Below are 56983 nucleotides of genomic sequence, written 5' to 3' on the forward strand. Positions count from 1 at the left end.
GCCAGGGCTGTTAGATTCCAGCCAGCCGGATGTTGGTGTCGAGGGAGGCGGAGCCCATGGCAGGCCATGGAGTGCGGGGCCGGAGCGGTGGGCGGCCCACGCTCGAGGAGGTTGCCGCGCGCGCGGGGGTCGGCCGGGGCACGGTCTCCCGGGTGATCAACGGCTCGCCCCGGGTGAGCGAGGCGACCCGCGCGGCGGTCGAGGCCGCGGTCGCCGAGCTGGGGTACGTACCCAACACCGCGGCCCGCGCCCTCGCGGCCAACCGCACCGACGCCATCGCGCTCGTCGTCCCCGAGCCGGAGACCCGGTTCTTCGCGGAACCGTACTTCTCGGACATGCTCCGGGGTGTCGGCGGCGAGCTCGGCGACACCGAGATGCAGCTGCTGCTGATCTTCGCCGGCAACGACCGGGAGCGGCAGCGCCTCGCGCAGTACCTGGCGGCCCACCGGGTGGACGGGGTCCTGCTGGTCTCCGTGCACGCGGACGACCCGCTCCCGGACCTGCTCGCCCAGCTCGAGATCCCGGCCGTGATCAGCGGCCCCCGCTCGGCGGCGGAGACGCTCACCTCGGTGGACTCCGACAACTACGGCGGCGCCCGCTCGGCCGTGGAGCACCTGTTCGACCGGGGCCGGCGCCGGATCGCCCACATCACCGGCCGCCTCGACGTCTACGGCGCCCAGCGCCGCGTCGACGGCTACCGGGACGCGATGCGGGACGCCGGGCTGAAGGCGGACGAACTCCTCGTCGAACCGGGTGACTTCACCGAGGAGGGCGGCCGGAGGGCGATGACCACCCTCCTGGAGCGTCACCCCGACCTGGACGCGGTCTTCGCCGGCTCCGACGTGATGGCGGCCGGCGCCCGCCAGGTGCTGCGCGAGGCGGGCCGCCGCATCCCGGACGACGTGGCGCTGGTCGGGTACGACGACTCGGCCATCGCCCGCCACATGGACCCGCCGCTGACCAGCGTCCGCCAGCCGATCGAGGAGATGGGCCGGGCGATGATCGACCTCCTCCTCAGCGAGATCGCCGACCGCCGCCCCTCCGCCTCCCGCGGCCTGGAGCGACGCCACGCGGTCCTGCCGACGGAACTGGTGGCCAGGGCGTCGTCGTGAGGAGATGAGGATGTGGGGCCGGCCGCCCGGAAGCTCCCCGCCCGGCCGGCGCTCCCACGCTGTTCCCCCGGGGACGCCCAGCAAAAAGGGCTGGCCTGCTTCCACAGGCCAGCCCTTGATCATTCAGGGTGAGTGACGGGACTCGAACCCGCGACATCCTGGACCACAACCAGGTGCTCTACCAGCTGAGCTACACCCACCACGACCGGCGGTGAACTCGTCGTTTCCCCGACCGGCCGAGAAGAAGTCTACAGGGTCCGAAGGGGTGCTCGCGCACAGGTTTTCGCGCGGCGCCCCGGGCGGACCCCGAGGGGCCTGCCGGAGGGTTCACTGTGCGGGCAGCACGTGCTTGGCGGCGATCGCCCTGGCCGTGTCGGAGTCCGGACCGGGCTGCGGCACGAAGATGGCCTCCCGGTAGTAGCGCAGCTCGGCGATCGACTCGCGGATGTCGGCGAGGGCGCGGTGGTTGCCGTTCTTCTCCGGGCTGTTGAAGTACGCCCGCGGGTACCAGCGCCGGGCCAGCTCCTTGATGGAGGAGACGTCGACGATCCGGTAGTGGAGGTAGTCCTCCAGCGTCGGCATGTCGCGCAGCAGGAAGCCGCGGTCGGTGCCGACGGAGTTGCCGCACAGCGGGGCCTTGCCGGGCTCCTTGACGTGCTCGCGGACGTAGGCGAGGACCTGCTCCTCGGCGTCGGCCAGCGTGGTGCCGCCGGGCAGCTCGGCCAGCAGCCCGGACGTGGTGTGCATCTGGCGCACCACCTCCGGCATCGTCTCCAGCGCCCGCTCCGGCGGGCGGATGACGATGTCCACCCCCTCGCCGAGCACGTTCAGCTCGGAGTCGGTGACGAGGGCGGCCACCTCGATGAGCGCGTCGTCGGACAGCGAGAGGCCGGTCATCTCGCAGTCGATCCACACCATGCGATCGTTCATGTGTCTCACCTTACGGCGACCCGCCCCGGGCCGGACCGCGCGTGCGGCCACCTTGTCCGTGTGCATTCAGGGCGACGAGCAGGAGAAGGGGCGGAGTCCCGGACTCCGCCCCCCTCGTCCCTGTCGCTCAGCTCCCGCTGCGCGGGCCCGGCAGCAGGCTGACCGCGCCGGCCGCCTGACGGCGGCTCTGCATCGGTACGCCGCTGTCGCGCTCCGGGTGCAGCAGCGCGGGCGCCGCGCCCATCGGGGCGTGGCCGTGCAGGCCGGCCGGCGGCCCGGGCGGGGGCACCGGCTCCGGCTCACCCGGCTTGTCGCCCTGCGGGCGCCGGGCCCGGTAGGCGGCCCGGTACGCCGCCGGGGACGAGCCGAGCTGGCGGCGGAAGTGCCCGCGCAGCGCGACCGGTGAACGGAAGCCGCACCGCCCCGCCACCTCGTCCACGGAGTAGTCCGACGTCTCCAGCAGCCGCTGCGCCTGCAGCACCCGCTGCGTGATCAGCCACTGCAGCGGCGCACTGCCGGTCAGCGAGCGGAACCGGCGGTCGAACGTACGGCGGCTCATGTAGGCGCGTGCCGCCAGGGTCTCCACGTCGAACTGCTCGTGGAGGTGTTCCAGCGCCCAGGCGACGACCTCGGCGAGCGGGTCGGCGCCGATCTCCTCCGGTAAAGACCGATCGAGGTAGCGCTCCTGGCCGCCCGACCGGCGCGGCGGGACCACCAGGCGCCGGGCGAGCGCGCCGGCCGCCTCGTTGCCGTGGTCCGTCCGCACGATGTGGAGACAGAGATCGATACCGGCCGCCGTGCCCGCCGACGTCAGCACGTCGCCGTCGTCGACGAACAGCTCTCTCGGATCGACGTGCACCGACGGATAGCGCTTGGCCAGCGTCGGCGCGTACATCCAGTGCGTGGTCGCCGGGCGGCCGTCCAGCAGGCCCGCCGCCGCGAGGACGAACGCGCCCGTGCACAGCCCGACGATGCGGGCCCCCTCCTCGTGCGCCCGGCGCAGCGCGTCGAGCGCCTCCTCCGGTGGCGGCGAGGTGATCGAGCGCCAGGCCGGTACGACGACCGTGCCCGCGCGTGAGATCGCCTCGAGCCCATGCGGTGCGGTGAGTTCCAGGCCCCCTGTGGTCCGCAGCGGGCCTTCCTCACCGGCGCACACCAGCAGTCGGTAGCGCGGCACTCCGGCGTCCTGGCGGTCGATCCCGAACACCGACAGTGGTATGGAACTCTCGAAGATGGGACCGCCGCTGAACAGCAGCACCGCGACGATCTCCTTGCGGCGGCGCCCGGACAGTTTCCGGGCCGCGGCTTCCGGCGCGGCAGTGGAGTCGTGGCTCATCCTGCTAAGCCCCCCTCGGTGGTCGCGGCTCCTCGGTTGTGTCGCTCCTGCACGTTTCCCCTCGGTCCTGCACGAGTCCCCCGCCGTAAGACAGTCAAGATCGAAATCTACTGGCTGCCGCGGTCTCACGGTGGCCAGTTCGACACGCCATGGTTTGTCGACATGACAACTTGGCGTGAAGCATTCGATCACGAAGGGTTGCACTCGTGGGCCGCGCAGGGAAGTGCGCCTTGTCGTAGTGGCCAATCCGCGTAGGGTGCGAAGGCCGGCCCGGACCCTTTCCGTGCAGGTGGAACGGGGGTTGAGGGGGAGGTGGGACCCCCCGGGAGCGGTATCCGGAAGTTGGCTGAAAAGAGGCGTTCGAGGGTGCAAAAACCGGTCAGTCGACCGGTGTCTCCCCCCGAGTGTGACGTCCGCCTCTTTGCGTGCCGGAACGCCCGGCCCCCCGCGCCGCGCACCGCTCCGACCGTCGCAGCAGGACCCGGCAGACCGCGGTGACGGCCGCGAGACCGAACGCGGTGCCCGCGGCGCCGGCGAGCGACGTGCCGTACCAGAGCAGGACGACCGGTACGAGAACGCAGCTGAAGGCCGCCCAGCGGATCACGTCGCTCGTGGTGTCCCGACCCGGCTGCGGGTCGGGGGTGGATCGCGGTCCGGGCATCTCGTACTCCCTGGGGCGGTGGCTCACCCGGTTCAACGCCCGCTCGATCACTCGGTCACCGCCCGTGGCCGGCTGATCCTGTGCAAACCGCCTGTACGGGGCAGCAACCATTGCGTTACGGGCGTCGCTCGTGCATGCTCCGGTGAACCCCCGGGGTCGTCCGGGGGGCCGCTCACGGAGCGTGCGCAGGAGCTGGGCGAAGGAGGCGTGCCGCCGTACCCTTGGGGGTATGGGGTTGGGAAGACGAATCCCGGACACAGCTCCGCAGCACCATGTCACCCCCCACCCATATAAGGATCACAACGCCGAGACAGCCATGGCCGGTCACGAATTCTTCGAACCCGCGGACCGCAAGCGGCCCGTCGCCGATCCCACGGCGGCCGAGCCCCTGGCGGCGGAAGAGGGGCGTGCCTCCTGCGACCCCGCCTTCAAGCACGGAGTCGTCGTCGGCTTCGACGGCTCCACGTCCAGCGAGCGCGCCCTCGCCTACGCGATCGGCATGGCCCACCGCTCCCGCTCGGGCCTGATCATCGTCCACGTGGCCAACCGGCTGCCCACCACGGTGTGGGCGGGCTGCGAGCCGCCCGTCTTCGTCGACGTGCCGGACCACCGCACCGAGGTGCTCGGCCTCGAGCTGGCCTGCGCGGACTACCTGTCCGAGGTGCCCTGGATCCTGGTCGAGCGCGGCGGCGACATCTGCCACGAGCTCGAAGAGGTCGGCAAGGAGTACGAGGCGGACGCCATCGTGGTGGGTTCCACCCACGGCATCGTGGGCCGCATCTTCGGTTCCGTGGCCGGACGGCTCGCCAAGCGGGCGCAGCGGCCCGTGGTCGTCATCCCCTGACCGACGCCGACGCTCCGTCAACTCCCTTTGTGCAGCGTGAAACTACTCACGCGTAGAGGTGTTTGTGCCCTTGTGAAGGGCATATATCGGTCACCGCACGACCGCACAACTGCATGAAGGGAGCCCGCCGTGGACAACGACGTCTCCGCGGGGAGCACGAACACCGCCGTAGTGGGCCGACTCGCCCTGGGGATAACCCTGTTGGCGTTCGGACTCGGCACCACCGGCGTCATCGACGGTGTGGGAGCGGCCGACGCCGTGTCGCTCGCTCACTACGTGGGCGGAGTCGCCCTGTTCCTGGTCGGCCTGCTGGCCTTCCGCGACCGTGACAGCGCCTTGGGCACGGGCTTCGTGGCCCTCGGCGCGCTGTGGTTCACCTGGGCCGTCGCCGCCCACACCTCGGCCAACGGCGCCGGACTGTTCCTGTGCCTGTTCGCCCTGGTGGCGCTGACGCTGACCCTCGCGGGCGGGGACTCCCTCGGGCAGGCCGTGCACGGGCTGCTGTTCCTGGCGATGGTGGTGCTGGCGGTGGGGCAGTTCGCCGACAGTTCCGCTCTCACGAAGGTGGGCGGCTGGATCGCCGTCGTGTCCGGTGCGGTGGCGTGGTACGCGGCGACGGCGGCGGTGGCGCACTGGCCGACGGCGCTGCCCCGGCGTGCCGCCGGCCGGGGGGTGACGGCCACCGGCTGATCCTTGGCGGCACGGAACGGACCCCTGCGTGCACTGGGTGGCACACGCAGGGGTCCGTTCTGCTGTCCCCGGAGGGTTACTCCACCGTCACCGACTTCGCGAGGTTCCTCGGCTTGTCGATGTCGCGGCCGAGGGCCAGCGCCGTGTGATAGGCGAGGAGCTGGAGCGGGATGCCCATCAGGATCGGGTCCAGTTCGTCCTCGTTCTTCGGGACGACGATCGTCTGGTCCGCCTTCTCCTGGTGCTGGTGGGCCACCGCGAGGATCTTGCCACTGCGGGCCTTGATCTCCTCCAGGGCCGCGCGGTTCTTCTCCAGCAGGTCGTCGTCGGGGACGATCGCGACCGTGGGCAGGGCCGGCTCGATCAGGGCCAGCGGGCCGTGCTTGAGCTCGGAGGCGGGGTAGGCCTCGGCGTGGATGTACGAGACCTCCTTCAGCTTCAGGGAGGCCTCACGGGCCACCGGGTAGCCCCGGACGCGGCCGATGAAGAGCATCGAACGGGCGTCGGCGTAGCTCTCCGCCAGCTTCTTGATCTCCTCCTCCTGGTCCAGGATCTCGGTGATCTGCCGCGGCAGCCTGCGCAGGCCCTCGATGATCCGCTTGCCGTCGCGCACGGAGAGGTCGCGGGTGCGGCCGAGGTGCAGGGCGAGCAGGGCGAAGGCGACCGTGGTGTTGGTGAAGCACTTGGTGGACACCACGCAGACCTCGGGGCCGGCGTGCACATAGATGCCGCCGTCGGCCTCGCGGGCGATCGCGGAGCCGACCACGTTGACCACGCCGAGGACGCGGGCGCCCTTGCGCTTGAGCTCCTGCACGGCGGCGAGCACGTCGTACGTCTCACCGGACTGGGAGACCGCGACGTACAGGGTGTCGGGGTCGACGACCGCGTTGCGGTAGCGGAACTCGGAGGCGGGCTCGGCGTCCGCGGGGATGCGGGCCAGCTCCTCGATCATCTGGGCGCCGATCATGCCCGCGTGGTACGAGGTGCCGCAGCCGAGGATCTTCACGCGGCGGATCCGGCGCGCCTCGCGGGCGTCCAGGTTCAGACCGCCGAGGTGCACGGTGGAGAACCGGTCGTCGATGCGGCCGCGCAGCACGCGGTCCACGGCGTCGGCCTGCTCGTGGATCTCCTTGTGCATGTAGGTGTCGTGGCCGCCCATGTCGTACGACGCCGCCTCCCACTCCACGGTGGTCGGCTCGGCGCTCGTCCGGGTGCCCTCGGTGGTGTAGGTGCGGAAGTCGTCGGCCTTGAGGGTGGCCATCTCGCCGTCGTCCAGCGTCACTATCTGCCGGGTGTGGGTGACCAGCGCGGCGATGTCGGACGCGACGAACATCTCCTTCTCGCCGATGCCGAGGACGACCGGCGAGCCGTTGCGGGCGACGACGATGCGGTCGTTGAAGTCGGCGTGCATCACGGCGATGCCGTACGTGCCCTCCACGAGGCGCAGCGCCTGGCGGACCTTCTCCTCCAGGGTCTCCGCCTGGGAGCGGGCGACGAGGTGGGTGAGGACCTCGGTGTCGGTCTCGGAGAGGAACTCGACGCCGTCCGCCTCCAGCTTGCGGCGCAGGTCGGCGGCGTTGTCGATGATGCCGTTGTGCACGACCGCGACCTTGTGGTCGGCCGACATGTGCGGGTGGGCGTTGACGTCGGACGGGGCGCCGTGGGTGGCCCAGCGGGTGTGGGCGATGCCCGTGGTGCCCTTGAAGCGCGCCGGGACCTTGGCCTCCAGGTCGCGCACCCGGCCCTTGGCCTTCACCATCTTCAGGCCGGCCGTCTTCGGGGAGGTGACCACGAGGCCCGCGGAGTCGTAGCCGCGGTACTCCAGGCGCTGCAGACCCTCGAGCAGCAGCGGAGCCACGTCACGCTTCCCGATGTATCCGACAATTCCGCACATATATAGGTATCTCTCAGTCTTCTCAGCCGTACACGATGCGGCGCAGCTGCCTGAGCGTCAGCTCCGGCGGCGCCACCGCCCGGTATTTCAGGTCCGCCTCGATCCGTTCGAAGATCGCCTCGTTCGTCAGGCCGTGGGCCTGCAGTTCGCGGTGGCGGCGACGGACGTAGTCCTGCGTCGTCTCGTCGAAGTAGGCGAGCACGTCCTGCACCACCCGCAGCGCCTCGCCCCTGCTCAGGGGCGTGGACCGCGTCAGGTGATCGACAAGTTCCTCGTGCACCCGGTAGATCCTGGGGTACGAGCGGCAGTTTCGCAAGAATCCTGCCCGATTCCGGGCAGCGGGCTGTTGGATCTCTTGTGGGGCGCTGTTTGCGAGCCGTCCATCCGGTGTCTCGCGTCCCGTTGCCCGTACAGGCGAGTTTCAGACGCCATGGACATTCCTCGTATGGGCGTACCGGAGAAGCTGGCCGAGCGCATGAGCATGGCCGAGCAGCACGAGTACCTGCGCGCCAGATTCTCCCGGCGCACCATGATCAGGGGTGGCGCCGTCACCCTGGGCGCCGTCACGGGTGGCGCGTTCGTGACGGGCGCCACCGCCCGGGCCGATGCGCCGATCCGGAGCACCGCATCCGCCGCCGAGTCGGTCGACGGCTCCCTCGTCGCCCCCTTCGGCCGCCACCTGGCGTGGGGCAACGACCCGCGCACCGAGATCACCGTCTCCTGGCAGGTCCCGGTCGCGGTGAAGAAGCCCTTCATCCGCGTCGGCGCCCACCCGTGGGACCTCTCCCGCAAGATCGAGGCGGAGGTGCGCACCCTGTACACCCCGGCCGGCGTCGGCGCGAGCGGCGACCACACCCAGTACTACCTGCACGCCAAGCTGACCCACCTGCGCCCGGGCCGGACCTACTACTACGGCGTCGGCCACCAGGGCTTCGACCCGGCCGAGCCGCACCTGCTGGGCACCCTGGGCACCTTCACCACCGCCCCCGCGCACCGCAAGCCGTTCACCTTCACCGCCTTCGGGGACGAGGGTGTCGGCTACCACGGCCTGGCCAACAACGCCCTGATCCTGGGCCAGAACCCGGCCTTCCACCTGCACGCCGGCGACATCGCCTACGGCGACCCGTCCGGCTCCGGCCAGACCGCCGACACCGGCTTCGACTCGCGCACCTGGGACCAGTTCCTGGCCCAGACCGAGTCGGTCGCCAAGCAGGTCCCCTGGATGCCGGCCTACGGCAACCACGACATGGAGGCCTGGTACGCGCCCCACGGCTACGGCGGCGAGGAGGCCCGCTGGACCCTCCCCGACAACGGCCCGGACCGCAAGAACCTCCCCGGCGTCTACTCCTTCGTCTACGGCAACACCGCGGTCATCTCCCTGGACGCCAACGACATCTCCTACGAGATCCCGGCGAACCTGGGCATATCCGGCGGAACGCAGACCAAGTGGCTCGAGGCCCAGCTGAAGAAGCACCGCGCGTCGAAGGAGGTCGACTTCGTCGTGGTCTTCTTCCACCACTGCGCCTACTGCACCTCCACCGCGCACGCCTCGGAGGGGGGCGTGCGCCAGGAGTGGGTGCCGCTGTTCGAGAAGTACACCGTGGACCTGGTCATCAACGGCCACAACCACCAGTACGAGCGCACCGACGTCATCAAGGCGGGCCAGGTCGCCAAGAAGCTCCCGATCGGCGGCACCGCCTACCCCGAGACCGAGGGTGTGGTGTACGTCACGGCCGGCGCGGCGGGCCGCAGCCTGTACGCCTTCTCCGCCCCGGACTCCTACGAGGGCCACGAGCACGAGGTCGACTCCGTCGCCTCCTTCGTCAACCTCAAGGACGGCAAGCAGAACGAGACCGTCGCCTGGTCCCGGGTGCGGTACCTGGACTACTCCTTCCTGCGCGTGGACGTCACGCCCGCGCCGAAGGGCCGGCACACCACCCTGACGGTGTCGGGCATCGCCGAGACCGGCGACCGCATCGACCACTTCACGGTGTCCCGCCGGGCGAAGTAGCACCCCCGTCGGCGCCGCGTACGAGCGCCGCACAGGGGTCGGGCGGGCGGTCCTCACATGCGGCGGAGGACCGCCTGCTTGGCCAGGGTGAACTCCTCGGGCGTCAGCACGCCGTCGCGATGCAGGTCGCCCAGCTCGCGCAGGCGCCGCAGCAGGGCATCGTGATCGTCCTCGGCCGCCGGTTCCTCGGCGAGCGGCACGGGTTCCGGCCGTACCTCCGTCCCGGCCGCCGCGGCCGAGGGGTGCGGCAGCCGGGCCTGGACGGCGGCCGCGACCAGCGCCATCAGCGGGTCCCTCTTGAAGCCCCACAACTCCACGGCGTGGGGGTCGTACTTGGCCGGCGTGGTGGCGGGGGCGCCGCGCACGGTGAAGCGCAGATGTCCGTTCTCCATCCCCGCCGCCGGCTGCCACCGCACGCCCGTGATCTCGTCGAGCGGGATCGTCCGGGGCCCGGTGGCGGCCTTGGCGTCCTCCGTCTTCCAGTTCCACTCCAGGCGCACCCGCTCACCGTCGAAACCCGCCGTGCCGTCCCCGGCGGAGGCGGTCAGCGGCACCGACGGACCGGGCAGCAGGTACTCGGTGACCGGCTCCGGTGAGACCCCCTCGAGCAGCAGTGCGCCCCGCACCTCGTCCGCGAAGTACTCGGCGACCCCGTACCGGTCGGACTCCACCGGCAGTTGGTAGGGGTCATGGGGCTCGGTGAGCCGGCCGCCGGTGGCGAGCAGCAGCGGGTCGGCGCCGTCGCGCAGCCGCAGCCTCAACCGCCCGGCCCGCTTGCCCTGCTCGAACGACACACCGGCCAACGCGCCCAGCGGTACGACGAGTTCACCCAGCTCCCGGCGCACCGGGCTGACGCTCTTGTCCCGGCCGGGAGTGAGCCGCAGGGCGTCGCCGTCGAAGGTCCAGGTACCGTCCTTCTGGATGATTTCCGCCATGCGGGGATTGTTTCACCGGATCTGCGGGAGAGTGGTCTTTACCAATCCTGAAGGGAGCGCATGTGAGACGGAACCACAGCACGACTCCCCGACTGTCCCGCGTCCTCGGATCCCTGCTGCTGGTGGCGGCGGCCGGCGTGACCGCCGTCGGCGCGGCGCCCGCCCCGCAGCCCCTGGCCGCGACCCCGCTGGACCGGGTGATCCCGGCGCCCGCCTCGGTCCTTCCGGGCGGCCGGCCGTACCGCGTCACCTCCACCACCCGCATCCGCCTCGACCCCTCCGCCTCCGGTGAGGTCCGCGCGATCGGCGAGTACCTCGCCGGCATTCTGCGCCCGTCCACCGGCTACCGGCTGCCGGTCACCGACGGCGGCACCGGCGGCATCCGGCTGCACCTGGCCGACGGCACGTACGGCGCCGAGGGTTACCGGATCAGCAGCGGCGCGCCGGGCGTCACCATCACCGCGAGCGCCCCCGCCGGCCTCTTCCACGGCGTGCAGACCCTGCGCCAGCTGCTCCCGGCCTCCGTCGAGAAGAGGAGCCGGCAGAGCGGCCCCTGGCGCATCGCGGGCGGAACGATCGAGGACCGGCCCCGCTACGGCTACCGCGGCGCGATGCTGGACGTCTCCCGGCACTTCTTCACGGTCGGCCAGGTCGAGCGGTACATCGACGAGTTGGCCCTCTACAAGGTCAACGAACTGCACCTGCACCTCAGCGACGACCAGGGCTGGCGCATCGCCGTCGACTCCTGGCCGCGCCTGGCCTCCTACGGCGGCTCCACCCAGGTCGGCGGCGGCAGGGGCGGCTCCTACACCAAGGCCGACTACCAGGAGATCGTGCGCTACGCCGCCTCCCGCTACCTGGAGGTCGTCCCCGAGATCGACATGCCCGGCCACACCAACGCGGCCCTCGCCTCCTACGCCGAGCTGAACTGCGACGGCACCGCACCCCCGCTGTACACCGGCACCGGCGTCGGCTTCAGCTCGCTGTGCGTGCCCAAGGAGGTGACGTACGACTTCGCCGACGACGTGATCCGCGAGCTGGCCGCCCTCACCCCCGGCCGCTATCTGCACATCGGCGGCGACGAGGCGCACTCCACCAGCCACGCCGACTACGTGCGGTTCATGGACCGCGTGCAGCCGATCGTCGCCCAGTACGGCAAGACGGTCATCGGCTGGCACCAGCTGACCGGCGCCACCCCCGCGCAGGGCGCCCTCGCCCAGTACTGGGGCCTGGACGGCACGAGCGCGGCCGAGAAGGCCCAGGTCGCCAAGGCCGCCCAGAACGGCACCGGACTGATCCTGTCCCCGGCCGACCGGGTCTACCTCGACATGAAGTACACCGCCACCACCCGGCTGGGCACCAAGTGGGCGGGCCTGGTGGAGGTGAGGCGCTCCTACGACTGGAACCCCGGCGCCTACCTCCCCGGCGCCCCTGCGTCGGCCGTCCGGGGCGTCGAGGCGCCCTTGTGGTCGGAGACCCTCACCAACTCCGCCGACATCGAGTACATGGCCTTCCCCCGCCTCCCCGGAGCCGCCGAACTGGGCTGGTCCCCGGCCGCCACTCACGACTGGGACCACTACCGGACCCGTCTGGCCGCCCAGGCCCCACGCTGGGACGCCCTCGGCATCACCTACTACAGGTCGCCCCAGGTCCCCTGGCCGACCGGCTGACCGGCCGACCGCGGCCGACGGGCACCCCGGAGGACCGTGCTCCGGGGTGCCCGTCCGTCAGGGAGGTGTCAGAACCCGGCGATCGGGTTCTTCAGGGTGCCCACGAGCTGCAGAGCGCCCGCCGGGTCGGCGAGGTCCACCATCTGCCGGTTGTCGCGCAACTGGAGCCGGTTGAGGCAGGACAGGGCGAACTCGGGGGTGAACAGGTCGTACTGGGCGAACCTGTCGGCCAGTTCGGGGGTGGACTCCTGGTACTCGCGGGTGACCTCGGCGACCGTGCGCCAGAAGTCGTGCTCGTCGAGGATGCCCTCGGCGGCCAGGTTCGCCGCCAGGAAGCGGAAGAAGCAGTCGAAGACGTCCGTGAAGAGGGACAGGAGCTTCCTGTCCTCCGGGACCTCCACACGGATCCGGCGCACCTCCGGCGGGAGGTCGGCGTCCGGGTCCATCACCGCGATCTCCTCGGCGATGTCCTTGTAGACGGCCCGCCGGACGACCCCGTCCCGCAGCACCAGGATCACGTTCTCGCCGTGCGGCATGAAGACGAGGTCGTAGGCGTAGAAGCTGTGCAGGAGCGGGGTGTAGTACGCCCGCAGGTACTGCCGCAGCCACTCGGTGGGCGTCAGGCCGGAGCGGGCGATCAGCGCGCCCGCGAAGGAGGCGCCCTCGTGGTCCACGTGCAGCAGCGAGGCCATGGTGGCCAGGGACTCGCCCTCCTGCAGGGAGGGCACCGGGCTCTCCCGCCACAGCGCGGCCAGCATCTTGCGGTAGGGCGAGTAGCGGTCGGTGGCCTGCTCGTACTCCAGGTGCCGGTAGCCGACGGCCGCCCGTTCCCGGATGATCGTGAGCCCGGTCGACTTCAGGACGGGATCGTTCTCGATGAGCTGGGCCAGCCAGTCGTTGATCGCCGGGGTGGCCTCCATGTACGCCGCCGAGAGGCCGCGCATGAAGCCCATGTTGAGGACGGACAGGGCCGTCTTGACGTAGTGCTTGTGCGGGTGCGAGCGGTTGAAGAAGGTCCGGATGGACTGCTGGGCCAGGTACTCGTCGTCGCCCTCTCCGAGGCACACCAGGTTCCGGCGGGCCACCTCGGCGGCGAAGGTGACGCTGAGCTTGTTCCACCACTGCCAGGGGTGGACGGGGATGAGGAGGTAGTCGGCGGGGTCGAGGCCCTGGCCGGTGAGCGTCTCGTGGAAACGGTTCAGCGTGGGCTCGCCCAGCTCCTCCCGCAGGAAGGACTCGTACGCGATCCCCACCCCGGCCGTGAACGCGGCCCGCGAGCGGTGCGCGGCCAGCCAGACCAGCCGGACCGGGCTCGCGGTCTCCGGGGCGTACGACAGGTACTCGTGGACGCCGAACCCCAGCCGCCCGTTGTTGGCGACGAAGCAGGGGTGGCCCTCGGTCATCCCGGTCTCGACGGCCTGGAAGCCGCTGCCCGCCAGCTCCGCGGAGGTGACGCGGGGCTTGGTGAGCTTGTAGCAGGTGCCGGAGAGGGTGGAGGAGATCTCCTCCAGGTAGACCGGCAGGATCTCGTCGCTCAGGCCCAGCGACACCTTCAGCTCGATGAAGAAGTCCAGGGCGGCGAGCGGGAGTTCGGCGCCGTCGCGGTGCCGGGTGATCGAGCCGGCGTCGACCTGCCAGTGGTCGAGGGCGCGGCGGGCGGCGGAGAACCGGTAGGCGGTCAGCCCGTCGTCGCTGCGGACGACGTACCGGTCGCCCTCCTTCTCGGGGGTGATCAGGCGCTCGTGGGCGAACTCGGCGAGCGCCTTGCGTATCAGCAGGCGGTCGGCGGTCGCCCAGCGCTCGGGGGACAGATGGGCCACGGCGTCGGTGATGCTCATGCGGACACCGCCTTCTCGAACCCCTCACGGGTGCAGAAACTCAGCAACGCCTTCTTCTCCGGCTTCTGGATCTCACGCTCGGGCACGAACCCGACGGCCTCGTTCAGCGCCTGTACGGCCTTGTTGCGCACGTCCGGCTCGACCACGACCCGCCGTACCGCGGGATCCTCGAACAGATGGGCCATCACGGCGGTGATGACGGACCGGGTGAACCCGTGGACGGGCGTGTCGGTCGCCGGCACGAGAAAGTGCATGCCGACGTCTCCCGGCCGCGCCTCGTACAGCCCGGCCAGCTCGCGGTGTGCGGGGTCGTACCGCTCCATGAGGAAGACGGGCTCCGCGTCCCGCAGCCCGAGATGCGCGCTGTGGTGTTCGTCCGCCGCGATCTCCAGATAGGCCCGCTCGACCTCCTCCGGCCGCGCGTCCTGCATCATCCAGAACGCGGCCTTGGGGTGGGTGACCCAGCCGTGCAGCAGCTCGGCGTCCCGCAGGGGGTCGACGGCTCGGAAGGTGAAGGTCATACCGCGAACTCCTGGAAGGCGATGGTCTTCTCGACCGGGTAGTACTCGGTGCCGAGCAGTTCGCGGATGATGTACGCGTTCCGGTACGCGCCCATGCCCAGGTCGGGGCTGGTGATGCTGTGGGTGTGGACACCGGCGTTCTGCAGGAAGACGCCCCGGCCGGTGACGTCGACGGCGTAGTTGCGGGCGACGTCGAAGCGGCCGTGACCGTCGAAGCGGAGGCGGTCCCGGACCGGCGCGAGGAAGGCCGGGGGCTCGTAGTGGTAGCCGGTGGCCAGCAGGAGGCCCTCGGTGCGGATCTCGAAGTCCTTGCCCTGCTCGTCCTGGTGGAAGCCGAGCCGGTAGATCCCGTCCTCGTGGCGTGCCTGCTCGAGCGTGGAGTTGGTGAGGAGGCGAGTGGGGACCGGGCGGTCGCCGCTCTCCACGTTCTTCTGGTAGAGCAGGTCGAAGATCGAGTCGATCAGATCGCCGTTGATGCCCTTGAACAGGCCCTTCTGCTGCTTCTCCAGCCGGTAGCGGGTCTCCTCGGGAAGCGCGCGGAAGTAGTCGACGTAGTCCGGGGAAGTCATCTCCAGGGTCAGTTTGGTGTACTCCAGCGGGAAGAACCGCGGGGAGCGGGTGAGCCAGTTGAGCTGGTAGCCGTGGACGTCGATCTCGGCGAGCAGCTCGTAGTAGATCTCCGCGGCGCTCTGTCCGCTGCCGACGATCGTGATGGACTTCTTCGCCCGCAGCTCCTCCTTGCGGTGCATGTACTGGGAGGTGTGCAGGAAGTCCCCGCCGAGCCCCCGGCAGGCCGGCGGCACGAAGGGGACCGTGCCGGTGCCGAGGACCAGGTGCCGGGCGCGGTACGTCCCGCCGGACCCGGTGTGGACGGCGTACAGCCCGTCCTCGTACGTCACCTCGGTGACCGTCGTGCCGAACCGGACGCTGCTCAGCTTGCCGGCCGCCCAGCGGCAGTAGTCGTCGTACTCGACGCGCAGCGGGTAGAAGTTCTCGCGGATGTAGAACGAGTACAGTCTGCCCTTCTCCTTCAGGTAGTTGAGGAAGGAGTACGGCGACGTCGGGTCCGCCAGGGTGACCAGGTCGGACATGAACGGGGTCTGCAGGTGGGCGCCGTCGAGGAACATGCCGGCGTGCCACTCGAAGTCCGGCTTGGAGTCCAGGAAGACGCAGTCCAGTTCGGCGATCGGCTCGGTCAGGCAGGCGAGGCCGAGGTTGAAGGGGCCGAGCCCGATCCCCACGACGTCATGGATGCGGCGGGCGTCAGCAAGCGCGGTCAAGGGACTCTCCCAGGTACTGCTCGGCGTGGCCGGCGATCAGGTCGAGGACGGCGGCGATGTCGGCCGGTGTCGTCTCGGGGTTGAGCAGGGTGAACTTCAGGTAGTGGCGACCGCCCACCTTGGTGCCCGCGACCACGGCATCCCCGGAGGCGAACAGGGCTTTGCGGGCGTGGAGGTTGGCGCGGTCGACCTCGGCCGGGTCGGTGACGGGCGCCGGGACGTAGCGGAAGACGAGGGTGGACAGGGCGGGCTCGACGACCACGTCGTAGCGCGGGTCGGCGGCGAGCGTCCGCCAGGCCTGCCGGGCCAGGCCGCAGACCTCGTCGAAGAGCTGCCCGATGCCGTCGGCGCCCATGGTGCGCAGGGTGAGCCACAGTTTGAGGGCGTCGAAGCGGCGGGTGGTCTGCAGGGACTTGTCGACCTGGTTGGGGATGCGCTCCTCGGCCATGCGGCGCGGGTTGAGGTACTCGGCGTGGTAGGTGGCGTGCCGCAGGGTGGCCGCGTCCCGGACCAGGACGGCGGAGGAACTCACCGGCTGGAAGAAGGACTTGTGGTAGTCGACGGTGACCGAGTCGGCGTGCTCGATGCCGTCGAGGAGAGCGCGGCGGGTGGGGGAGACCAGCAGCCCGCAGCCGTAGGCGGCGTCCACGTGCAGCCACACTCCGTACTGGGCGCACAGCCCGGCGATCTCCGGCAGCGGGTCGATGGAGCCGAAGTCGGTGGTGCCGGCGGTGGCGACGACGGCCATCGGGACCAGGCCGTCCCTCGTGCAGCGCTCCAGCTCGTGGGCGAGGGCGACGGTCTGCATCCGCTTGTCGTGGTCGACGGGGACGGTGACCACGGCGTCCGGTCCCAGCCCGAGCAGCTTGGCCGACTTCTTCACGCTGAAGTGGCTGACCTCGGAGGCGAGGATCCGCAGCCGGGCCGGGTCGTCGGTCTTGGCCTCCTCGCGGGCGAGCAGCAGCGCCTGGAGGTTGGACTGGGTGCCGCCGGAGGTGAACACGCCGTCGGCGGCGGGCCCGAGTCCGATCCGGCGGGCCGTCCAGTCGATGAGCCGGCGCTCGATGAGGGTGCCGCCGGCCGACTGGTCCCAGGTGTCCAGGGAGGAGTTGACGGCGGAGAGCACGGCCTCGCCGAGCACCGCCGGGATGACGACGGGGCAGTTGAGGTGGGCCAGGTAGCGGGGGTGGTGGAAGTAGACCGCGTCCCGGAGGTAGACGTCCTCCAGCTCGTCCAGGGCGGCGGTGGTGTCGCCGAGGGGCCGGTCGAGGTCGATGGCGCCGATGCGGGGGGTGAGGGCGTCGGCGGTGACGCCGGTGAACGGACGGTCGGTGGTGGCGAGTTTGGCCGCCACCCGCTCGACTCCTTCGGTCACGGAGCGGCGGTAGTGCTCCGCGGTGAGGCCATTGAGCAGGTGCGAGCGCATGTGGGGGTCCTCCGAGGGGACTGACCGTGCGAGGGAATGAATTTAGGTTAGCCTAACCTAAGTTTTCTGGATCACGGCATGGGTGTTCCATGACCGGTGTCACGCGGGCGGGGTTACTCCGCGGCCCTGAGCTGCTCCTCCGTCATGCCCTGCCGCCAGTACCCGACGAACGTCACCCGCCGCCGGTCCACCCCGCGTTCCCCGACGAAGTACCGGCGCAGCGCCTTGACCTGCCCGGACTCCCCGGCGATCCACACGTACGGCCGCTCGGCCAGGGGCAGTCGAGCGGCCCGTACGGCATCGACGGCCATGGGGGCCCCGTCGTGCCGCACGAGCCAGCCGATCTCCGCGTCCGCCTCCGTGGCGACGTCCTGGATGTCCCCGGCGTGCGGCACCTCCAGCCAGGCCCGGACCCGGGTACCGGCCGGCAGTGACTCCAGGATCGCGGTCGCGGCCGGTACGGCGGTCTCGTCGCCCCACAGCACGACCAGGTCGGTGTCCTGCGGCGGACGGAAGCGGACCGCGCGGTTGTCGGCGATCGCCGGGCCGAGCAGCAGCACCCGGTCTCCGGCGGCGGCCCGGGCCGCCCACCGCGACGCGGGCCCCGCGGGGCCCGCGGCACCGGGTTCGACGCCGTGCAGCGCGAAGTCGATGTCGATCTCGTCGGGATCGCGGCGCAGGGCCCTGAGGGTGTACGAGCGCATCACCGCCCGCACGTCGTCGGGCAGTTCACGCCACGCCTGCCACCAGCCGTCGCCGAACTCGAGCGGCACCACGGGCTCGCGCTGCCCGGGCTGCGGCAGGAACAGAGACAGCGACTGGTCGAGCCCGAGGGACTCGAAGGCGTGCAGATCGGGCCCACCGAAGGTGACCCGCACCAAAGACGGCCCGAGCCGCCTGGTCCGTACGACGTGCAGGGAGAAGAACCGGAACGGGGTGACTACGGCGGTGGTCATGGGGGGCTCCTTCTGCGCAGGCCTACGCGACCTTCTTGGCCTTCTCCAGCGCCTGCGCCAGACTCGTCAGCAACGGCACGCACTTGTCGTAGGAGAGGATCGGCTCCGGCGACCGGGCGATGACCTGCCCCGCCTTCACCGCGGGCAGCTTCTTCCAGGTGGCCTTGGTGATGTCGGCCGGCTGGATCGCCGAGCTGCGGTCGTCCATCATGATGATGTCCGCCGCGTACTTGTCGACGTTCTCCCAGCTCAGCGACTCGTACCAGCCGCTTCCCTGCTTCTTGGCGCTCTCCGGCGGCTCCACGAAGTTCACGCCGAGGGCCTTGAAGTACTCCAGGTCGACGGAGAGGTTGGTGCCGGAGACGTAGAAGAGCTGATCGCTCGCGGAACCGGCCATCACCTTGATGCCGGGCTTTGCCTTCGCCGCGGCGCGCAGCCGGGCGGCGGCCTCCTCGAACCGCTTCTTCGCGTCCGTCGCCTTCGCCGCCTTCATGTCCGCGCCGAGCGACTCGGCCAGCTCCCACATGCGCTGCAGCGGCTGGGTGAGCTGACGGTCGTAGACGGACACACCGACACCGGGGGCCAGTTGGGCGATCTTCTTCGCGGACTCCTCGGGGACGTACCAGAGGGTGCCGGCGGCGTCGAACATGGTGGAGACCAGCACGTCGGGCGCGAGGGCCGCGTACTTCTCGATGTTGAACTGGCCCCAGGCGTTGCCGAGCACCGTCACCTTGCTGACGTCCATGTCGCCGGCCTGGACGTCGGCCCTGCCGTCCTTGGTCCTCGTCGGGCCGAACACGCCCTTCACCTGGATGCCGTAGTCGTACAGCGCGGCGGCGACGCCGGTGAACGCGACGATGTTCGCGGGCACCCGGTCCAGCTTCACGGTCGTGCCGCGGTCGTCCTTGAAGGACCAGGGGCCGGACGTGCCGGCCTTCGCTCCCTCGCCCGAACCCTCGTTGGTGCCCTTCTCCTTCCCGCAGGCGGCGAGCGCGGCGCCGAGTCCGAGGGCGCCGCCCGCGACGAGCAGGCCGCGGCGAGTGGGGTGGGTGGCACGGGCATGGAACATGGGCATGACTGCTTTCGACCGGGGCGGGACGCCCGCCGGACAAGTTCCAAGGTAGGTTAGCCTAACCTCAGTAGTTGTCCAGTGGGCGCCTCGCCCGGCCGGGTCCTGTCAGCCCGTCAGGCCCAACTCCCGGGCGATCAGCATCCGCTGGACCTCGCTCGTGCCCTCGCCGATCTCGAGGATCTTGGAGTCGCGCCACATGCGGGCCACCGGGTACTCGTTCATGAAGCCGTAGCCGCCGTGGATCTGGGTGGCGTCGCGGGCGTTGTCGACGGCGACCGTGGAGGAGTACAGCTTGGCCAGGGCCGCCTCCTTCTTGAAGGGTTCGCCGGCGACCAGGCGGGAGGCCGCGTCGCGCCAGGCCAGACGGGCGGTGTGGGCCTTCATCTCCATGTCGGCGACCTTGAACTGGATGGCCTGGTTGGCGCCGATCGGCTTGCCGAAGGCATGGCGTTCCTTGGCGTACTTCACCGACTCGTCCACACAGCCCTGCGCCAGACCGGTGGCCAGCGCGGCGATGGCGATACGGCCCTCGTCCAGGATGCGCAGGAACTGGGCGTAGCCCCGGCCCTCCTCGCCGAGCAGGTTGGCGGCGGGCACCCGGACGTCGGCGAAGGACAGCTCGCGGGTGTCGGAGGCGTTCCAGCCGACCTTGGAGTAGGGGGCGGCGACCGTGAAGCCGGGCGTGCCCGCCGGCACGATGATCGCCGAGATCAGCGGCCTGCCGTCCGGCTTGCGGCCGGTCACGGCGGTCACCGTCACCAGCCCCGTGATGTCCGTGCCCGAGTTGGTGATGAAGCACTTGGTGCCGTTGATCACCCACTCGTCGGTGTCGGGGTCCAGCCGGGCCGTCGTCCGGGTGGCGCCGGCGTCGCTGCCGCCGTCCGGCTCCGTCAGACCGAACGCGCCCAGGATCTCGCCGGAGCAGAGCCGGGGGAGCCACTGACGCTTCTGCTCCTCCGTCCCGAAGAGGTGCAGCGGCATGGCGCCCAGCGAGACCCCGGCCTCCAGGGTGATGGCCACCGAGGAGTCCACCCGGGCCAGCTCCTCCAGTGCGATGCCGAGGGCCAGATAGTCGCCGCCCATGCCGCCGTACTCCTCCGGGAACGGCAGCCCGAACAGGCCCATGCGGCCCATCTCGCGGACGATCTCGTAGGGGAACTCGTGCCGCTCGTAGAAGTCGCCGATCTTCGGCGCGACGACGTCGTGGGCGAACTCCTCCACCGTACGGCGGAGTTCCTCCAGCTCGGGGCTGAGACGGTGGTCCATGCTCATCACTGGTCCTTGTGGGGCTGTGTCGGGCTACCGAGGGCGCGGACGGTTCGGGACGGGCTGGGCCGGTCCAGATGGGCGGCCATCCACACGCTGGTGGCGGTCAGACGGCCGAGGTCGACCCCGGTCTCGATGCCGAGTCCGTGCAGCATCCAGACGAGGTCTTCGGTGGCGAGATTGCCGGTGGCGGACTTCGCGTACGGGCAGCCGCCGAGGCCGCCCGCCGAGGCGTCCACCGTGGTGACACCGTGCTGCAGCGCGGCCAGGGTGTTGGCGAGCGCCTGCCCGTAGGTGTCGTGGAAGTGCACGCCGATCACGTTCGTCGGCACACCCTTCTCGTTCAGCAGGTTGAGCAGTTCCAGCACATGGCCGGGGGTCGCGACGCCGATCGTGTCCCCGAGGCTCAGCTCGTCGCAGCCCATGTCCCGCAGCGCCGTGCAGACGCGGGCCACCTGGTGCAGCGGGACCGCCCCCTCCCAGGGGTCGCCGAAGCACATCGAGACATAGCCGCGCACGTGCACGCCCGCGTCCTTCGCCTGCCGCACCACCGGCTCGAACACGGCCAGCGACTCGTCCAGAGTGCGGTTGAGGTTGGCCTTGGCGAAGGACTCCGTGGCGCTGGCGAACACCGCGATCCGCCGGGCACCGAGCGCGAGCGCCCGCTCCAGTCCGCGCCCGTTCGGCACCAGCACCGGCAGGTCGACGTCCAGCCCGGACACCTGCGGGAACAGCTCCTCGGCGTCGGCCAGTTGGGGCACCCACTTGGGGTGCACGAAGCTCGTCGCCTCGATGGTGGTCAGGCCCGCGTCGGCCAGGCGGCGGATGAACTCCGCCTTCACCGGCGTCGGCACGGCCCGCTGCTCGTTCTGCAGCCCGTCGCGCGCGCCGACCTCGTGGATCCGCACCCGCGCGGGCAGACCCCGGGCCGGTACGACCATGGGCAGGGCGTCGGCGCTCACTCGGCCACCTCCTCCTTCGGCGTGATGACGGCCAGCACCTGCTCCATCGCGACCGTCGTGCCCGGGGTCACGTCCAGCTCGGCGACCGTGCCCGCGTGCGGGGCGGAGATGACGTGCTCCATCTTCATCGCCTCCACCACCAGCAGGCTCTGACCGGCGGTCACCTCGTCGCCCACGGCGACCTTGACGACCGTCACCGTGCCCGGCATGGGAGCGGTCAGCGAGTCGGCGCCCGCGTGGGCCGAGCGGCTCAGCGACGCGGCGACCGGGTCGTGGTCGCGCACCTGCCAGGCGTCGCCGTCCCGGCCGATCCAGTCACCGGCGCGGTGGAAGGTGTGCGTCACGCCGTCGAGGGTCACGCGGACCCGGTCGCCCGTGACGGCGTGGGTGCCGCGCGGGGCGTACGTCACCGGCTCCTGCACGCGCAGCGGGAACGCGGGCGGCTTCGGGGTGCCGCCCAGCCGCCAGCCGCTCGGCACCGAGAAGGGGTCGGTCCAGCCCTCGGAGGAAGGCCGCAGCGCCTCCAGCCGTACGGCCGCCGCCGCCTCGTACACCTCCTCGGGTACGCCGGCGGGGACCAGCTCGTCCACCACCCGCTCCACCAGCCCGGTGTCCAGGTCGCCCCGGACGACGGCCGGGTGGGCCAGCAGCCGCCGCAGGAACCCGGCATTGGTCTGCACGCCCAGCGTGACGGTCCCGGCGAGGGCCGCGCGGAGCTTTCTGAGCGCCGTCGCGCGGTCGGGGCCGTACGCGATCACCTTGGACAGCATCGGGTCGTACAGGCTGCCGACCTCGGTGCCCTCGCTGAGCCCGGAATCGGTGCGCACCCCGTCGCCCTGCGGCTCGTTCAGCAGCAGGACCGTGCCGCCGGAGGGGAGGAACCCGCGGGCCGGGTCCTCGGCGCAGATCCGGGCCTCCACCGCGTGCCCGGTGAGCGTCACGTCCTCCTGCGCGAAGCCCAGCTTCTCCCCGGCCGCCACCCTGAGCTGCCACTCCACCAGGTCCAGTCCCGTGATCAGCTCGGTGACCGGGTGCTCCACCTGGAGCCGGGTGTTCATCTCCATGAAGTAGTACTGCGACGGGTCGGTGCCCGGCACGATGAACTCCACCGTGCCCGCGCCCCGGTAGCCGCAGGAGCGCGCCGCCTGCACGGCCGCCTCGCCCATCGACGCGCGCGTGGCCTCGTCGAGGAGCACGCTGGGCGCCTCCTCGATGATCTTCTGGTGCCGCCGCTGCAGCGAGCACTCGCGCTCGCCGAGATGGACGACGTTGCCGTGCCCGTCGGCCAGCACCTGGATCTCGATGTGCCGGGGCCGGTCGACCCACCGCTCCACCAGCAGGGTGTCGTCGCCGAAGGAGGTGCGGGCCTCGCGGCGCGCGGCCGCGATCTCCTCCTCCAGCACGGCCATGTCGCGCACCAGCCGCATGCCCTTGCCGCCACCGCCGGCCGACGGCTTGAGCAGCACCGGCGCGCCCAGCGCGCGGGCCGCCTCGGCGAGGTCGGGGTCCCGGCCGCCCGGCACGACCGGCACCCCCGCGGCCTGCACCGTCTCCTTGGCGCGGATCTTGTCGCCCATGAGCGCGATCGCGTCGGCCGGCGGGCCGATGAAGACCAGCCCCGCCTCCTCGCAGGCGCGCGCGAAGGCGGCGTTCTCCGCCAGGAAGCCGTACCCGGGGTGGACGGCCTGCGCGCCGGTGCGGGCGGCCGCCTCCAGCAGCCGCTCGACGGACAGATAGCTCTCGGCGGCCGGCGCCGGGCCGATCCGTACCGCCGTGTCGGCCTCGCGCACGTGCCGCGCGTCGGCGTCGGCGTCGGAGAAGACCGCCACCGAGCGCACGCCCAACGAACGGAGCGTCCGCATGACGCGTACCGCGATCTCGCCCCGGTTGGCGACCAGCACTGTGTCGAACACGGTTCCCCTCCTCACATCCGGAAGACGCCGAACTGGGGATCTCCCAGCGGCGCGTTGGCACAGGCCGTCAGGGCGAGTCCGAGCACCTGACGGGTCTCCAGCGGGTCGATCACGCCGTCGTCCCACAGGCGGGCGGTGGCGTAGTAGGCGTTGCCCTGGCGCTCGTACTGCGCGCGGATCGGCGCCTTGAAGGCCTCTTCGTCCTCGGCCGGCCAGTCGTCCCCGCGCGCCTCCAACTGGTCGCGCTTGACGGTGGCGAGGACGGACGCGGCCTGCTCGCCGCCCATCACGGAGATCTTGGCGCCCGGCCACATCCACAGGAAGCGGGGGGAGTAGGCCCGGCCGCACATCGAGTAGTTGCCCGCGCCGTACGACCCGCCGACCACCACCGTCAGCTTCGGCACGCGCGTGCAGGCGACGGCCGTCACCATCTTGGCGCCGTGCTTGGCGATGCCGCCCGCCTCGTAGTCCCTGCCGACCATGAACCCCGAGATGTTCTGCAGGAACACCAGCGGGATGCCGCGCTGGTCGCACAGCTCGATGAAGTGGGCGCCCTTCTGGGCCGACTCGGAGAAGAGGATGCCGTTGTTGGCGACGATGCCGACCGGGTGGCCGTGGATCCGGGCGAAGCCGGTGACGAGGGTCTGCCCGAACTCGCTCTTGAACTCGGCGAACCGGGAGCCGTCGGTGACACGGGCGATGATCTCGCGCACGTCGTAGGGGGTGCGGGAGTCGACCGGGACGGCGCCGTACAGCCCGTAGGGGTCGACCTTGGGCTCCGTGACCGGCGTGACCTCCCAGGGCGGGGACTGCCGGGCCGGAAGGGTGGCGACGATGTTCCGGACGATCCTGAGGGCGTGCGCGTCGTCCTCGGCGAGGTGGTCGGTGACCCCGGAGACGCGGGAGTGGACCTCGCCGCCGCCCAGCTCCTCGGCGGTGACGACCTCGCCGGTGGCCGCCTTCACCAGCGGCGGGCCGCCGAGGAAGATCGTGCCCTGGTTGCGGACGATGACGGCCTCGTCGCTCATCGCCGGGACGTACGCGCCGCCGGCCGTGCACGAGCCGAGGACGGCCGCGATCTGCGGGATGCCGGCGCCCGACATCCGCGCCTGGTTGTAGAAGATCCGCCCGAAGTGCTCGCGGTCGGGGAAGACCTCGTCCTGCATGGGCAGGAAGGCGCCTCCGGAGTCCACCAGATAGACACAGGGCAGCCGGTTGTCGAGGGCCACCTCCTGCGCGCGCAGGTGCTTCTTGACGGTCATCGGGTAGTACGTGCCGCCCTTGACGGTGGCGTCGTTGGCGACGATCACGCACTCGCGCCCGCTGACCCGGCCGATCCCGGCGATCACCCCGGCGGCCGGGGCCTGCCCGTCGTACATCCCGTCGGCGGCGAGGGGGGCCAGCTCCAGGAACGGCGAGCCGGGGTCGAGCAGCGTGTCCACCCGGTCCCTCGGCAGCATCTTGCCGCGCGCGGTGTGCCGGGCGCGCGCCTTCTCGCCCCCGCCGAGCGCCGCCGCGGCCAGCTTGCCGCGCAGCTCCTCGACGAGTGCGAGATGAGCCTGTTCATTGGCCCGCCAGGCCTCCGACGCGGGATCGGCCGCGCTGTGAAGCTCCGGTGCCTCGTGCATCCTTGCGGTCCCCTCACCCAGTGGTCACTGTTAATGAGCGTTAACCATTTCCTCCAGGTTAACGACCGCTAACCTCGCTGTCTAGAATTGCAGGCATGGTCACCAGAACCGACGCCCCGACCCGTCGCGAGCAGATCCTGAAGGAAGCCGCCCGGCTCTTCGCCGAGCGCGGCTTCCACGGTGTCGGTGTCGACGAGATAGGCGCCGCGGTCGGCATCAGCGGCCCCGGGCTCTACCGGCACTTCCCGGGCAAGGACGCGATGCTCGCCGAGCTGCTGGTGGGGATCAGCGGCCAGCTGCTCACCGGTGCCAAGCGGCGCCTGGCGGAGGCCGACGGCGAGGCCGGCGCCTCGGCGGTGCTGGACTCCCTCATCGAGGGCCACATCGACTTCGCCCTGGACGACCGTCCCCTCATCACCCTGCACGACCGCGAGCTGGACCGCCTGCGCGACAGCGACCGCAAGCTGGTGCGCCAGCTCCAGCGGCAGTACGTGGAGCTGTGGGTGGAGGTGGTCCGCGAGGTCTACCCGGACCTGACCGAGCCGACGGCCCGCTCCGCGGTCCACTCGGTCTTCGGCCTGCTCAACTCCACTCCCCACCTCGGCCGGGCCGGCACCCTCCCCGGCCGCACCACCACCGCGGTCCTGCTGCACCGCATGGCCCGGGGGGCGTTCGCGGCGGCCGGGGAGCGGTAGGCCCGGCCCCGGGCGTGACGAGCGTTACGGCCGGACCCCTCTGGACGGCCTTCCGTACTCGCCGGTACGGTTGAGTGAGCAAGCGCTTAGACATGCGTGATGTCATGCCGAGGTACGTGGAGGTGGACGGCGTGCGCCGTACGGTGTTCAACGAGGATCACGAGGCGTTCCGGGAGACCCTTCGCGCCTTCATCGAGGCCGAGGTCGTACCCGTGTACGACGAGTGGTTCGCGGCCGGCCAGGCCCCCCGCGACTTCTACTACAAGCTCGGTGAGCTGGGCGTCTTCGGCATCAGCGTGCCCGAGGAGTTCGGCGGCGCCGGCCTGGACACCCACAAGTTCGAGGCCGTGATCTACGAGGAGACCGCCCGCGCGGGCGTCACCTTCGGCGGCTCCGGCGTGCACGTGCTGCTCGCCCTGCCCTACATCAAGATGCTCGCCACCGACGAGCAGAAGAAGCGCTACCTGCCGAAGTTCGTCACCGGCGAGGAGATGTGGGCCATCGCCATGACGGAGCCGGGCACCGGCTCCGACCTGGCCGGCATGAAGACCACCGCCAGGCTCAGCGAGGACGGCACCCACTACGTCCTCAACGGCGCCAAGACCTTCATCACCGGCGGCGTCCACGCCGACAAGGTGATCGTCTGCGCCCGCACCGCCGCGCCCACCGCCGAGGACCGCCGCCACGGCATCTCCCTCTTCGCCGTGGACACCAAGTCCGAGGGCTACTCCGTCGGCCGCAAGCTCGACAAGCTCGGCCTGAAGACCTCCGACACCGCCGAGCTGGCCTTCGTCGACGTCAAGGTCCCCGTGGAGGACCTGCTCGGCGAGGAGAACAAGGGCTTCTACTACCTCGGCCACAACCTCGCCTCCGAGCGCTGGGGCATCGCCTTCGGCGCCTACGCGCAGGCCAAGGCCGCCGTCCGCTTCGCCAAGCAGTACGTGCAGGAGCGCACCGTCTTCGGCAAGCCGGTCGCCCACTTCCAGAACACCAAGTTCGAGCTGGCCGCCTGCCAGGCCGAGGTGGACGCCGCCGAGGCCGTCGCCGACCGCGCCACCGAGGCCCTGGACGCCGGCGAGCTGACCCCCGCCGAGGCCGCCTCGGCCAAGCTCTTCTGCACCGAGGTCGCCCACCGCGTCATCGACCGCTGCCTGCAGCTCCACGGCGGCTACGGCTACATGAACGAGTACCCGATCGCCCGCCTGTACGCGGACAACCGCGTCAACCGCATCTACGGCGGCACCAGCGAGATCATGAAGACGATCATCGCGAAGGACATGGGCCTGTAAGCCGACCGCAACCGGTGGCCGGTACAAAGAGCCCATGAGCCAGGCACTACAGAGTCTCCTCGATCTGCTCGACCTCGAGCCGATCGAGGAGAACATCTTCCGCGGCCAGTCCCGCTCCGCCGTCGTCCCCCGCGTCTTCGGCGGGCAGGTGGCGGCGCAGGCGCTGGTCGCCGCCGGGCGCACGGTCCCCGCGGACCGGCCCGCCCACTCCCTGCACGCGTACTTCCTGCGCCCCGGGGACCCGGGCGCGCCGATCGTCTACAGCGTCGACCGGATACGCGACGGCCGCTCCTTCACCACCCGCCGCGTGGTCGCCGTGCAGCACGGCAAGCCGATCTTCCATCTCTCGGCGTCCTTCCAGACGTACGAGGAGGGCCTGGACCACCAGGCCCCCATGCCGCAGTCCCCGGACCCGGCCGGCCTGCCCACCTCCCAGGAGCGCCTGCGCGGCTACGACCACCTGGCCCCCGAGGTCGTCGAGCGGTTCCTCGAGGCCCGCGAGGCGATCGACCTGAGGTACGTGGACGAGCCGCCGTACGGGAAGTTCGGCGAGCCGCGCGAGCCGCACAGCCAGGTGTGGTTCCGCACCAACGGCAAGCTGGACGACGACCCTCTGCTGCACGTCGTCCTGGCCACCTACGTCTCCGACATGACCCTCCTGGACTCCGTGCTGCTCGCGCACGGGCGCGGCGGCTGGGCCGTGGGCGACGTGGTCGGCGCCTCGCTGGACCACGCCATGTGGTTCCACCGCCCGTTCCGTGCCGACGAATGGCTCCTGTACGACCAGGAGTCGCCCTCCGCGCACGGCGGCCGGGGCCTCGGCCAGGCCCGCATCTACACCCAGGACGGCCGGCTGGCCATCACGGTCATCCAGGAGGGTGTCGTCCGCGTGCCCCGCCGGTCCTGAACGGGCCGGTGCCCGGCCTCCGTTCAGGACTCGATCCGGGCGGTCAGGACTCGCTCAGGCCCGCCTGGTCCAGCAGATACGCCGTCATCGGGTCGTAGTGGCGGGGGCTGACGACATGGTCGTCGAGCGGTACGACCACCTGCAGCGTGCCCTCCGACTCCCCGAGGAACAGCGCGGGATCGTTGCAGTCGGCGTACCCGACGGAGTCGACGCCGTGCTGTCCGGCGTACCCGGCCCAGCCGTGGTCGGCGACCACCAGGTCCGGCAGCGGGCGCCCCGCGCGCTCAAGTCCCGTCAGGATCGCCCGCATCGGCTCCCCGGAGTGGGTGTGCCACAGCGTCGCGCCGTGCTCCAGCACGGCCACGTCCGCGAACTGCATGACGTATCCCTCGTCCGTCTGCAGCCCGTCCGGGATGACGACGATCTCGCACCCGGCGGCGCGCAGCGCGGCGGCCGTCGCCCGGTGCACGTCCAGCAGACCGCCCGGGTGACCGGTGGCGAACAGCACCCGCTGCTGCCCCTCGGCGGCCTTGCGCAGCCGCGCCGCCATCCGGTCCAGCGCGTCCACGGTCAGCTCGGGGTCGATGGTGTCCTGCCCGTACCGGTACCCGGGGTCGTCGTTGACGCCCACCCGTTCGGCCATCACGGCGAGCACGTCCTGCTCGTCCGCCCAGCGGTCACCCAGCTCCAGTCCGAGCCAGAAGGTGCGCTCGCCGTTGGCCAGCCTGCGGTAGTGGGAGAGGTTGTTCTCGCGGGGCGTGGCGACGTCCCCCGCGATACGGGTTCTCACCAGGTGGTCGACGAGCTGCGCGCGGCTGGGTGTCCCGGGTATCGGCATGCCTCCCATTGTGAGGCAGCGTCCGGTGCGCGTCCTCGGCATGCCGCACCTGGGACACGGGTCACTCGGCTCGTTCTCCGTGCTGCCGCAGCGCGAACCACAGCTCCATCCGTACGTCCGGGTCGTCCAGGTCGGCGTCCAACAGGGCCGCGCAGCGGGCGATCCGCTGCCGGACGGTGTTGCGGTGCACCTCCAGCGCCACCGCCGTACGGTCCCAACTGCCGTGCAACGAGAGCCAGGCACGCAGGGTCTCGGCGAGCGCGGGCTGCGCGGCGAGCGGCGCGAGCAGGGCCCGGGCGTGCGCCTCGGCGTCCGCCCGGGACACCAGCTCCTCCAGCCCCGGCCGGGCGCCGTGCCGGACCAGGGGAGTACGGGTGGCCCGGGCCCGGGCCAGCGCACGCGAGGCCTGCGTGTCGGCCACCTGCCACTCCCGTGCGCCCACCGCGGCACTGACCCCGAGGGTCCAGCCGGGCTGCGGCTCCGGTGCGCGCCCGGCCGGCACCAGCACGCGTACGACCTCGTGCCCGAGGTCCAGCAGCGGCGAGCCGAGCGCGGCGCCCAGCGCGGAGGCGGCGACGGCGTCCGGCAGCCGGTGCTCCGGCCGGGCGTGCACGACGACCCACCGCCCGCCCCCCAGCAGCGGCGCCACCTCCTCCGGCGCCGAGCCGAGCAGCAGCCGCACCAGCGCGGAGGAGCGAGCGGCGCCGGTCCCGCTCTGGTGCTCCCCGGTGAGCAGCGACAGCAGGACGGAGGCCACGGAGGCGACGGTGTGGTCACCGGGCTCCCGCTGCGTGGTGGCGACCCCGAGCACGAATCCGCCGCCGGCCCCGAGGGCGTAGGCGGCGAGGTGGGTGCCGCCCCGGGAGTCGGTGGCGGAGGTGGGGGCCGGGCGGGGGGTGCCGGACGTGCCGAGGGTGCTGTGCGTGACCGGCGTATTCAGTGGGTCTGAGGTGCCTGGGGTGCCGGAGGTGCGGGGGGAACTGGGCGGGTCGGGCGTGCGTGGCGTCCCAGTCGTGCCGGGCCTGCCGGGCCGGCCTGGCTTCTGGTCCGGGCCGGGGGCCGGCCGTACCACCTCCACCAGCTCTTTCAGCGCCTGCCCGTGCGCGGGCACGCGCCCGGCCGCCGCGATCCGCGTCCCGTCGGGCCCGTACAGAACCGCGTGGCCGCCCAGCCGCTGGGCCAGTTGCCGCAGGACCGACGGGACCGGGTCGGGGCGGGCGGCAGCGGCGGCGAGGCTCTGCTGGGCCTCGGTCACGCGGCGCAGTTCGGCCAGGCGGGCCTGGGCCATGAGCTGCCAGACGGCGCGGGCCACCCCGGAGAAGGTGGTCCGCGGCGGCACCTCCAGAAGCGGCAGCCCGTGGGCCTCGCAGGCGTCGACCAGGGCGCCCGGAACCGTGTCGTGCACCGGCGCCAGCCCGAACCCGAGCGCGGCGCCGCCCGCCGCCACGATCCGGGAGACGTAGCCGTCGAAATACGCCCCCCAGTCCGCCGCCTCGGGCACGTGCACCCCGGCGGTCAGCAGCAGCTCGCCGCCCAGTAGATACGGATACGGGTCGGCCATCTCCGAGGTGTGCGCCCAGTGGATCACGATGCCGGGCGCGGACGGGCCCGCGATCTGCCGCAGGGCGAGATCCTCCCGCGCCAGCAGGGCGGAGAGCGGTACCGGCGGGGTGGGTGGGACTGCTGGGGCGATCGTGTCCGGCATGGTGTGCGTTTCCTCCATCCCGTACCGCTCGAATGGATAAAACGTACGCTTCCGGGGCCCTTTTCGGCCACCTAGGGTCGAGCCCCGAAGCACATCAGCCGTCAACTGAGGAACCACGACGGCGTGCGACCACCTCCGCGTGAGCGGCGGCGGTTCAGCCGCAAAGAAGGGTGGGCCCGACATGGCCGTCGACTACACCGTGATCGTCGTCTATCTGGCCGGCATGCTGGCCATGGGCTGGTGGGGCATGCGCCGCGCGAAGTCCAAGAGCGAGTTCCTGGTCGCGGGCCGCCGCCTCGGCCCCGCGATGTACTCCGGCACCATGGCCGCCATCGTCCTCGGCGGCGCCTCCACCATCGGCGGCGTCGGCCTCGGCTACCAGTACGGCCTCTCCGGCGCCTGGATGGTCTTCACCATCGGCCTCGGCCTGCTGGCCCTCTCCGTCTTCTTCTCGGCCCGCATCGCCCGGCTGAAGGTCTACACCGTCTCCGAGATGCTGGACCTGCGCTACGGCGGCCGGGCGGGCGTGATCTCCGGCGTGGTCATGTGGGCGTACACCCTCATGCTCGCGGTGACGTCCACCATCGCCTACGCCACGATCTTCGACGTCCTGTTCGACATGAACCGCACGGTCGCGATCGTCCTCGGCGGCTCGATCGTCGTCGCGTACTCCACCCTCGGCGGCATGTGGTCGATCACCCTGACGGACATGGTCCAGTTCGTCGTGAAGACCATCGGCGTGCTGCTCCTGCTGCTGCCCATCGCCGTGGTCAAGGCGGGCGGCTTCTCAGGGATGAAGGCCAAGCTGCCGACCTCGTACTTCGACCCGCTGGGCATCGGCGGCGAGACGATCTTCACCTACGTCCTGATCTACACCTTCGGCATGCTGATCGGCCAGGACATCTGGCAGCGCGTGTTCACCGCCCGCAGCGACAGGACCGCCAAGTGGGGCGGCACGGTGGCCGGAACCTACTGCCTGGCCTACGCCCTCGCCGGCGCGGTCATCGGCACGGCCGCCAAGGTGCTCTACCCCGAGCTGGGCAGCCCCGACGACGCCTTCGCCACCATCGTCAAGGACGAACTCCCCGTCGGCGTGCGCGGTCTGGTGCTGGCCGCGGCCCTCGCCGCCGTGATGTCGACGTCCTCCGGCGCCCTGATCGCCTGCGCGACGGTCGCCAACAACGACATCTGGTCGCGGCTGCGCGGCGCGGTCCGCCGCACGGAGGACGCGCACGACGAGGTGACGGGCAACCGCGCCTTCATCCTGCTCATGGGCCTGGCCGTGATCGGCACGGCGATCGCGCTGAACAACGTGGTCGAGGCGCTGACCGTGGCCTACAACCTCCTCGTCGCCGGCCTCCTCGTCCCCATCCTCGGCGGCCTGCTGTGGAAGCGCGGCACCGTGCAGGGCGCGCTGGCCTCGGTGATCGTGGGCGGGCTGGCGGTGATCGGCCTGATGGCGGGCTACGGCATCCTCGCCAACGAGCCGGTCTACTACGGCCTGCTCGCCTCCCTCGCCGCCTACGTCGCCGTCTCCGTGGCGACCAGGCCCACCGACGAGGCGGTCCTCGCCGCCTGGCGCGAGCGCCTCGCCGGCCGCACCCCCGAACTCGCGTCCGAACCGGTCCCGGCTCACCAGTAGAGTCATAGGGAAAGCAGTACAAGCGCGACGAAGCGCAAGAAAGAAGGCATTTCATTATGAGCAGCAACGAGACGCCCCGCGGCCCCGTCGACTCCTCCCGCATCCCGCGGTACGCCGGACCCGCGACCTTCGCCCGGCTGCCCCGCCTGGACGAGGTCGGCACCGCCGACGTCGCCGTCGTGGGCGTGCCGTTCGACTCCGGCGTCTCGTACCGGCCGGGCGCCCGCTTCGGCGGCAACGCCATCCGCGAGGCGTCCCGGCTGCTGCGCCCGTACAACCCGGCGCAGGACGCGTCCCCCTTCGCCCTGGCGCAGGTGGCGGACGGCGGCGACATCGCGGTGAACCCGTTCAACATCAACGAGGCCGTCGAGACGATCGAGGCGGCGGCCGACGACCTGCTCGACACGGGCGCCCGCCTGATGACCCTGGGCGGCGACCACACCATCGCCCTGCCCCTGCTGCGCTCGGTGGCGAAGAAGCACGGCCCGGTGGCGCTGCTGCACTTCGACGCCCACCTGGACACCTGGGACACGTACTTCGGCGCCGAGTACACCCACGGCACCCCGTTCCGCCGCGCGGTCGAGGAGGGCATCCTCGACACCTCGGCCCTCTCCCACGTCGGCACCCGCGGCCCGCTGTACGGCAAGCAGGACCTGGCGGACGACGAGAAGATGGGCTTCGGCATCGTGACCTCGGCGGATGTGATGCGCCGAGGCGTGGACGAGGTGGCCGACCAGCTGCGCCAGCGCATCGGCGACCGCCCGCTGTACATCTCCATCGACATCGACTGCCTCGACCCGGCCCACGCGCCCGGCACCGGCACCCCGGAGGCGGGCGGCATGACCTCCCGTGAGCTCCTGGAGATCCTGCGCGGCCTGGCATCCTGCAACCTGGTCTCGGCGGACGTCGTCGAGGTGGCGCCGGCGTACGACCACGCGGAGATCACCTCGGTGGCGGCCTCCCACACGGCCTACGAACTGACCACCCTCATGAGCCGCCGGATCGCGGCGGCCCGGAAGGACGCGGAAGCGAAGTGACCCACGACCACGACCTGGTACTCCGCCCGACGCAGGCGCAGATCACCGCGGCTCTGAACCCTCCCCCCGGGCGCAACGGCGGAGACCTGGTCGTGGAGACGCTGGCCGGGCTGGGCGCGACGACCGTCTTCGGCCTCCCCGGCCAGCACGCCCTCGGCATGTTCGACGCCCTGCGGCGTTCCTCTCTGCGCTACGTCGGCCTGCGGGTGGAGAACAACGCGGGCTTCGCGGCGGACGCGTACGGCAGGATCACCGGCGAGGCGGCCCCGCTGCTCCTGTCGACGGGCCCGGGCGCGCTGACCTCCCTCGCGGCCCTCCAGGAGGCGGCGGCCGCCTCCGCCCCCGTCCTGGCGATCAGCAGCCAGGTCCCCACGGCGGGCCTGGGCGGCGGCCGCCACGGCTACCTCCACGAACTCCCGGACCAGGCGGCCTCGTTCCGGGGCGTGGTCAAGTCGGTCCACACCGTCCGCACGCCGTCCCAGATCCCGTCGGCGATCGCGGCGGCCTGGAGGTCGGCCCTGACGGCACCGCACGGCCCGGTCTGGGTGGAGATCCCGCAGGACGTGCTCTTGTCGCCGACCACCCTCCCGGTGGTGACGGCCCCGGACGCGACCCCCGAGGACCTGGCCCCGCGCCCCGAACTGACGGCCGTGGCGGCGCACTTGCTGTCCCGCGCCACCCGCCCGGCGATCATCGCGGGCGGGGGAGTCGTCCGGTCGGACGCGTCCGGGAAGCTGAGGGCGCTGGCGGAGACGCTGGACGCTCCGGTGGTGACGACCTTCGGCGGCAAGGGCGCGTTCCCGTGGACGCACCCCCTGTCCCTCCAGTCCTGGCTGGAGGACCGCCACACGACGGACTTCCTGGAGGACGCGGACGTCCTGCTGGTGGTGGGCTCGGGCCTGGGTGAACTCTCCTCCAACTACCACACGTTCAAGCCGCGGGGCCGGGTGATCCAGATCGAGGCCGACCTCGGCAAGCTGGAGTCCAACCACCCGGCACTGGGCATCCACGCGGACGCCCGGCTCGCTCTGCAGGCCCTGCTGGAGACGGTGACGCCGCGCGAGGACACGACGGCACCGGAGCGGGTGAGCGAGGTCCTGGCGAAGGTCGAGGCACGCATCGCGTCCCAGCAACTCACCCTGGAACGCGACATCCTGTCCTCGGTCCGCCGCGCCCTCCCGCCGGCCTCGCCGTCCTTCTGGGACATGACGATCCTGGCCTACTGGGCCTGGTCGGCCTTCGACCCCCGGGGCACGAACCTCATGCACTCCGCGCAGGGCGCCGGCGGCCTGGGCTACGGCTTCCCGGCGGCACTCGGCGCGGCGGCGGCCGACCCGACCCGCCCGGTCCTCGCGGTGTCCGGCGACGGCGGAGCCCTGTACTCCATCGCGGAACTGGCGACGGCGATCCAGTACGACCTGCCGGTCACCTGGCTGATCATCGACGACGGCGGCTACGGCATCCTGCGCGAGTACATGACGGACGCCTTCGGCCGGGCCACGGCCACGGAACTGACCCGCCCGGACTACGTGACCCTGGCAGAGTCCTTCGGCGTCCCCGCCACGTCCACCACCCCGGAAACCCTGGAGGAGGACCTGACGAAGGCCCTGGCGTCACCGGGCCCGTCGGTGGTCGTACTGCCGGCGGTACTGAGGATGTTCGCACCCACTCACCTGTGAAAGCCGGTCGGTGCGTCCCGATCCGTCCGCGTTCTCCCACACGAGCACTCCCGGCCCGTCGGGGGTCGGCACCGGTACCCACGCCTCGTCGGCCTCGGCGACGGCCGGGAGGCGACGCGCTTCGACGCGCCTCACCCCTGCCAGACGTCGGCCACCGAAGAGGCCATGGCACTGGCCTGGGCGTGGCCCGCGCGGGCGGCGGCCGGGCGGCGGGTGTCGTCCGCCATGTTGCGGCCCATCATGCGGCGCGCGACGCGGTCCGGGGAGAGCAGGATGACGTGCGACCCGGCGTCGGACAGGTCCGCAGCCTGCTGCGAGGCGCTCGGATGCGGCCCGACCGCCCGGGGGACGGGCGCGACCGCCACTACCCGGCGGTACCCGCGTGCGAGCTGGAGGTTGGCGGTGGAACGGCTGCCACCGTCCATCCAGCGCCGGCCCGCCACGGTGACCGGCGGCCATACGACGGGTACGGCGCAGCTCGCCGCGACCGCTTCGAGAAGTGTCGCTCCGGAGCGCGAGTCGAACACGTCCGTCCTCCCGCTCCGCGCGTCGACCGCAGCGATCCGCAACTCCCGCTCGGGCCAGTCGCGTACGTCACCCAGGAGCGCGCCGACCGTGTCGAAGACGTCCGACTCCGGGCCGGTCCGGGCGCGCAACGCTGCCTGGGCAAGGCGTTCGACGGACCGTTCGGGATCGCGGGAACCGAGCGCCGCCCAGAGGAAGCGCGCCGTCTGGCGCACCGTCACCGGCAGTCGGACGGCGTCGGCTCCGGAGAGCTGGCGCTCGTAGAGATCCGCGGCCGGGACGCCGGACCGGAGCCGGGATCCGAGGACGGCACCGGCGGAAGTGCCGATCACGACGTCGGCGCTGCCCAGATCGATGCCGGCCTCGGTGAGCCCGGCGAGCACCCCGGCCAGCCAGGCTCCGCCCACCGGTCCGCCGCCGCCGAGCACGAGTGCGGTGCCGGGCATGCTTCCCCCTCCCCGTGAACGACCGCGGACGCCGCCCGCGGACGTAAAGCGGGGAGTGGTCCCCGTTTACCCGGTCGACGATAGCATCCGTACCGGGGAGCACTCCCCGGTACGGCGCAGAAGGGCAGACATCATGGGTGACCGTTCGCCGGTGGGGCGCCGCGACGCCCTGCGCAACCGGAAGCTGCTGACGGACACGGCCCGCGCGGTCTTCGCCGAACAGGGCCTGGACGCCCCGCTGGACGAAATCGCCCGGCGGGCCGGCGTGGGCAACGCCACCCTCTACCGCCACTTCCCGACCCGTGCCGCGCTCGTCGACGAGGTCTTCCGGGACGCGCTCACGCAGACCACGGCGGCCGGCGAGCGGGCGCGAACGGCCGAGGACGCGTGGACGGGACTGACGCAGTACCTGCACACCGTGTTCGCGGGCCTGGCCGCGGACCGCGGCACCAACGACCTCATGACCACGAACCTGGAAGGCGTCACCTCCCTGGAGGCGATCCACGCCCACAACCGCGAAACCCTCGACGAACTGCTCCGGCGCGGTCAGGAGCAGGGCACCGTCCGCCCGGACCTCGCCGTCGAGGACCTGCTCCTCTCCCTGGCGGCACTGGGCAGGGCCGTGCCCGCGCTCACCGCGGTCGCCGAGGACGCCTGGCTCCGCCCGCTCGCCCTGCTCCTTGCCGGACTCCGCGCCAACCCGGCCGCGCCCCCTCTGCCCGCGTCGGCCCTCACCGCCGACCGGCTCGGCGAGGTGCTGCTCAACCTGGGTCACCGCAAGCGGCGTTGAGCCAGGCTGAGTGGCGTGTGGTGATGGCTCAGCCGGCGTCCGACGGGTCCAGGCGGTAGACCGTCGATTGGCTGGACCGGGCGGACTGGGACGACGTCCTGCTGTACTCGCTCTCCTTCACCGCCGAGCCGTGTTTCTTCACCCAGTCGGTCACCTCGGTGCTGAGGCTGTTGCCGCCGCCGGGGCCGCCGCCCATGCCGCCGCCGAGCTGGACGTAGTGCAGCTCACCCTTCTCGACCAGTTCCCTCAGCTTGGCCACCGTCATCGCGTTGTCGGTGCCGGTGAAGCCCCACATGGAGATGACCGGGACCTCGGCGGTCAGTTCGATCCGGGCCGCGCTCTGGGAGTCGGACACCGCGAGGAGCCACTTGGCGCCGTCCTGGTGCTTCTTCAGGTAGGTGATGAGCTCGCTGCTCGCTCCGCCCATGCCGCCACCGCCGCCGCCGACCCCGCCACCGCGTCCGAAGGCCCGCTGCCCGTCGCCGCCTGCGGTGCCCGGCATGCCGGTCCCGGTGCCCGTCGGGGGCGTACCGCCCGGTGTGCCGTTCCGGCCTGCCGGGAAGCCGCCGCCCGGCGCGCCCTGCTGCGTGCCGCCCGGCATCCCGCCCGGCCGCCCGGCGGTGCCCCCGCCCGGTCCGCCGAAGCCGCTCCCCGTCGACGGGCCCGCCGTCGGGTTCGTGCCGCCCATGCCGCCGCCGGAGCCCGAGGGGACCGACCAGGCGTAGGCCGCCGGGCCCGCCAGGGCAGCGACCACGGCGGCGGTCAGGAATGCCGCCGGCAGCCGTACCCGGTTGCCGGTGCGGAACGCCAGCAGGCCCGCCACGGCCGCCGCCATGACCAGTCCGACCGTCGGCCACAGCCAGGCGTGCCAGCCGGGGGTCCGGCGCAGCAGCACGACGGCCCAGACCGCCGTGACGGCAAGCCCGCTCGGCAGCACCCACGCCCAGCGCCGGTCGGCGCGGAACGCACGCCACAGCAGCACCCCGCCGCCTGCGCACAGTACGGCGATGCCCGGAGCCAGCGCTGTCGTGTAGTACGGGTGCATCGTGCCCTCGGCCATGGCGAACGTCAGGTAGTGCAGGGCCGTCCAGCCGCCCCACAGGACGAGCGCGGCCCGGGTGAGGTCGGTGCGCGGGGCGCGGCCGCACAGGACGAGGCCGCCGACGCAGGCGATCGCGGCGAAGGGGATCAGCCAGGAGATCTGGCCGCCGAGGATGTCGTTGAAGAGCCGGCCGAGGCCCGCCGTGCCGGAGAAGCCACCGCCTCCGCCGCCACCGCCCCCGCCGTTGCCCTCGCCGCCGAGGACCCGGCCGAGGCCGTTGTAGCCCATGATGAGGTCCCAGGCCGTGCCGTCCGTCGAACCGCCGATGTACGGCCGCTCGGAGGCGGGGACCAGGGAAACCGCCGCCGCCCACCACAAGCTGGAGACCGCCAGGGCCACCCCGGCCAGGAGAAGGTTCACGAGGCGCTTCACCCACGGCAGGCGGCTCGCGTACAGGTACACCGCGAAGATCGCCGGGAGCGGGATGTAGCCCTGCAGCATCTTCGTGTTGAAGGCCAGGCCGAAACACACCGCCGAACCGAGCAGCGGCAGCAGCTTCCCGTTCGTCACCGCGCGCAGGACCAGGGCCGCGCCGCCGACCATGAGCAGGACCAGCAGCGTGTCGGGGTTGTTGTCCCGGTCGATGGCCACCGTGATCGGGGTGAGAGCCAGCACGAGGGCCGCGACGGCCGCCGCGGCGTGCCCCCAGACCCGCTTCACGGACGTGTGCAGGATCCAGATCGTCGCCAGCGCGGCCACGATCATCGGCGCCATCATCTGCCAGGTCCCGAAGCCGAAGAGACGGCAGGACAGGGCCATCACCATGAGCGCGAGGGGCGGTTTGTCGACGGTGAGGAAGTTGCCCGGGTCCAGCGAGCCGAAGAACCACGCCTTCCAGCTCTGCGTGCCGCTCCACACGGCCGCGCTGTAGAAGCTGTTGAGGCCGGAGCCCGAGAGGTTCCAGGTGCAGAGACCCGCCGCCAGGATCAGGATGGCGATCAGGGTGGGCAGGGACCAGCGGGGCGCCGGCGTTGGAGGTGCCGGTGACCGGGCGAGGGTCGCGGTCGTCCGGGGGCGGGGGTCGGTGGCAGAAGTCACCCCTGCAGGGTGCAGAGCGGTGCTGAGCGCCGACTGTGGCCCACCTGAGGAGAGGCTGTCGGTTCGGCAGGCCGCAGAACTCCTTCCGCTACGCGGCCGGATGGCCACCCGCGAACACGCGTGCAACTATCGGTCGCCCCGGCGAGTCAATGCAGACATGACTCCCCGTTCCTCCCGCCGTACCGGCGTGCTCGCGGCCGCCGTCAGTGCCGCCGTGCTCATACCGGCCGTCACCGCCGCCACCCCGGCCGCCGCGGCCACCGCACCCGCCGTGAGCTGTACGTCCGCCCAGGCGGGCCTCGCCACCAAGCTGAAGAAGGACATCACGGCGGCCCTCGCCAACCGCAGGGGCACCGTCGCGATCGGCCTGTACGACCGCAGCACCAAGACGACCTGCACCCTGCGGGCCACCACCGCCTACGACTCGGCCAGCACCGTCAAGGTCACCGTGCTCGCCACGCTGCTGTGGGACGCCAAGAAGCACAACCGCTATCTGACCGACCGTGAGGCCTCGCTCGCCAAGGCGATGATCACCAAGTCGGACAACGACGCGACCAGCACGCTCTGGAAGCAGCTGGGCATGACGAAGATCAAGGGCTTCCTCGCCGCCGCCGGAATGACGAAGACCGTGCCGGGCGCGAACGGCTACTGGGGCCTGACCCAGGAGAACGTCACCGACGAGCAGAAGCTCCTCAAGCTCGTCACCGCCAAGAACACCGTGCTGAGCGACAACTCCCGCGCGTACATCCTGAAGTTGATGAACCAGGTCATCTCCTCGCAGCGCTGGGGCACGCCCGCCGGCGCGCCGTCCTCGGTCACCGTGCACGTCAAGAACGGCTGGCTGCAGCGCGCCACGCACGGCTGGCGCGTGCACAGCCTGGGCACCTTCGACGGCGCCGGCCACGACTACATGATGTCGGTGCTGACCCAGGACAACAGCACGATGAGCTACGGCGTCACCACCATCCAGAACGTCGCCAAGGCCATCCACAAGGACCTGGTGCCGACCACCTCCGGCGTCACCCGCTACACCCCCACCAGCGAGCCGCGCGAGGCGTTCGTCGCACAGCCGCCGCGGGGCTGACGCTTCACGGCGCGGTCTCCCGCCGGTCACCGCGGCGCTCTACGGTGACCGGCATGCGCCTGAGAACCGTACTCGCCACCCTGACCGCCGGCCTGGCGGCGGCCACCTGCCTGACCGCCGCCGGGACCGCCACCGCCGACTCCGCGGACAGCCACGCCTGTTCGCCGTACGTCTCCCTCCAGCGCTTCTCCGACACCCTCGACAAGACGACGTACGAGGGCACCTTCGTCGGCAACTTCTCCGCCCTCGCCGTCGACACCGACGGCTCCCTCGCCGCGCTCGAGGACCGCTCCTCCCTGTTCGGCCTGGACCCGACGACGCTGCGACCGAGGTCGGTCCTGCACCTCGCCGACGAGAACGGCGCCGACCTCGACTCCGAGGGGATGGTCGTCGACCGGGACGGCACCCGGCTGATCACCTCCGAGACCGAGCCGTCCGTGCGCCGCTACTCCCGTGACGGCACGATCCTCGACCGCCTCCCGGTCCCGCCCGCCCTCCAGGTCGCCCCGGCCGGCCGCGCCACCGCCAACCAGACCTTCGAGGGCCTCACCCTCCTGCCCGGCGGCCGCACCCTGCTGGCCTCCATGGAGGACGCGATCGCCGGGGACTCGGCCGGCATCGTCCGCTTCCAGACCTGGCAGCGCCACCACGGCCGCTTCCGGCTCGCCGCCCAGTACGCCTACCGCACCGACACCGGTCTCGGCGTCCCCGAGGTCCAGGCCCTGCCCGCCGGCCGGCTCCTGGTGCTGGAGCGCGGCTTCACCTCCGGCGTCGGCAACACCGTCCGCCTCTACCTGGCCGACCCGCGCCGTGCCACGGACACCAGCGGCATCGAGCACCTCACCGGGCAGCCTTCCGTCCGGCTGGTCGGGAAGACGCTGCTGACCGACCTCGCCGACTGCCCCTCCCTCGGCGCCACGGCCAGGCAGCCGCAACCCAACCCGCTGCTGGACAACATCGAGGGCATGGCGATCACGGGACACACGCGCGGCCGCCTGAAGGTCCTGCTGGTGAGCGACGACAACCAGAACGCGGTGCAGACGACGCGCTTCTATTACTTGCGGGTACGCGTCTGAGCCCTGCCCTCCGAAATGTGGCGGCGGGATGAAATCGCCCGTCGCAGGCGTTGGTGCCTTCCGGTAGATCAGATCGAGCGGAAGGCACCGGCGTGGCGACGCAACGGGGATGGGCACGACGGCTGGCGGGCTACGCCTGGCGGTATCCGAAGGACGTCGTCCTGGCCCTGGGCTCCTCCCTCGCCGGCATGGCGGTCATGGCCGTGGTCCCGCTGATCACGAAGGTGATCATCGACGACGTCATCGGCGCCCACACCCGCTCCATGGCCCCCTGGGCCGGCGCCCTGCTGGCCGCCGCCGCCCTGGTCTACGCCTCCACCTACGTCCGCCGCTACTACGGCGGCCGCCTCGCGCTCGACGTCCAGCACGACCTGCGGACCGAGATGTACGGCACGATCACCCGGCTCGACGGCCGCCGCCAGGACGAGCTGTCCACCGGGCAGGTGGTCGGCCGGGCCACCAGCGACCTGCAGCTCATCCAGGGCCTGCTCTTCATGCTCCCGATGACCCTCGGGAACGTCCTGCTCTTCCTGATCTCCCTGGTGATCATGGCCTGGCTGTCGCTGCCGCTGACCCTGGTCGCCCTGGCCGTCGCCCCGGCCCTGTACTGGATCGCCAAGCGCAGCCGCAGCAAGCTGCACCCCGCCACCTGGTACGCCCAGGCCCAGGCCGCCGCCGTCGCGGGCGTGGTCGACGGCGCCGTGAGCGGCGTCCGCGTCGTGAAGGGGTTCGGGCAGGAGGAGCAGGAGACCGGGAAGCTGCGCGAGGTCGGGCGCCGGCTCTTCGCCGGGCGGCTGCGCACCATACGCCTGAACAGCAGGTTCACCCCCGCCCTCCAGGCGGTCCCGGCGCTCGGCCAGGTCGCCATGCTCGCCCTCGGCGGCTGGCTGGCCGTGGGCGGCCACATCACCCTCGGCACCTTCGTCGCCTTCTCCACCTACCTCGCCCAGCTCGTCGGCCCGGTCCGCATGCTCGCGGTGGTCCTCACCGTCGGCCAGCAGGCCCGCGCGGGCACCGAGCGCGTACTGGAGCTGATCGACACCGAGCCGACCCTGAAGGAGGGCACGAAGACCCTCCCGGCGGACGCGCCCGCCACCGTCGAGTTCGACGACGTCTCCTTCGGGTACGACGACGAGCGCCCCGTGCTCGACGGGCTCAGCTTCGAGATCCGCCCGGGGGAGACCCTGGCCGTCGTCGGCTCCTCCGGCTCCGGGAAGTCCACGGTCTCCCTGCTCCTGCCGCGCTTCTACGACGTGACGCGCGGCGCCGTCCTGATCGGCGGCCACGACGTGCGGGAGCTGACCCTGGGCTCGCTGCGGGCCGCGATCGGACTGGTCCCCGAGGACTCGTTCCTCTTCTCCGACACCGTCCGGGGCAACATCGCCTACGGCCGCCCGGACGCCACCCGGGAGGAGATCGAGGCCGCCGCCCGCGCCGCCCAGGCGGACCGTTTCATCGCCGAGCTGCCGGAGGGCTACGACACCAAGGTCGGCGAGCAGGGCCTGACCCTCTCCGGCGGCCAGCGCCAGCGTGTCGCGCTGGCCCGCGCCCTGCTCACCGACCCGCGCCTGCTGGTCCTGGACGACGCCACCTCGGCCGTGGACGCCCGCGTGGAGCACGAGATCCACGAGGCCCTCAAGCACGTCATGGAGGGGCGTACCACCCTTCTCATCGCCCACCGCCGCTCCACCCTGAACCTCGCCGACCGCATCGCCGTCCTCGACGGCGGCCGGCTCGCCGACCTCGGCACCCACGAGGAGCTGCAGGAGCGCTGCGCCCTGTACCGCCGCCTGCTGACCGACCCCGACGAGCTGGGCGGCGTCTCCCCGGGCCACACCGGCCCCAGCGAGCCGCAGGAGGACACCTCCCTGCGCGAGGAGCTGGACGCCGAGTTCGACGCCGAGCGCGGCATCACGCCCCGGCTGTGGACGGGCGAGCGCCGGCCCCGGGACGCCGCCATGGACGGCACCCCGGCCACGCCGGAGCTGCTGGCCCAGGTCGAGGCGCTGCCCCCGGCCACCGACACCCCCGACGTGGACGAGGCCCGCGCGGTGCGCCCGGAGGACTCCTACGGCCTGCGCCGGCTGCTGCGCGGCTTCGGGCTGCCCCTGCTGCTCAGCCTGCTGCTGGTCGCCGTGGACGCCGGCGCGGGGCTGCTGCTGCCGGTGCTGATCCGACACGGCATCGACCAGGGCGTCACCAAGGCGGCCCTCGGTGCCGTGTGGGCGGCCTCGCTGCTGGGGCTCGTCACCGTGCTGGTGCAGTGGGCCGCGCAGACCGGCGAGACCCGGATGACCGGCCGGACCGGCGAACGCGTGCTGTACGCGCTGCGGCTGAAGATCTTCGCCCAGCTCCAGCGGCTCGGCCTGGACTACTACGAGCGCGAGCTGACCGGCCGGATCATGACCCGGATGACCACGGACGTCGACGCCCTGTCCACGTTCCTGCAGACCGGCCTGGTCACCGCATTCGTCGCGGTCGTCACCTTCTTCGGCATCATGGTCGCCCTGCTGGTGATCGACCTGCAGCTCGCCCTCGTCGTCTTCGCCACCCTGCCCCCGCTGATCGTCGCCACGTTCTTCTTCCGCCGGGCGAGCGTGAAGGCGTACGAACTCGCCCGCGAGCGGGTGTCGGTGGTCAACGCCGATCTGCAGGAGTCGGTGTCCGGGCTCCGGATCGTGCAGGCCTTCCGGCGCGAGCAGGACGGCCGGCGGCGGTTCGCCGAGCGCAGCGACAGCTACCGGCGCGCCCGCATCCGCGGCCAGTGGCTGATATCCGTCTACTTTCCCTTCGTCCAGCTGCTGTCCTCCGTCGCCGCGGCCGCCGTGCTGATCGCGGGCGCCGGCCGGGTGGAGGCGGCCACGCTGACCACGGGCGCGCTGGTGGCCTACCTGCTCTACATCGACCTGTTCTTCGCGCCGGTCCAGCAGCTCTCCCAGGTCTTCGACGGCTATCAGCAGGCCACGGTCTCGCTGGGCCGCATCCAGGAGCTGCTGCGCGAGCCGACGTCCACCGGGTCCGCCGACGCGCCTCTCGACGTCCCCTCCCTGCGCGGCGAGATCGCCTTCGAGAACGTGCACTTCGCCTACGGCGACGACGAGGAGGCCCTGGCCGGCGTCGACCTGCGGATTCCGGCCGGGCAGACCGTCGCCTTCGTCGGCGAGACGGGCGCCGGCAAGTCGACGCTGGTCAAGCTGGTGGCGCGGTTCTACGACCCCACGTCCGGGCGGGTCACGGCCGACGGCACGGATCTGCGCGCCCTGGACCTGACGGCGTACCGGCACCGGCTCGGCGTCGTCCCGCAGGAGGCGTATCTCTTCCCGGGCACGATCCGCGACGCCATCGCCTACGGCCGCCCCGACGCCACCGACGCCGAGGTGGAGGCGGCGGCCCGGGCGGTCGGCGCGCACGAGATGATCGCCACTCTGGAGGGCGGCTATCTGCACGAGGTCGCCGAGCGCGGGCGCAACCTGTCGGCCGGCCAGCGCCAGCTCGTCGCGCTCGCCCGGGCCGAACTCGTCGACCCCGACGTGCTGCTCCTCGACGAGGCCACGGCCGCGCTGGACCTGGCCACCGAGGCCCAGGTCAACCAGGCCACCGACCGCCTGGCGGGCCGCCGTACGACGCTGGTCGTCGCCCACCGGCTGACCACCGCCGCCCGGGCCGACCGGGTGGTGGTGATGGACCACGGCCGGGTGGCCGAGGACGGCACCCACGAGGAACTCCTGGCTCGCGGCGGCCGGTACGCCGACCTGTGGCGCACCTTCCTCGGTCAGTCCGAACCGGAGGAGCCGGTCGGCGCCACCCGCTGAATTCACGCCACTCGTCCTTCTGACGGTCGTGCAACCATCCGGCACATGTCATGCGTCCGTACATCAGTACGGTCATCGGTGACGCATGTGACGTATGGCTGCGGTACGGGGAGGACGACAGTGGACAGTGGTGCGATACGCCGGCGCCTGGCGCTCGGTGCGGCCGTCCTGGCCGCGTCCGGCGCGCTCGCTCTCGCGGTGCCCGGCACCGCCGAGGCGGCGACGGCCGGTTCCTGCGCGGGGCGCGAGGTGCGGAGCCTGCCCTTCAGCGACGGCGTCGTCCACGTCTACAAGCGCCACGGCTACGTCTGCGCCGTCACCGTCTCCCGGCATCCCGGCGTCAAGCGCACGATGTCGGTCAGTGTGCAGGCCCGTGGCAACCGGCCGGTCGTCGACAAGGGCCGGTACAGGTACCTCGCGGGGCCCGTGACCGTGCACGCCGGTCAGCGCTGCGTGTGGATCAAGGGCTCGGTGGGCAGCCATTCGGTCAGCTCCGGCTGGATCCTGTGCTGACCGCGCGCCTCGCGCAACTCCCTCTGGTGTGAAGCCAGTTGCTCCAGTAGCTTCCGGCGCACATCTGTCTCACAGGGAGAGTGCGCATGCGCAAGGCGCTCAGATGGCTGCTGGCGCTCACGGTGTTCATAGGCACGCTGAGCACAGCGGCCACGGCCACCGCCGCCCAGCCCGAGCCCACGGACATCAAGGACCGGCTCCTCGCCGTACCCGGCATGAGCCTGGTCGAGGAGAAGCCGTACCCCGGCTACCGCTACTTCGTCCTGAACTACACCCAGCCGGTCGACCACCGGCACCCGGACCGCGGAACCTTCCAGCAGCGGATCACCGTGCTGCACCGGGACACCAGCCGCCCCACGGTCTTCTACACCTCCGGCTACAACGTCTCGACCACCCCCTCCCGCCGCGAACCCACCCAGATCGTGGACGGCAACCAGGTCTCCCTGGAGTACCGGTTCTTCACGCCCTCCCGGCCCGACCCGGCCGACTGGTCCAAGCTGGACATCTGGCAGGCGGCCAGTGACCAGCACCGCGTGTTCGAGGCGCTGAAGCCGGTCTACGGCGGCAACTGGCTGGCCACCGGCGGCTCCAAGGGCGGCATGACCGCCACCTACTACGAGCGCTTCTACCCGCACGACATGGACGGCGTCGTCGCCTACGTCGCCCCCAACGACGTCGTCGACCACGAGGACTCCGCCTACGACCGGTTCTTCACCCGCGTCGGCACCAAGGAGTGCCGGGACCGGCTGAACGCCGTCCAGCGCGAGGCACTGGTGCGCCGCGAGCCGCTGGAGCAGCGGTACGCCCGGTACGCCGCCGACCACGGCTACACCTTCGACACCATCGGCGGCCTGGACAAGGCCTACGAGGCGGTCGTCCTCGACTACGTCTGGGGCTTCTGGCAGTACAGCCTGCCGGCCGACTGCGACACCGTCCCGGCGGACGCGGCGCGAGCGAGCGACGACGCGATCTGGGACTCGGTCGACACGATCTCCGGCTTCTCCGCCTACACCGACCAGGGCCTGGAGGTGTACACCCCGTACTACTACCAGGCGGGCACCCAGTTGGGCGCCCCCACCATCCACTTCCCGTACATCGAACCGAAGTTGATCCGCTACGGCTACCAGCCGCCGCGCAACTTCGTGCCCCGCTCCATCCCGATGCGCTTCCAGCCGGGTGCGATGCGGGACGTGGACACCTGGGTGCGCCACCACGCCCGGCACATGCTCTTCGTCTACGGCCAGAACGACCCCTGGGGCTCCGAGCGCTTCCGGCTCGGCGCGGGCGCCCGTGACTCCTATGTCTTCACGGCACCCGGCATGAACCACGGCGCGAACGTGGCCGGCCTGGTCGCCGACCAGAAGGCGCTGGCCACCGCCCGGATCCTGGAGTGGGCCGGGGTGGCGTCCCCGGCGGTGCAGGCCGACCCGTCGGCGGCGAAGCCGCTCGCGCGCCCCGACTCCCGGCTCGACGTACGGGACGTGGAGCGCGAACCCGCGCTGCGGCCCTGAGCCCCGAGGGCCGGCCCCCGGCTGCGGGGCCGGCCCTCACCAGCTCCCGGTCAGCGCCGCGAACGCCTCGTGGAAGCCCGGGAACGTCTTGCGGACGCAGCCCGGGTCGTCGTACGACAGCCCGGGCGCGCGCAGTCCGGTGACCGCGAAGGACATCACGACGCGGTGGTCGCCGTACGTCTTGATCCCGGTGTCGGGCAGGGGCGAGCCCGGCCGGATCTCGATCCAGTCGGGGCCGGTCGCCACGTCCACGCCGAGCCGGCGCAGGTTCTCCGCGCACGCCGCCAGGCGGTCGCACTCCTTGACCCGCGTGTTCGCCACGTCCTCGATGCGCACCGGTGCGGAGGCGAACGGCGCGATCGCCGCGAGGGTCGGCATCGTGTCGGAGATGTCCCGCATGGCGACGGTGAGCCCGCGCAGGACTCCCGTGCCGCGCACGGTCGTCCGGTCCTCGGCGACCTTCACCTGGGCGCCCATGCGCCGCAGCACCTCGACGAACCGCAGATCGCCCTGGAGGGCTCCGGCACCCAGGCCCGGCACGGTCACCTCGCGGCCCGGACTGACGGCGGCCGCGGCGAAGAAGTAGCTCGCCGTCGAGGCGTCCGGCTCCACCGCGTAGGTGGTGGCCCGATAGCCGCCGGACGGGACCTCGAAGACGTCGCCGTCCCGGACGACCTCCACCCCGAAGGCCCGCATCATCGCGAGCGTGATCTCCACGTACGGCGCCGAGACCAGGTCGGTCACCCGGATCCGCAGCCCGGTGCGGGTCAGCGGGCCCAGCAGGAGCAGTGCGCTCAGGTACTGCGAGGACTCGCCCGCGTCCAGCACGACCTCCCCGCCCTCGACCCCGGCCGCCCGCACGGTGAGCGGATGGTGCCCCTCGGCCTCCTCGTGCCGCAGGTCCACCCCGAGGTCGCGCAGGGCCCGGGTGAGGGGACCGAGCGGGCGCCGGCGCATCTGCGCGGAGGCGTCGAAGCGGTAGGTGCCGTGCCCGGCGGCCACGAGGGTCGGCAGGAAGCGGGCGGTGGTGGCGCCGTCCCGGCAGAAGACGTCGGCCTCGGCGACCGCGGGGCCCCCGGGCCGGCCGTCCACCTGCCAGGCGTCCGGTGAGCGGCCGACCCGGTACCCCAGCCGGACCAGCCCCTCGGCGAAGCCCTCGGTGTCGTCGGAGCGCAGGGGCCGCACGAGCGTGCTGACCCCGTCGGCGGCGGCCGCGAGGAAGAGGGCGCGAGCGGTGATGGACTTGGAACCGGGGATCTCGACTGCGGGCATGACTTTCATGATGGCCGCTCGGCCGGAACGTGGGACGGGATGTCCAGGTGATGGACCGCTGTGACGGCGAGAAGCAGCACGATACTAGCCATGGACATAGTAGCCATGTACTGTATCCGCATGCCTACTACTCCAGTACTCGACTCGGTCATCCACCACGAGGAGTCCGGAAGCGGCACTCCCTTCGTCTTTCTGCACGGCAACCCCGCCTCCGCGCACACCTGGCGCCACGTCCTGCCCGGCATCGGCGCCGGGCGGCTGCTCGCACCCGACCTGATCGGCATGGGCCGCTCGGGCAAGCCCGACGGCGCCCACCGGTTCGCCGACCATGCCCGTTACCTGGACGCCTGGTTCGACGCGCTCGGCCTGGACGGCGTGGTCCTGGTGGGTCACGACTGGGGCGGCGCGCTCGCCTTCGACTGGGCCGCGCGGCACCCCGAGCGGGTGCGCGGCATCGCCTTCTTCGAGACCATCGTCAAGCCCATGGCGCCGGAGGAACTGAGCCCGCAGGCCCGCCGGCGCTCCGAGGCGATCCGCTCGGCGGAGGGCGAACGGATGCTGGACGAGAACCAGTTCGTGCGCCAGGCCTACACCGGCGGCGTCCTCACCCCCGTGCCGGAGGCGGACCTCGAGGCGTACCTCGCGCCCTACCCCACCCGGGAGAGCCGCCGCCCGCTGCTCGCCTGGGCCCGGCAACTGCCCCTCGGCGGTGAGCCCGCCGACGTGGTGACCCGTGTCGAGGCCTACGGCGCCTGGCTCGCCAAGAGCCCCGAGGTGCCCAAGCTGCTGCTGACCTTCGAGGGCTCACCCACCCTGCTCGTCGGCCCCGCGACGGCACAGTGGTGCGCCACGCACATGGCCGGCCTGGAGACCGTCCCCTGCGGCCCGGCCGGCCACCACGCCACGGAGGACCGTCCGGCGCAGATCGCGGCGGCCGTCTCCGCCTGGGCCGACCGGCACGGCCTGCGGTAGGGGAACCCGTCGCCGCCGTTGCCCGTCCAACACCCGGGCTGCCGGACGCCCCATGGTGCGGTGTCGGCCCTCGCCGCAGGCCGCGAACGCCGACGCACCCTCTGCGCCGCACCACACCCGGCAGCCCGCCGCCACCGGCGCGCCCCCCTCCCATGCGCCGGTGGCGGCCCCGTTCTGGCTTACTGTGCATTGTCTTGACGGAAAGAAACCTCCCGGATATTGGTGACTCCTGGAAGTTTCCTTCAGCGGTTCTCCTCTGGAAGGAGCGCACGTGCACGACAGCAGCACGGGAAGCACGGGAAACACCGCACGGCCGTCCAGACGGACCGTCCTCACCGCGACCGCGGGCCTCACCGCCGCGCTGACCGTCCCCGCCGGCACCGCCCACGCCGACCCGCCCACCGACCGCAGGCTCCGCTCCCTCGTCTCCCGGATGACCCTGGAGGAGAAGGTCGGCCAGCTCTTCGTCATGCGGGTCTACGGCCACTCCGCCACCGACCCCGACCAGGCCGACATCGACGCCAACCTGGAGGAGATCGGCGTCCGCACCGCCGCCGAGCTGATCGCCAAGTACCGCGTCGGCGGCATCATCTACTTCACCTGGGCCCACAACACCCGCGACCCCCAGCAGATCGCCGGCCTGTCCAACGGCATCCAGCGGGCCTCCCTGGAACAGCCCCGCGGCCTGCCGGTGCTCATCGCCACCGACCAGGAGCACGGCGCGGTGTGCCGGGTGGGACGCCCGGCCACACTGTTCCCGGGCGCGATGGCCGTCGGCGCGGGCCGCTCCCGGTCCGACGCCCGCACCCTGGGCCGCATCTCCGGCGCCGAGCTGCGCGCGATGGGCATCAACCAGGACTACTCCCCGGACGCCGACGTGAACGTCAACCCGGCCAACCCGGTCATCGGCGTACGGTCCTTTGGCGCCGACCCGGAGGCGGTGGCCGGGCTGGTGGCCGCCGAGGTGAAGGGCTATCAGGCCTCCCGCGTCGCGGCGACCGCCAAGCACTTCCCCGGGCACGGCGACACCGCCGTCGACAGCCACACCGGCTTCCCGGTCATCACGCACAGCCGGGAGCTGTGGGAGCAACTGGACGCCGTGCCCTTCCGGGCGGCGATCCGGGCCGGGATCGACTCGATCATGACCGCCCACATCCAGTTCCCGGCGCTCGACGACTCCGGCGACCCGGCGACCCTCTCCCACCCGATCCTCTCCGGCATCCTGCGCGGCGAACTCGGCTACGACGGTGTGGTGATCACCGACTCCCTCGGCATGGAGGGCGTGCGCACCAAGTACGGCGACGACCGGGTGCCGGTGCTGGCCCTGCGGGCCGGTGTCGACCAGCTGCTCAATCCGCCCTCGCTGGACGTGGCCTGGAACGCGGTCCTGAAGGCCGTCCAGGACGGCGAGCTGACCGAGGCCCGCCTGGACGAATCGATCCTGCGCATCCTCCGCCTGAAGGCACGGCTCGGGCTCCTCGACCGGCCGCCGTACGCCACCCGGGCCGGCGTCGACCGGACGGTGGGCACCAGGGCACACCTGGCCGCCGCCGACCGGATCGCCGAGCGGACCACCACCCTGCTGGTCAACGACGGCGCCGTCCTCCCGCTCGATCCGCGCCGGGAGCCCCGGATCCTCGTCGTCGGCGCCGACCCGGCGTCCCCGTCCGGCACCACCGGCCCGCCCACCGGCGTCCTGGCCGCCGCCCTCACCGAACTCGGCTTCACCGCCACCGCCCTGTCCACCGGCACCGCGCCCTCGGCGGCCACCGTCGCCAAGGCGGTGGCGGCGGCGGGGGACGCGGACGCGGTGGTCGTCGGGACGTACAACGTGACGGCGGGCAGCAGCCAGCGGACTCTGGTCGCCCACCTGCTCGCCACCGGCCGGCCGGTGGTGGCCGTCGCCGTCAGGAATCCGTACGACGTGGCCCAACTCACCGACGTCAAGGCCTGCTTGGCGACCTACTGCTGGACCGATGTCGAACTGCGCGCCGCCGCCCGGGTCATCGCCGGCCGGGTCGCCCCACGCGGCAAACTGCCGGTGCCGGTGCAGCGGGCGGACGACCCGGCGCAGGTGCTGTACCCCATCGGTCACGGGCTGACGTACTAGGCGTACGCCCCGCACCGGGCGCAAGGCACCCGAACGGAGGAAAACCTCCCGTCCGTCTGGCGCGGCCCCTCGCCGGGGGTCACGCTGGACGGGGGCGTCCGGGGGGAATGCGATGCGCGGGAAAGGTGCCGTGGGGGTGGCGCGCCGACTGCTGCCGGCCTGCTCCGCCCTCGCCGTGGCCGCCCTGGTCGGTGGCTGCCAGGGCCCGAGGGACACACCCGTCGCCAACACCCGGCCCGCCTCCGCCGCTCCCTCCGGCTACGGCGCCCAGTTCCTCGCGGTCGGCGAGTGCAGCTCCTTCGGCACCACCGCGTCCACCGAGGTGCCGTGCGCGAGCGAACGGGCCGCCGCCCGGGTCGTCGCCCGCTACGACGGCACGGCCACCGGCGGTCCCCTGTGCCCACCGCTCACCGACTTCGTCCTGCACATCAGCGAACAGCGCCGGGAGGGCGACGAGGACGGCGACGGCTCGATCCCCCAGGGCTACGCCTGCATGCGCAACCTGGAGCCCCCGCACCCCGGCGACCCCGGCGCCGGCGGCGGCCCGCGCACGGTCCCGGGCGACTGCGTCTACGACTCCGGCGGCGGCCGCGTCCGCGAGACCCCGTGCGACGGCTCGGGCCGCCGCACACCGCAGTACAGAATCACGAAGGCGGTCGCCACCAGATCCACCTGCCCCGCCTCGACGAACCTCTACGTCCAACTCGGCGGCGACGAGCCGGTGGGATGCGCGCGGAGACTGTGAGGGGCTGCGGGTGAGACCGAGCGCCGGGAGAACGTCGTGCCGAACGGGGCGGCCCCTGCGGGCAGCAGGAGCAGCCCATGGGTCGGTGGGACGTCCCGGGCGCCGGGGGAGGGCGTCGTGCCGGCACGGCGCCTCGGTGGGCAGCCGTGGCGACCCATGAGGCCGGTCGGTGATTCCCGCCGGCGTCGGGCGGGCCGTCGTGTCGGCTACGCGGCCTCTCCCAGCAGCCGTACGAGGTGGTCCCGGCCGGCGGACAACAGGTCCGGGAGCGGGGCGGCGTCCTCGTACCACCGCTTCTCGTACTCCCAGCACAGCCAGCCGTCCCAGCCGTGCCGCGACAGGACGTCCAGGCACTCGGTGAGCGGCAGGACGCCGGCGCCGAGCGGCAGCGGGGTCGTGTCGTCCGCGGAGGCGATGTCCTTCACCTGGACGTAGCCGAGGTGGGGGGCGAGGGCCGCGTAGGAGTCCGAGGGCTGTTCACCGCCCAGCCAGGTGTGCATCACGTCCCACAGCGCGCCCACCTGCCGGTGGCCCACCGGGCCGAGGACGCGGATCGCGTCGGCGCCGGTGCGGTGCGAGTCATGGGTCTCCAGCAGGATCCGCACTCCGAGCGCGGCGGCGTCCTCGGCGGCGGCCCCCAGTCGCCGGGCGGCGACGGCGTCGGACTCCTCGCGGGGGCGGTCCGGATCGGCGCCGGGGAACACACGGACGAACGGGGCGCCCAGGTCGTGGGCCAGCCGGAGCAGCGCGCGGATCTCGTCGAGAACGGGCGTGTCGTCGCCGGGTGCGGCCACGCGCGCGTACCCGGCGAGGCCCAGGACCTCCACTCCGGCCGCCTTGAACTGCGCGGCGACCTCGGCGCGTTCGGCGGGGGCGAGGCCGGGGTGGACCGGTTCCTCCGGGTGGGCGCGCAGTTCGACGCCGTGATAGCCGTGCGCGGTCGCGAGCGCCAGGACGTCCTGGACGGGCAGACCGGGGACACCGAGAGTGGAGAACGCGAGCTTCATGGTCACGGACCCTACTGCTCACTCGCCCGTTCCGTGCAGAGCAAGCCGCCAGTCCTGGCCGATCAGGTCCTTGCCGAAGGAACGGTGGGGCTTCTCGGCGACGAGTACGAATCCGTGCCGCTGGTACAGCCGACGGGCGCTTTCGAGCACGTCGTTGGTCCACAGCACCAGGTCGCGGTAGCCGACCCCGCGCGCGAAGTCGATCACGGCCCGGACCAGCCGGTCCCCTACGCCGTGCCCGCGCGCGTCGGGCTCGACGAGGAGCAGGCGCAGGCGGGCGGTGCCCGGGACGTCGTCCCGCACGCACATCACGCATCCGACCGGCCGCCCGGCCAGCTCGGCGATCCACACCCGCTCCAGATGCGGGTCGTGGTCCTCCGCGAAGTCGGCGACGATCCGGGCGACGAGGCCCTCGTAGTCGGCGTTCCAGCCGTACTCGGCGGCGTACAGGGCGGCGTTGCGCTGCACGATCCATCCGAGGTCACCGGGCCGGGGCTCGCGCAGCACGGACTCGGCGTCGGGTTGCCGGTCGCCGAGGACGTCCCGGATGGTCCGCATCGCCGCCGCCAGCCGTGGCCGGTCGTCCGGGGCCACGGTGTCCAGCAGCGCAGCGACCGTCTCCCGCGCCCGCTCGTCCAGGAGCCCCGCGGCCTCGCGTCCCGGCCCGGTGAGCGTGATGCGCCGCCGGCGCGGATCCGCCTCGGACGGCCCCCGCTCGACCAGCCCGGCCTCCTCGAACCTGTTCAGGATCCGGCTCAAGTACCCGGCATCCAGTGCCAGCCGCTCCCGCAGATCGGCCGCGTCGACCCGCGCGGAGTGCGCCAGCTCGTACAGCACACGGGCCTCGGTGAGCGTGTACGGCGCGTAGAGATGGCGGCCGTGGTCGAGGGCGCCGATCACGCCCGTGTAGAACCGATTGAAGGCGCGAACGTCCTGAACCGTCATGATCGCCCCCGGATACTTGACCGAGTCAGAGATGCTCCGAGGCTACGTCCGCGCCGCCCACCCGACCACCCCTCGGCACACAGCGGTGCCTGAGGACGCGGCAGACCGGTTTTCGGGGGACGGACCGTGGGCGAATCGGCGCCTGGGGCCCGGGGGACGGGGGACGGGGGACGGCTGCGGTGGGGAGCCTGGAGGTCTCTGTCGAGGGACGGGGCGTGGCGGCCGGGTTTGCCGGCGCATGGCGCCCGCCGCCCATCCTCGAACCCGGGCCCGCCTCCAGGGACCGGGCCCAGCCCCTCGGGCGCCGCGGGGGAACCCGGGCGCCCTGCGCACGCGCCCGCAAACCGGTCCCCTCTGGGGGCCCGGGGCCCAGCCCTTCGGGTGCCGCGGGGGAACCCGGGCGCCCTGCGCACGCGCCCGCAAACCGGTCCCCTCTGGGGGCCCGGGGGCCCAGCCCTTCGGGTGCCGCGGGGGAACCCGGGCGCCCTGCGCAGGCCCCGGGGCCCGGGCCCTTTCCGGGGACCCGGTGTTCAGCTCCGAGGGACCCCCGTGGAGCCCCGCACCATCAGTTCGCCGCGGATGGAGGCGATACCGCCCGGGGGCGGCTCCTCGCGGCCCATCGCTATGCGGCCCGCACGGGCCCCCGCCTCCGACAGGGGCAGTCGCACCGTCGTCAGGGACGGGACCGAGTCGATGCTGAACGGGAGGTCGTCGAAGCCGGCGACCGAGACGTCCTGGGGGATGCGGAGGCCGGACTCGCGCAGGGCGGCGCAGGCGCCGAGGGCGACGGAGTCGTTCGCGGCGACGACGGCGGTGAGGGAGGGATCGCGCCGGAGCAGCTCCAGCGTGGCCTCGTAGCCGGAGCGGCGGTCGTAGCGGCCGTGCACGGTCCAGGCGGGGTTCTCCTCGATGCCGGCCGCCTCCAGGGACGCGCGGTGGCCCTCCAGCCGGTGCCGGGTGGTGGTGCGCTCCTCGGGCCCGGCGATGTAGCCGAGCCGGCGGTGGCCGAGGCCGACGAGGTGGTCGGTGAGGGCGCGGGCGCCGCCTCGGTTGTCGAAGGTGAGCGCGATGGCCTGGGTGTCCGGCGCCGGCGGCCGCCCGCACAGCACCACCCGGGTCCCGGCGTCGGCCAGCTTGCGCAGCTTCGCCGCCACCGCCGCCGCGTGCGGCGCGTCCTCCACGGCCCCGCCGGTCAGCACCACGGCCGCGGCCCGCTGCCGCTGCAGCAGCGTCAGATACGTCAGCTCCCGCTCCGGCGACCCACCGGTGTTGCAGACCACCGCCAGCCGCTCACCGCCCGCACGCCCGCCGGGCCCCCCGATCTCGCCCTGGATCGCGCTCGCCATGATCCCGAAGAACGGGTCCGCGATGTCGTTGACCAGGATGCCGACCAGATCGGAGGTCGCCGCCGCGAGGGCGCTGGCCGGACCGTTCAGGACGTAGTCCAGCTCGTCCACCGCACGCAGCACCCGCTCACGCGTGGAGGCGGCGACGGGATAGTTCCCGTTCAGCACGCGCGACACCGTCGCGGGGGAGACCTGTGCGCGGGCCGCCACATCCGCCAGGGTCACCGTCATCTCGTCGTCCTCCGGTCGCGCATCTCGCGCCATGTGTTGCGCATGGATCCTCGTACGTCCTCGTAGACAAGCCGCGCACGGGCACGGTTCCGTGCGGTGTCGAGCAGACCTTAAGGCCAACCGCCCCGTTTGTTCGCCCCCTCGAACATCTCGAAGTGGACCAGGTCTTGTCCGGACCACCGGTCAGAGGCTAGCTTCTTCGTGTGTAGAAAGCGCTTGCTGCACGGCTGACGCTGTACAAACAGGTCGGGCGTCCGGCGCCCACGAAGGGAACTCACGTGACACGCAAGACGGTGCGTATCGCCATGAACGGCGTGACCGGGCGCATGGGCTACCGCCAGCACCTCGTCCGGTCGGTCCTCGCCCTGCGCGACCAGGGCGGCCTCGACCTCGGCGACGGCACCGTGCTGTGGCCCGAGCCGATCCTCGTCGGCCGCCGCGAGCACGCGCTGCGGGCGCTGGCCGACCGGCACGGCCTGGAGCACCTATCGACGGACGTCGACGCGGTCCTCGCCGACCCGACCGTCGACATCTACTTCGACGCCCAGGTCACCTCCGCCCGCGAGGAGGCCGTCAAGAAGGCGATCGCGGCGGGCAAGCACATCTACACGGAGAAGCCGACCGCCACCGGTCTCGAAGGAGCCCTGGACCTCGCCCGGCTGGCCGCCGCGGCCGGCATCAAGCACGGCGTCGTCCAGGACAAGCTCTTCCTCCCCGGCCTGATCAAGCTGAAGCGGCTCATCGACGGCGGCTTCTTCGGCCGCATCCTGTCCGTGCGCGGCGAGTTCGGCTACTGGGTCTTCGAGGGCGACTGGCAGCCCGCCCAGCGCCCCTCGTGGAACTACCGTGCCGAGGACGGCGGTGGCATCGTTGTCGACATGTTCCCGCACTGGGAGTACGTGCTGCACGAGCTGTTCGGCCGGGTGAAGTCCGTCCAGGCCCTCACCGCCACCCACATCCCCCAGCGCTGGGACGAGAACGGCAAGCCCTACGACGCCACCGCCGACGACGCCGCCTACGGCATCTTCGAGCTGGACGGCGGCGCGATCGCCCAGATCAACTCCTCCTGGGCCGTCCGCGTCAACCGCGACGAACTGGTCGAGTTCCAGGTCGACGGCACCGAGGGCTCCGCCGTCGCCGGTCTGCGCAACTGCCGCGTCCAGCACCGCTCGGCCACCCCCAAGCCGGTCTGGAACCCGGACGTCCCCGCCACCGAGGTCTTCCGCGACCAGTGGCAGGAGGTCCCGGACAACGGCGAGTTCGACAACGGCTTCAAGGCCCAGTGGGAGCTGTTCCTCAAGCACGTCTACGCCGACGCCCCCTACCACTGGGACCTGCTGGCCGGCGCCCGCGGCGTCCAGCTCGCCGAACTGGGCCTGCAGTCCTCGGCCGAGGGCCGCCGCATCGACGTCCCGGAGATCGCGCCGTGACCCTCCACCTCCCCTCCCCGGACGGCGGTCTGCGCGCCTACGAACCCCGCACCGAACCCCTCGACCTGAGCCCCGGCTCCCCGCTGGCCTCCCGTACGGTCTTCTCGGCGGCGCACGTCGTCGCCGACCCGCTCGCCGACGTCTCGCCCGACTCGCCCGCCGCCGTCGACTGGGACGCCACCCTCGCCTTCCGCCGCCACCTGTGGTCCCACGGGCTCGGCGTCGCCGAGGCGATGGACACCGCCCAGCGCGGCATGGGCCTGGACTGGGCCGGCGCGGCCGAGCTCATCC

General features: G+C 72.0%; 47 protein-coding genes and 1 tRNA gene (1 of these 48 only partly in view). 22 read left to right on the forward strand and 26 right to left on the reverse strand.

The annotated features are described in order from the left end of the window. The first annotated feature begins 56 nt into the window (after positions 1-56). A complete protein-coding gene (locus tag ACZ404_RS05310) occupies positions 57-1112 on the forward strand; it encodes a LacI family DNA-binding transcriptional regulator (protein WP_468436132.1) in 1056 nt (351 codons plus the stop codon). A 127-nt stretch (positions 1113-1239) separates the two neighbouring features. Here ACZ404_RS05310 and ACZ404_RS05315 read toward each other — a convergent pair. The 4 genes from ACZ404_RS05315 to ACZ404_RS05330 all read right to left on the reverse strand — a co-directional run bounded on the left by ACZ404_RS05315 (position 1240) and on the right by ACZ404_RS05330 (position 4039). Then, positions 1240-1312, reverse strand: a tRNA-His gene (locus ACZ404_RS05315). A gap of 127 nt (positions 1313-1439) precedes the next feature. After that, positions 1440-2042, reverse strand: coding sequence for an oligoribonuclease (orn, locus tag ACZ404_RS05320; RefSeq protein WP_468436134.1), 603 nt, complete (start codon positions 2040-2042; stop codon positions 1440-1442). A 127-nt stretch (positions 2043-2169) separates the two neighbouring features. Next, complete coding sequence (locus tag ACZ404_RS05325; protein ID WP_468436136.1) at positions 2170-3378, reverse strand: helix-turn-helix domain-containing protein; 1209 nt, start codon at positions 3376-3378, stop codon at positions 2170-2172. Positions 3379-3757: 379 nt separating this feature from the next. Continuing rightward, positions 3758-4039, reverse strand: coding sequence for a hypothetical protein (locus tag ACZ404_RS05330; protein WP_468436138.1), 282 nt, complete (start codon positions 4037-4039; stop codon positions 3758-3760). A 316-nt stretch (positions 4040-4355) separates the two neighbouring features. Between ACZ404_RS05330 and ACZ404_RS05335 the strand changes: the two genes are divergently transcribed. Beyond that, positions 4356-4883 carry a universal stress protein gene (locus ACZ404_RS05335; protein WP_468436139.1) on the forward strand — a complete coding sequence of 176 codons (528 nt, stop codon included), beginning with the start codon at positions 4356-4358 and terminating at the stop codon, positions 4881-4883. 129 nt (positions 4884-5012) lie between these two features. After that, a complete protein-coding gene (locus tag ACZ404_RS05340) occupies positions 5013-5573 on the forward strand; it encodes a GPR1/FUN34/YaaH family transporter (protein ID WP_468436141.1) in 561 nt (186 codons plus the stop codon). A 76-nt stretch (positions 5574-5649) separates the two neighbouring features. On the opposite strand, the gene glmS is transcribed toward ACZ404_RS05340, so the two are convergent. Together glmS and ACZ404_RS05350 are read right to left on the reverse strand one after the other, a co-directional pair. Continuing rightward, positions 5650-7467: a glutamine--fructose-6-phosphate transaminase (isomerizing) gene (gene glmS / locus ACZ404_RS05345; protein ID WP_468436143.1), complete on the reverse strand. Its 1818-nt coding sequence runs from the start codon at positions 7465-7467 to the stop codon at positions 5650-5652. A 22-nt stretch (positions 7468-7489) separates the two neighbouring features. Beyond that, positions 7490-7747, reverse strand: coding sequence for a hypothetical protein (locus ACZ404_RS05350; RefSeq protein WP_468436145.1), 258 nt, complete (start codon positions 7745-7747; stop codon positions 7490-7492). 165 nt (positions 7748-7912) lie between these two features. Between ACZ404_RS05350 and ACZ404_RS05355 the strand changes: the two genes are divergently transcribed. Beyond that, positions 7913-9478: a purple acid phosphatase family protein gene (locus ACZ404_RS05355; protein WP_468437141.1), complete on the forward strand. Its 1566-nt coding sequence runs from the start codon at positions 7913-7915 to the stop codon at positions 9476-9478. A 53-nt stretch (positions 9479-9531) separates the two neighbouring features. Here ACZ404_RS05355 and ACZ404_RS05360 read toward each other — a convergent pair whose 3' ends face one another. Continuing rightward, positions 9532-10413, reverse strand: coding sequence for a DUF4429 domain-containing protein (locus tag ACZ404_RS05360; protein WP_468436147.1), 882 nt, complete (start codon positions 10411-10413; stop codon positions 9532-9534). Between the two features lie 62 nt (positions 10414-10475). Between ACZ404_RS05360 and ACZ404_RS05365 the strand changes: the two genes are divergently transcribed. Next, entirely contained in the window at positions 10476-12083 is a 1608-nt protein-coding gene (locus tag ACZ404_RS05365) for a beta-N-acetylhexosaminidase (RefSeq protein ID WP_468436149.1), read from the forward strand. A 68-nt stretch (positions 12084-12151) separates the two neighbouring features. Here ACZ404_RS05365 and ACZ404_RS05370 read toward each other — a convergent pair whose 3' ends face one another. From ACZ404_RS05370 to ACZ404_RS05415, 10 genes are all read right to left on the reverse strand, one after another. Continuing rightward, positions 12152-13921: an IucA/IucC family protein gene (locus tag ACZ404_RS05370; protein WP_468436151.1), complete on the reverse strand. Its 1770-nt coding sequence runs from the start codon at positions 13919-13921 to the stop codon at positions 12152-12154. Next, positions 13918-14442 (reverse strand): GNAT family N-acetyltransferase, encoded by a 525-nt coding sequence (locus ACZ404_RS05375; RefSeq protein ID WP_468436153.1) that lies wholly within the window; start codon positions 14440-14442, stop codon positions 13918-13920. Before ACZ404_RS05375 ends, ACZ404_RS05370 begins: the two co-directional genes overlap by 4 nt. Next, the gene (locus ACZ404_RS05380; protein WP_468436155.1) at positions 14439-15722 is read right to left on the reverse strand and encodes a lysine N(6)-hydroxylase/L-ornithine N(5)-oxygenase family protein; all 1284 of its coding nucleotides are present in this window, start codon (positions 15720-15722) and stop codon (positions 14439-14441) included. Before ACZ404_RS05380 ends, ACZ404_RS05375 begins: the two co-directional genes overlap by 4 nt. Next, positions 15706-17148, reverse strand: a complete 1443-nt coding sequence (gene desA, locus ACZ404_RS05385; RefSeq protein ID WP_468436157.1) for a lysine decarboxylase DesA — start codon at positions 17146-17148, stop codon at positions 15706-15708. The genes ACZ404_RS05380 and desA overlap by 17 nt, the downstream gene beginning before the upstream one ends. Before the next feature lie 113 nt (positions 17149-17261). Further along, complete coding sequence (locus ACZ404_RS05390; protein WP_468436158.1) at positions 17262-18104, reverse strand: siderophore-interacting protein; 843 nt, start codon at positions 18102-18104, stop codon at positions 17262-17264. 22 nt (positions 18105-18126) lie between these two features. Next, entirely contained in the window at positions 18127-19173 is a 1047-nt protein-coding gene (locus tag ACZ404_RS05395; protein ID WP_468436160.1) for an ABC transporter substrate-binding protein, read from the reverse strand. Positions 19174-19281: 108 nt separating this feature from the next. After that, a complete protein-coding gene (locus tag ACZ404_RS05400) occupies positions 19282-20442 on the reverse strand; it encodes an acyl-CoA dehydrogenase family protein (RefSeq protein ID WP_468437143.1) in 1161 nt (386 codons plus the stop codon). A gap of 5 nt (positions 20443-20447) precedes the next feature. After that, positions 20448-21383, reverse strand: coding sequence for a hydroxymethylglutaryl-CoA lyase (locus ACZ404_RS05405; RefSeq protein ID WP_468437145.1), 936 nt, complete (start codon positions 21381-21383; stop codon positions 20448-20450). Between the two features lie 17 nt (positions 21384-21400). Beyond that, positions 21401-23317, reverse strand: coding sequence for an acetyl/propionyl/methylcrotonyl-CoA carboxylase subunit alpha (locus ACZ404_RS05410; RefSeq protein WP_468436162.1), 1917 nt, complete (start codon positions 23315-23317; stop codon positions 21401-21403). An 11-nt stretch (positions 23318-23328) separates the two neighbouring features. Continuing rightward, the gene (locus ACZ404_RS05415; protein WP_468436164.1) at positions 23329-24945 is read right to left on the reverse strand and encodes a carboxyl transferase domain-containing protein; all 1617 of its coding nucleotides are present in this window, start codon (positions 24943-24945) and stop codon (positions 23329-23331) included. A 95-nt stretch (positions 24946-25040) separates the two neighbouring features. Here ACZ404_RS05415 and ACZ404_RS05420 point away from each other — a divergent pair, with 95 nt between their 5' ends. The 3 genes from ACZ404_RS05420 to tesB all read left to right on the forward strand — a co-directional run bounded on the left by ACZ404_RS05420 (position 25041) and on the right by tesB (position 27836). Beyond that, positions 25041-25640 (forward strand): SACE_7040 family transcriptional regulator, encoded by a 600-nt coding sequence (locus ACZ404_RS05420; protein WP_468436166.1) that lies wholly within the window; start codon positions 25041-25043, stop codon positions 25638-25640. Positions 25641-25771: 131 nt separating this feature from the next. After that, the gene (locus ACZ404_RS05425) at positions 25772-26929 is read left to right on the forward strand and encodes an acyl-CoA dehydrogenase family protein (protein ID WP_468437147.1); all 1158 of its coding nucleotides are present in this window, start codon (positions 25772-25774) and stop codon (positions 26927-26929) included. 34 nt (positions 26930-26963) lie between these two features. Further along, the gene (gene tesB, locus ACZ404_RS05430) at positions 26964-27836 is read left to right on the forward strand and encodes an acyl-CoA thioesterase II (protein ID WP_468436168.1); all 873 of its coding nucleotides are present in this window, start codon (positions 26964-26966) and stop codon (positions 27834-27836) included. 43 nt (positions 27837-27879) lie between these two features. On the opposite strand, the gene ACZ404_RS05435 is transcribed toward tesB, so the two are convergent. After that, positions 27880-28674 carry a phosphatase gene (locus ACZ404_RS05435; protein WP_468436170.1) on the reverse strand — a complete coding sequence of 265 codons (795 nt, stop codon included), beginning with the start codon at positions 28672-28674 and terminating at the stop codon, positions 27880-27882. Between the two features lie 61 nt (positions 28675-28735). Next, positions 28736-30379 carry a PucR family transcriptional regulator gene (locus tag ACZ404_RS05440; RefSeq protein WP_468436172.1) on the reverse strand — a complete coding sequence of 548 codons (1644 nt, stop codon included), beginning with the start codon at positions 30377-30379 and terminating at the stop codon, positions 28736-28738. Between the two features lie 181 nt (positions 30380-30560). Between ACZ404_RS05440 and ACZ404_RS05445 the strand changes: the two genes are divergently transcribed. Genes ACZ404_RS05445 through ACZ404_RS05455 form a run of 3 tightly spaced genes read left to right on the forward strand, consistent with a single transcriptional unit; the run spans position 30561 to position 34737 of the window. Then, entirely contained in the window at positions 30561-32021 is a 1461-nt protein-coding gene (locus ACZ404_RS05445; RefSeq protein WP_468436174.1) for a sodium:solute symporter family protein, read from the forward strand. A 56-nt stretch (positions 32022-32077) separates the two neighbouring features. After that, entirely contained in the window at positions 32078-33058 is a 981-nt protein-coding gene (gene speB, locus ACZ404_RS05450) for an agmatinase (RefSeq protein WP_468436176.1), read from the forward strand. Continuing rightward, positions 33055-34737, forward strand: coding sequence for a thiamine pyrophosphate-binding protein (locus tag ACZ404_RS05455; protein WP_468436178.1), 1683 nt, complete (start codon positions 33055-33057; stop codon positions 34735-34737). The genes speB and ACZ404_RS05455 overlap by 4 nt, the downstream gene beginning before the upstream one ends. Here ACZ404_RS05455 and ACZ404_RS05460 read toward each other — a convergent pair. Continuing rightward, positions 34672-34872, reverse strand: coding sequence for a DUF6210 family protein (locus ACZ404_RS05460; RefSeq protein WP_468436180.1), 201 nt, complete (start codon positions 34870-34872; stop codon positions 34672-34674). The genes ACZ404_RS05455 and ACZ404_RS05460 overlap by 66 nt on opposite strands. Continuing rightward, positions 34869-35708 (reverse strand): patatin-like phospholipase family protein, encoded by an 840-nt coding sequence (locus ACZ404_RS05465; RefSeq protein WP_468436182.1) that lies wholly within the window; start codon positions 35706-35708, stop codon positions 34869-34871. Before ACZ404_RS05465 ends, ACZ404_RS05460 begins: the two co-directional genes overlap by 4 nt. Positions 35709-35841: 133 nt before the next feature. Here ACZ404_RS05465 and ACZ404_RS05470 point away from each other — a divergent pair, with 133 nt between their 5' ends. Further along, positions 35842-36498: a TetR/AcrR family transcriptional regulator gene (locus ACZ404_RS05470; RefSeq protein ID WP_468436184.1), complete on the forward strand. Its 657-nt coding sequence runs from the start codon at positions 35842-35844 to the stop codon at positions 36496-36498. Positions 36499-36526: 28 nt separating this feature from the next. Here ACZ404_RS05470 and ACZ404_RS05475 read toward each other — a convergent pair whose 3' ends face one another. Continuing rightward, positions 36527-38638 carry an ArnT family glycosyltransferase gene (locus tag ACZ404_RS05475; protein WP_468436186.1) on the reverse strand — a complete coding sequence of 704 codons (2112 nt, stop codon included), beginning with the start codon at positions 38636-38638 and terminating at the stop codon, positions 36527-36529. Positions 38639-38795: 157 nt separating this feature from the next. Here ACZ404_RS05475 and ACZ404_RS05480 point away from each other — a divergent pair, with 157 nt between their 5' ends. The 5 genes from ACZ404_RS05480 to ACZ404_RS05500 all read left to right on the forward strand — a co-directional run bounded on the left by ACZ404_RS05480 (position 38796) and on the right by ACZ404_RS05500 (position 46634). After that, entirely contained in the window at positions 38796-39722 is a 927-nt protein-coding gene (locus tag ACZ404_RS05480) for a serine hydrolase (protein WP_468436188.1), read from the forward strand. Between the two features lie 53 nt (positions 39723-39775). Continuing rightward, positions 39776-40798 (forward strand): esterase-like activity of phytase family protein, encoded by a 1023-nt coding sequence (locus tag ACZ404_RS05485; RefSeq protein WP_468436190.1) that lies wholly within the window; start codon positions 39776-39778, stop codon positions 40796-40798. Between the two features lie 92 nt (positions 40799-40890). Then, positions 40891-44610 (forward strand): ABC transporter ATP-binding protein, encoded by a 3720-nt coding sequence (locus ACZ404_RS05490; protein WP_468436192.1) that lies wholly within the window; start codon positions 40891-40893, stop codon positions 44608-44610. A 120-nt stretch (positions 44611-44730) separates the two neighbouring features. After that, positions 44731-45123 carry a hypothetical protein gene (locus tag ACZ404_RS05495; RefSeq protein WP_468436194.1) on the forward strand — a complete coding sequence of 131 codons (393 nt, stop codon included), beginning with the start codon at positions 44731-44733 and terminating at the stop codon, positions 45121-45123. Positions 45124-45209: 86 nt separating this feature from the next. Then, positions 45210-46634: a S28 family serine protease gene (locus ACZ404_RS05500; protein ID WP_468436196.1), complete on the forward strand. Its 1425-nt coding sequence runs from the start codon at positions 45210-45212 to the stop codon at positions 46632-46634. Positions 46635-46670: 36 nt separating this feature from the next. Here ACZ404_RS05500 and aroA read toward each other — a convergent pair whose 3' ends face one another. Continuing rightward, positions 46671-47906: a 3-phosphoshikimate 1-carboxyvinyltransferase gene (gene aroA / locus ACZ404_RS05505; RefSeq protein WP_468436198.1), complete on the reverse strand. Its 1236-nt coding sequence runs from the start codon at positions 47904-47906 to the stop codon at positions 46671-46673. Positions 47907-48011: 105 nt separating this feature from the next. Here aroA and ACZ404_RS05510 point away from each other — a divergent pair, with 105 nt between their 5' ends. The 3 genes from ACZ404_RS05510 to ACZ404_RS05520 all read left to right on the forward strand — a co-directional run bounded on the left by ACZ404_RS05510 (position 48012) and on the right by ACZ404_RS05520 (position 51733). Beyond that, the gene (locus ACZ404_RS05510; protein WP_468437149.1) at positions 48012-48878 is read left to right on the forward strand and encodes a haloalkane dehalogenase; all 867 of its coding nucleotides are present in this window, start codon (positions 48012-48014) and stop codon (positions 48876-48878) included. A 271-nt stretch (positions 48879-49149) separates the two neighbouring features. Beyond that, a complete protein-coding gene (locus ACZ404_RS05515; protein WP_468436200.1) occupies positions 49150-50988 on the forward strand; it encodes a glycoside hydrolase family 3 protein in 1839 nt (612 codons plus the stop codon). 112 nt (positions 50989-51100) lie between these two features. Continuing rightward, positions 51101-51733: a hypothetical protein gene (locus ACZ404_RS05520; RefSeq protein WP_468436202.1), complete on the forward strand. Its 633-nt coding sequence runs from the start codon at positions 51101-51103 to the stop codon at positions 51731-51733. A 206-nt stretch (positions 51734-51939) separates the two neighbouring features. Here the strand turns inward: ACZ404_RS05520 and ACZ404_RS05525 are convergent, their stop codons facing one another. The 3 genes from ACZ404_RS05525 to ACZ404_RS05535 all read right to left on the reverse strand — a co-directional run bounded on the left by ACZ404_RS05525 (position 51940) and on the right by ACZ404_RS05535 (position 55262). Then, complete coding sequence (locus tag ACZ404_RS05525; protein ID WP_468436204.1) at positions 51940-52740, reverse strand: sugar phosphate isomerase/epimerase family protein; 801 nt, start codon at positions 52738-52740, stop codon at positions 51940-51942. Positions 52741-52758: 18 nt separating this feature from the next. Further along, positions 52759-53685 carry a bifunctional helix-turn-helix transcriptional regulator/GNAT family N-acetyltransferase gene (locus ACZ404_RS05530; protein WP_468436205.1) on the reverse strand — a complete coding sequence of 309 codons (927 nt, stop codon included), beginning with the start codon at positions 53683-53685 and terminating at the stop codon, positions 52759-52761. Positions 53686-54215: 530 nt separating this feature from the next. After that, positions 54216-55262, reverse strand: coding sequence for a LacI family DNA-binding transcriptional regulator (locus tag ACZ404_RS05535; protein WP_468436207.1), 1047 nt, complete (start codon positions 55260-55262; stop codon positions 54216-54218). A 278-nt stretch (positions 55263-55540) separates the two neighbouring features. Between ACZ404_RS05535 and ACZ404_RS05540 the strand changes: the two genes are divergently transcribed. Next, on the forward strand, positions 55541-56692 hold the full coding sequence (locus tag ACZ404_RS05540; RefSeq protein ID WP_468436209.1) for a Gfo/Idh/MocA family protein: 1152 nt from the start codon (positions 55541-55543) through the stop codon (positions 56690-56692). Further along, positions 56689-56983, forward strand: the beginning of a protein-coding gene (locus tag ACZ404_RS05545) for a dihydrodipicolinate synthase family protein (RefSeq protein ID WP_468436211.1). It continues 857 nt past the right edge of the window; the window shows 295 of its 1152 coding nt (coding positions 1-295); the start codon lies at positions 56689-56691; the stop codon falls past the right edge of the window. Before ACZ404_RS05540 ends, ACZ404_RS05545 begins: the two co-directional genes overlap by 4 nt.

It is taken from the genome of Streptomyces sp. NPDC030798, assembly GCF_055572275.1.

What these genes read in the sequence shown, in the direction of transcription:
- ACZ404_RS05405 (WP_468437145.1), bottom strand. Translation starts at nt 21,383, where the DNA reads ATGGTCGTACCGGCCCGGGGTCTGCCCGCGCGGGTGCGGATCCACGAG.
- ACZ404_RS05325 (WP_468436136.1), bottom strand. Translation starts at nt 3,378, where the DNA reads ATGAGCCACGACTCCACTGCCGCGCCGGAAGCCGCGGCCCGGAAACTG.
- ACZ404_RS05310 (WP_468436132.1), top strand. Translation starts at nt 57, where the DNA reads ATGGCAGGCCATGGAGTGCGGGGCCGGAGCGGTGGGCGGCCCACGCTC.
- ACZ404_RS05485 (WP_468436190.1), top strand. Translation starts at nt 39,776, where the DNA reads ATGCGCCTGAGAACCGTACTCGCCACCCTGACCGCCGGCCTGGCGGCG.
- ACZ404_RS05525 (WP_468436204.1), bottom strand. Translation starts at nt 52,740, where the DNA reads ATGAAGCTCGCGTTCTCCACTCTCGGTGTCCCCGGTCTGCCCGTCCAG.
- tesB (WP_468436168.1), top strand. Translation starts at nt 26,964, where the DNA reads ATGAGCCAGGCACTACAGAGTCTCCTCGATCTGCTCGACCTCGAGCCG.
- ACZ404_RS05480 (WP_468436188.1), top strand. Translation starts at nt 38,796, where the DNA reads ATGACTCCCCGTTCCTCCCGCCGTACCGGCGTGCTCGCGGCCGCCGTC.
- ACZ404_RS05530 (WP_468436205.1), bottom strand. Translation starts at nt 53,685, where the DNA reads ATGACGGTTCAGGACGTTCGCGCCTTCAATCGGTTCTACACGGGCGTG.
- ACZ404_RS05435 (WP_468436170.1), bottom strand. Translation starts at nt 28,674, where the DNA reads ATGCCGATACCCGGGACACCCAGCCGCGCGCAGCTCGTCGACCACCTG.
- ACZ404_RS05360 (WP_468436147.1), bottom strand. Translation starts at nt 10,413, where the DNA reads ATGGCGGAAATCATCCAGAAGGACGGTACCTGGACCTTCGACGGCGAC.
- ACZ404_RS05330 (WP_468436138.1), bottom strand. Translation starts at nt 4,039, where the DNA reads ATGCCCGGACCGCGATCCACCCCCGACCCGCAGCCGGGTCGGGACACC.
- ACZ404_RS05510 (WP_468437149.1), top strand. Translation starts at nt 48,012, where the DNA reads ATGTACTGTATCCGCATGCCTACTACTCCAGTACTCGACTCGGTCATC.
- ACZ404_RS05445 (WP_468436174.1), top strand. Translation starts at nt 30,561, where the DNA reads ATGGCCGTCGACTACACCGTGATCGTCGTCTATCTGGCCGGCATGCTG.
- aroA (WP_468436198.1), bottom strand. Translation starts at nt 47,906, where the DNA reads ATGCCCGCAGTCGAGATCCCCGGTTCCAAGTCCATCACCGCTCGCGCC.
- ACZ404_RS05395 (WP_468436160.1), bottom strand. Translation starts at nt 19,173, where the DNA reads ATGTTCCATGCCCGTGCCACCCACCCCACTCGCCGCGGCCTGCTCGTC.
- ACZ404_RS05415 (WP_468436164.1), bottom strand. Translation starts at nt 24,945, where the DNA reads ATGCACGAGGCACCGGAGCTTCACAGCGCGGCCGATCCCGCGTCGGAG.
- ACZ404_RS05440 (WP_468436172.1), bottom strand. Translation starts at nt 30,379, where the DNA reads ATGCCGGACACGATCGCCCCAGCAGTCCCACCCACCCCGCCGGTACCG.
- ACZ404_RS05500 (WP_468436196.1), top strand. Translation starts at nt 45,210, where the DNA reads ATGCGCAAGGCGCTCAGATGGCTGCTGGCGCTCACGGTGTTCATAGGC.
- orn (WP_468436134.1), bottom strand. Translation starts at nt 2,042, where the DNA reads ATGAACGATCGCATGGTGTGGATCGACTGCGAGATGACCGGCCTCTCG.
- ACZ404_RS05535 (WP_468436207.1), bottom strand. Translation starts at nt 55,262, where the DNA reads ATGACGGTGACCCTGGCGGATGTGGCGGCCCGCGCACAGGTCTCCCCC.
- desA (WP_468436157.1), bottom strand. Translation starts at nt 17,148, where the DNA reads ATGCGCTCGCACCTGCTCAATGGCCTCACCGCGGAGCACTACCGCCGC.
- ACZ404_RS05390 (WP_468436158.1), bottom strand. Translation starts at nt 18,104, where the DNA reads ATGACCACCGCCGTAGTCACCCCGTTCCGGTTCTTCTCCCTGCACGTC.
- ACZ404_RS05335 (WP_468436139.1), top strand. Translation starts at nt 4,356, where the DNA reads ATGGCCGGTCACGAATTCTTCGAACCCGCGGACCGCAAGCGGCCCGTC.
- ACZ404_RS05465 (WP_468436182.1), bottom strand. Translation starts at nt 35,708, where the DNA reads ATGCCCGGCACCGCACTCGTGCTCGGCGGCGGCGGACCGGTGGGCGGA.
- ACZ404_RS05375 (WP_468436153.1), bottom strand. Translation starts at nt 14,442, where the DNA reads ATGACCTTCACCTTCCGAGCCGTCGACCCCCTGCGGGACGCCGAGCTG.
- glmS (WP_468436143.1), bottom strand. Translation starts at nt 7,467, where the DNA reads ATGTGCGGAATTGTCGGATACATCGGGAAGCGTGACGTGGCTCCGCTG.
- ACZ404_RS05420 (WP_468436166.1), top strand. Translation starts at nt 25,041, where the DNA reads ATGGTCACCAGAACCGACGCCCCGACCCGTCGCGAGCAGATCCTGAAG.
- ACZ404_RS05520 (WP_468436202.1), top strand. Translation starts at nt 51,101, where the DNA reads ATGCGCGGGAAAGGTGCCGTGGGGGTGGCGCGCCGACTGCTGCCGGCC.
- ACZ404_RS05370 (WP_468436151.1), bottom strand. Translation starts at nt 13,921, where the DNA reads ATGAGCATCACCGACGCCGTGGCCCATCTGTCCCCCGAGCGCTGGGCG.
- ACZ404_RS05355 (WP_468437141.1), top strand. Translation starts at nt 7,913, where the DNA reads ATGGGCGTACCGGAGAAGCTGGCCGAGCGCATGAGCATGGCCGAGCAG.
- ACZ404_RS05400 (WP_468437143.1), bottom strand. Translation starts at nt 20,442, where the DNA reads ATGGACCACCGTCTCAGCCCCGAGCTGGAGGAACTCCGCCGTACGGTG.
- speB (WP_468436176.1), top strand. Translation starts at nt 32,078, where the DNA reads ATGAGCAGCAACGAGACGCCCCGCGGCCCCGTCGACTCCTCCCGCATC.
- ACZ404_RS05470 (WP_468436184.1), top strand. Translation starts at nt 35,842, where the DNA reads ATGGGTGACCGTTCGCCGGTGGGGCGCCGCGACGCCCTGCGCAACCGG.